A 57,671-nucleotide genomic window follows, 5' to 3' on the forward strand; every position below is an offset into this window, starting at 1 on the left:
CGAACCCCGACTGGCGTGCCTGTGCCGACGGGAGGACTGCCCGAAAGCGGATGCGGTGTTGCCCGATCGGCGGGTGCCGTTGACGATGGTCACCGTCGACATCGCCACCCTGATCGGGTTGCTTGCGAACCCTGCGTATCTGGCCGGGCACGGTTCCATCGATCCTGATCTCGCCCGGGAGTTGGCGCGCAGCAGTCAGTGGCAGATCCTGCTCACCGAAGCGGTCACCTTCGCCGAAAAACTCGGACTGGCTGTGCAGAACCCGGAAACCGGGGAATGGGAACGAACACCGAAAACCCGAGTTCGGGTACAGGACTCAGGGTCGGCCGCGACAGCGGACACGGGCACGGACGCGGACTCAGGGACGAACGCTGCGTCGGGAACACGCGCTACCGAGACTCGCAGCCGCACCGACAGCAACCCAGAACCCGAGACCGAGACTTGCACGACCACAGGTGCTTCCGTCGACGTCATCACCGATGCGACCACTGCCCCGCATGCGGAAGCGGCGAACGAATCCGCAACCGCAGCATCGCCCACACCCGTACGCTCTCCGATCGATGCGCCGGCAGCGAACACAACCACCTCGCCTTCTACTACCAACGCGACAGCAACCGCATCAGCACCACCGACAGCGGCGGGATCTGCCTCCGACCAAAGGGCAGATCCCGACCATGACTCCGATCCAGCACCATCGCCGGAGTCCGGCACTGCACCGGACCGAAGCGAAACAGGCTCTGCTCCAAAGCGACCCGAGCGACCCGGGACGGTCCCGCCGACATCAGTATCACCACCGACAACAAGCCCCACGCCAGGAACAGTTATCCCGCCGGAACCGGGGACTGCGACATCACCGACTTCGAAGCACGATCAGACGGAGAATCATCAGACGGAGGATTCCGCGGGGGACACCTCTGCCCATTCAGCGGCCGATCCAGCTCCTTCCGAGACCGGGGCAGGCGCGGACAGGCAACGGCGGACGCAATCACTGACCTCCGCCGCATCCTTGTTCTGCACCCACACTCCCGTCGGCAGGGGCACACGGCACAGCTCTGCCCTCGGTCTGCCCGCCAGCGACCTGGGCTCGACACTGCGGCCGAACCGAACCATTCACAGAGCACGCCGCACACCCGGGGGCCTCTATCTCGGCAACGCCTCCCTTGCCGCCGCACTCGAAGCCGCCATCGCCGCAGACCCCACCCTCTGCAACTCTGTACCCCGCGACCCACTCACCGACCGGGCCCTGATCTACCGACCCGACGCCCTCACCACCGCAGCCGTCCGGTTCCGCGACAAACACTGCCGATTCCCCGGCTGCCACCGCCCCGCCGCCCGCTGCCAACTCGACCACATCAACCCGTTCGACCACACCAACCCCGTCGGAGGCGGCTGGACCACCGTCAACAATCTGCAGTGCCTCTGCGAATACCACCACACCGTCAAAACCGCCGGCTACTGGAAAGCCACCATGCTCCCCGGCGGAGCGATCCTGTGGACATCGACATCGAAGACCACCCGAATCACCCTGCCCGCCAACGGCACCGCCGTCCCCATCCTCGGCAACGACCTCAGACCACACATCCCCACCCAACCGAGAAACTCCGGCATCATCGCCTACCCCGACCCACCGGACAACCATGAGTCGATAACAGAACCGACCGCCGAAGACACCGGCGAGCCGCCGTTCTAGGTGTGCTGGGGTAACGCCTCGGATGCGAAACCTGTTCAGGTGAACTGGCGTGCCCTGGTCTTGTCGATCACGAGCCACCCGCCGTGGTGCTCCGAGGTCTCGAACATCGAACCCGTCGACCGACCCAATTCCACCAGCGATGATTCGTCGAACGTGCGAACGTGTCCGTGGCAGGCGGTGGTCTCGGTCTCGAAGGGCACTGCAACAACGACACGGGTGCGCGCGATGCGTAGTGCCTCTCTCACGATGCGAGATCCTGTCTCTGCGTCGACGTGTTCGAGGAGATGCAGTGCAGTCACCGTGTCGACGCTGCTGTCCGCGACGGGAACGTTCGCAGCGTCGCACACCACGGTGTCGAGTGTGATCCCGAGATGCGGGGCCACGACGGCGAGCAACCGCATGGTGCCGGCGGAGAGGTCCGTCGCGGTCACCGAGTGCCCCTTCATTGCCAGTCGGAGCGGAAAGAAGCCGAAACACGATCCCATATCGAGCACCGATCCGACGATCAGGTTTTCTGCGTGATCGTGGACGGGAGCGAAATCGGCAGTGCCGGATAGTAGTTCGTCCAGCGAATTGCGATAGTAGGTGGCCCAGGCGTCGACCGGATCGGCGACGGTGGTGCGGACGATCCCGACCAGCACCAACTCGAATTCCCGCTGCGAAAGACCCACATGACGTGCCTGTGCGGTCACGATCGGAACGAGGCGCTCACCGATCTGGGCCGACGTCAGGCCATGACACACCTGCACGGTCGATCCGGTTCGGACCGCGTCGAACTCGAGTCCATGCAGGTGTCGGACCACCACGTTCTCGTGCGCCCAGACTCCATCGGGGCTCGGTGCGAGTGCATCCAGTTCGGTCATCGATGTCATTTCTGTTCGTCGCACGTCCACTCGGCGTGGCCGCCCCTTCGGTGAGGTCGAGCGTTCCACACATCGGTCGACGAATCGGCCACTCCCGACCAGGTCGGGCCGCTCGGACGATGCTGGCCCCGCACGCCGGACGGGACGATACCTACCCATATGGACGGTTGATCGCGACGGCCGACCAGTTCTGCTCTCACGCCGCTTCCGAGTCGTGATCGGCCGCTAGCGTAGTGATCCGAGACACAACCAATCGGATTGTGACCGAGCATATTTCGCAGGAGGTTCCAGATGTCGAAGAAGAACGAGAACGCTGTGGTCGGTACGGCCGTGGTCGAATCCGATCTCGTCGAGGAGTCGTTGGTCGAGGAAGTGTCGATCGACGGCATGTGCGGCGTGTACTGATCATGACCACTGCAGTGCGCGACGACCTCGATGCGGTCGGGCTGGATCTGGATTCGCGTTGGGTGTTGCATCCACAGGTGGCGTTGCGTCCGGAGTCTTTCGGGGCTCTGCTCTATCACTTCGGAACTCGCAAGCTCTCGTTTCTGAAGAACCGCACGATCGTGGCGATCATCACCTCGTTTGCCCATCATCCGGACATGCGGTCGGCGATCGAGGCCGCAGGGATCACCGAAGAGCAGTCGGCCCCATACGTGAAGGCCCTCGCAACGTTGGCCGACTCGAGCATGATCACTCGCCCGTAGAGCCTGACCCATTAGTAGAAGAGGACTTCCGCCCATGACCTCCACCCTCGAAAGGCCCGCTCCGGTAGGCAAATTGGTCGACCAGTTCGAACTCGGACTCGACGCGCCCATCTGTCTGACGTGGGAGCTGACCTACGCCTGCAACCTGTCGTGCGTGCATTGCCTGTCGTCGTCGGGTCGCCGTGATCCACGCGAGTTGAGCACCGAACAGTGCAAGTCGATCATCGACGAGCTGCAGAAGATGCAGGTCTTCTACGTCAATATCGGTGGTGGGGAGCCGACGGTGCGCTCGGACTTCTGGGAGCTCGTCGACTACGCGACCGCGCACCAGGTGGGTGTGAAGTTCTCCACCAACGGAGTCAAGATCGACAAGCAGGTGGCGGCGCGGTTGGCCGCGTCGGATTACGTCGATGTCCAGATCTCCATCGACGGCGCAACCGCCGAGGTCAACGATGCGGTCCGCGGACCCGGTTCGTTCGACATGGCGTGCCGGGCGTTGGAGAACCTGAAGGAGGCCGGCTTTCGGGACGCGAAGATCTCCGTCGTCGTCACCCGACACAACGTGAGTCAGCTCGACGACTTCAAAGCGTTGGCCGACAAATACGCTGCGACACTGCGTATCACCCGGTTGCGGCCGTCGGGCCGGGGCGCGGATGTATGGGACGATCTGCACCCGACGGCCGGTCAGCAGCGCGAGCTGTACAACTGGCTCGTCGCCAACGGTGAGGGTGTGTTGACCGGGGATTCGTTCTTCCATCTCTCGGCGTTCGGTGACGCTCTGCCCGGGCTCAACCTCTGTGGTGCCGGGCGCGTGGTGTGCCTGATCGATCCGATCGGCGACGTGTACGCGTGCCCGTTCGCCATTCACGAGAACTTCCTCGCCGGCAACATCGTCCGCGATGCGAAAGACGGCATGTGTGGATTCCAATCCGTATGGCAGACATCGGAGTTGTTCCAGGATCTGCGCTCGCCGCAGACCTCGGGCGCGTGCACCAAGTGCGCCCACTTCGACGCGTGCCGTGGTGGCTGCATGGCAGCGAAATTCTTCACCGGTCTGCCCATGGACGGCCCGGACCCCGAATGCGTCATCGGGAACGGTGAAATGGCGTTGGCAGCGGCGGGGGAGATCCCCAAATCCAGTGTCGACCATTCCCGGACCGGGCAACGCAAAACCCCACGAAAGTCGGTGCCGCTCACGTTGATGATGCGTCCGCCGGCGAAGATCTGTGACGAGAACCCGCTCGCAGGAATGGAACAGGAAAGCTGATGGCGAAGAGTGCGTGGTTCGAGACCGTTGCCGAAGCGCAACGGCGTGCGAAGAAGCGTCTACCGAAGTCCGTGTACGCCGCCCTGGTGGCAGGCTCGGAGCGCGGACTGACGATCGATGACAACATGGCGGCGTTCGGTGAACTCGGCTTCGCCCCGCACGTGGCCGGGCTATCGGACAAGCGTGACCTGTCGACGACGGTGATGGGGCAAACGCTGTCGTTCCCGGTGATGATCTCGCCGACGGGCGTGCAGGCGGTGCATCCCGACGGTGAGGTCGCTGTCGCGAGAGCTGCTGCGGCGCGTGGGATTCCGATCGGTTTGTCCTCGTTCGCCAGCAAGTCCGTCGAGGAGGTCGCGGCGGCGAACCCGCAGACCTTCTTCCAGATGTACTGGGTCGGATCGCGCGAGATACTGCTGCAACGGATGGAGCGCGCACGCGCAGCCGGGGCGGTCGGGCTGATCATGACCCTGGACTGGTCGTTCTCCAACGGCCGCGACTGGGGTAGCCCGTCGATCCCGGAGAAGATGGACCTCAAGGCGATGGTCCAGTTCGCGCCGGAAGGCATCGTACGCCCGAAGTGGTTGTGGGAGTTCGCCAAGACCGGCAAGATCCCCGATCTGACGACCCCCAACCTGACCCCGCCTACGGGTGGTCCGGCCCCGACGTTCTTCGGTGCATACGGCGAATGGATGGGCACCCCGCTGCCGACGTGGGAGGACGTGGCGTGGCTGCGTGAGCAGTGGGGTGGGCCGTTCATGCTCAAGGGCGTGATGCGCGTCGACGATGCGAAGAGGGCTGTCGACGCCGGGTGCACGGCAATCTCGGTGTCCAATCACGGCGGCAACAATCTCGACGGCACCCCGGCACCGATCCGGGCGCTGCCCGCGATTGCCGAGGCGGTGGGCGATCAGGTCGAGATCACCCTCGACGGCGGGATTCGGCGCGGCAGCGACGTGGTGAAGGCGCTGGCGTTGGGTGCGCGAGCGGTGCTGATCGGGCGGGCATATCTGTGGGGCCTGTCGGCGAACGGTCAGGCGGGCGTCGAGAACGTACTCGACATCCTGCGCGGCGGAGTCGATTCCGCTGTCCTCGGGCTCGGGCACACCTCGGTACAGGACCTCTCGCCGTCGGATGTGGTGATGCCGGCCGGGTTCGACCGCAGGCTCGGCGTCTAGAGCGCTGCGTGCTCACCGAGTCCGGTTGGTTCGAGTCCGTCGCGCAGGCCCAGCGGCGCGCGCAGAAGCGTCTTCCGAAGTCCGTCTACTCGGCGTTGGTGGCAGGATCGGAACGCGGAATCACTGCGTCGGACAACACCGCTGCGTTCGCCGAACTCGGGTTCGCCCCGCACGTGGCAGGGCTGTCGAACACCCGTGAGTTGTCGACGACGCTGATGGGGCAACCGCTGTCGTTTCCGGTGATGATCTCCCCGACGGGCGTGCAAGCGGTGCACCCCGACGGCGAGGTTGCCGTCGCGAGGGCGGCAGCGGCACGCGGTGTGGCGATGGGGTTGTCGTTGTTCGCGAGCAAACCCATCGAGGAGGTCGTCGCAGCGAACCCGCAGACGTTCTTTCAGCTTCACTGGGTCGGATCACGGGAGTTGTTGCTGCACATGCTCGATCGGGCACGCAATGCGGGTGCCGTCGGGCTGATCGTGACGATGGACTGGTCGTTCTCCGAGGGGCGAGACTGGGGGAGTCCGGTGATTCCCGATCGCCTCGATGCCAGGGCGATGCTCCGGTTCGCACCGGAAGCACTCGCGCATCCGCGATGGCTTGCGCGGTGGGCACGCGCGGGCACCCTCCCGGATCTGACGGCACCCAACCTCGCTCCGCCCGGAAAGCCCGCGCCGACGTTTTTCGCCGCATATCGCGAGTGGAAGTCCACGCCGCTACCCACGTGGGAGGACATCGCCTGGTTACGTCAGCAGTGGGACGGTCCGTTCATGCTCAAGGGCATCTCGCGGGTCGACGACGCGTTACGGGCCGTCGACGCCGGCGTCACCGCGATCTCGGTGTCCAACCACGGTGGCAACAATCTCGACGGTTCCCCGGCGTCGATTCGGGTGTTGCCGTCCATTGCCGAGGTAGTGGGAGAGCAGGTCGAGATCACCCTCGACGGTGGCGTCCGGCGGGGAAGCGACGTGGCGAAAGCGCTCGCGCTGGGTGCGCGGGCAGTGCTGATCGGTCGGGCCTATCTATGGGGGTTGGCCGCGAACGGTCGAGCAGGAGTGGAGAACGTGCTCGACATCCTCCGCGGCGGACTGGATTCCGCGGTGCTCGGTCTCGGGCATGCATCGGTGCACACGCTCGGACCATCCGATGTCGTACTACCGACCGACTTCGCTCGCGCCGATCGACTCCCCGTTCCGGAATACCCGACGCCGATGCGAACAAGGACGGCACAACCCATCCGGTGATTCGCGCCCGGCCATCCCGCGCGAGGGGCAGCCGCATCGGCGGTCACCAATCGGACAGTTGAGTGTGACCGTCCTGCAGGGCGCGGGCGAACAGGGCCGCCTTCGTCGGCGCGCTGCGGCCCACTGCCGCGTACTTCTGTCGGACCCGGGTGATGTGTGTGTTGATCGTGCCCACCGATATGTAGACGGACCGAGCTGCGACCGTTTTCGAGTCGGAGGCGAACCAGGCCAGCATGACCTCGATCTCGCGCGCGCTCAACGCAGGCTTGGGGCGACGAGTGTCGGTCGGTGTCGGGAGTGCAGTGGGTGCCGACTCTCTCGGCCTTCGAAACGGGTGATGTACCGACGATGCCGACGTCTGCTCGAGCACGAAAATTCTCCCCCTCGTGTATCCGTCCATCCCCGACCTCAGCGTCCATCGTCGAAGCAATGGCGTCGCGGATCCAGCTGTGCGCGCAAGTCCATACAAGGTCAATACGGACGACTCCGGGTTCCACGTGTGCGTCATTCAAACGCAGCAATTTACTGTTTGTCCTGCTCAGTGGGCTGTTCGAGGCATCGGTGCATGATCTGCCGGCTCTATAGTTTTCGCCCATGACCTCCGATCGCCCGGATCCCTCGTCGATCTCGGATCGCACCGAATTCGCCGCGGCGTTGCGTGCGATCAGGATCCAGGCGAATGCCACGGTCCGCGACATCGTCGAGCGTTCCGGTGGCCTGCACGGCACGATCAGCGGCTGGTTCTCCGGTCACCACGTACCCACGAAGGCCAGCGCCGAGATGTTCGCCGCGGTCCTGGTCGCCTGCGGAGTCGACGACGAGGACGAGCGGGCGCGGTGGTGGGACGCGGTGTCCAGGGTGCGGTCCGTCTCGGGCAGGCGCACGGTCGACCCGGCGAAGGGCAGCCCACCGTACAAGGGGCTGGAGGCGTTCGGGACCGCCGATTCGGAGTGGTTCTTCGGCCGCGACGACGTCGTCGACCGTCTGAGCACGCGCGTCCGCGGTGTTCTCGACAACGGTGGAGGCATCGTCTTCGTCGTCGGTGCATCGGGCTCGGGCAAGTCCTCGCTACTGCGCGCCGGCCTGGCATCGAGGTTCGCCGGTTCGGAAATCTGTTCGGGCGTGGGCGATATCCGTGCCTTTCCCGAACGAGTCGGGTCGTTCGCGTCGGGATCGGTCGTCGTTCTGGATCAGGCCGAGGAGTTGTGGACGCTGGCGACAGCGCGCGAGCGCGAGAACTTTCTTCGTGCGGCCTCCGCCTCGACCGACTCCGGGTCGGTCCTCGTCATCGGTCTGCGGGCCGACTTCTACCAGAACGCCGTGTCGGAGGATGCTCTGCTGGCCGGACTGTCCGACAACCCCGTGGTCGTCGGCCGCCTCACCGAATCGCAGTTGCGGGAAGTCATCGTCTCGCCTTCAGCGAAGGCGGGAGTGACCGTCGACGATGCCCTCGTACAGGTACTGATCGGGGAGTTGGGTCCGCGTGGATCGCAGTTCGCCCACGACTCGGGTGCCCTGCCGTTGCTCTCGCACGCATTGCTGACGACGTGGCAGGTCTCGAGCGGAAGGACGCTGACCGTCGCGGACTATCTCGCAACCGGCGGAATTGGCGGAGCGGTCGGCCAGAGCGCCGAGGGAGTGTTCTCCGCCTTGACGTTCGAGCAGCAGCGCGAAGCACGCCGCATCTTCATGCGTCTGGTCAATCTCGACGACGACGTGGTCACTCGTCGCCGCGTCGATCGTGTCGAGCTGTTCCACGGAGACGACGACATGAACGTGGTCACCGACGTCGATGTCGTCATCGAACGGTTCGCCGCGCGCAGACTGCTGACCGTCGACGAAGAGACGGTCCAGGTGACGCACGAGGCGTTGCTCACGGCATGGAAGCGGCTGCGTGAGTGGCTCGACGACGACCGTCAGTGGCTGGTCGAACACCGTCGGCTCACCCAGGCGGCCGAACTGTGGGAGAACAACGACCGCGACGAGGGCTCGCTGTTGCCGGAGTCCAGGCTGCTGGTGGTACAGGAATCCGTCGGACCGGTGCGTCGGCGCGACCTCAACTCCACCGAGAAGCTCTACCTCCAAGCGAGCGCGAATCGAGTCGAGCAACAGTACAGAAACGACAGACGTCGACGACGCACCCTGGAAACGCTCGTCACGGCACTGGCGATTTTGACCGTACTGTCAGTGACACTGGCAGTGACGGCGTTCGTCGCCCGATCGGACGCGAACGCCGGACGGCTCGCGGCCGAACACGCCGAGGCCGAGGCCGTCTCGCGTCAGATCGCCGGCGTCACGCAGCAATTACGAACGCAGGATCCCGGGCTGGCGGCCTACTTCGCGCTGGCGTCCTACGAGGTGGACCGAACGTCCGAGGCGCGATCGGCACTGCTCGATTCCTCGGCGATTCATACTCCGGTGCGGCTGCTCGGTGTCGAGGGCAATGCAGTGACCGCGGTCGACCCACGCGGAGTCATGGTGGTAACAGGCGGTTCCGACGGGCACGTGCGGATGTGGTCGCTCGCCGACGGCCACGCGCGGCTCGGTGAGATCGTCACGCGTGACTCGCGGGTGCTGACGTTCGATCCACGCGGAGGAGTCATCGCTGTCGGTGGAACCTTCGGTGTCGAGCTGTGGGATGTATCGGACCCGGCGACACCGACGAAGTTGTCGAGCACGGATGTGGTCGGTGTGGGGAACCTGTCGTTCTCGCCGGACGGACGATTTCTGCTCGTCGGCACCCAGGACGACAGATTGCCTCTTCTCGACGTGGCAGAACCCGCCACGCCCCGCACGGTCGGTGAAATCGCCCAACCAGGTTCGCCGTCGGCCACGGAATTCAGCCCGGACGGCCGGTTTCTGGTGACGGTCGGTGCCGGCCGCGCGCTGCGATTGTGGGACGCGAGGCAGCTGACCTCGTCTCCGGCAGCCCCCACCGTGCCGTTGATCGACGTCCCCTCGGACGGATCCACCTACACCGCACTGCAGTTGGCATTTTCTCCCGACAGCAGGACGTTGACAGCGGGTACCACCGGTCGTGAGGTTCTACGGTGGGCCGTCGACGCGGGCGGACTTTCTCCTCTGCCTGCGTTGACGGGATTCACCAGCTACGTCAACGATGTCGCGTTCAGCGGCGACGGAATCCAGATCGCTGCGGCGAGCTCGGACAATTCGTCCAAGGTATGGGACGCCGCATCGGGGACGCTGCAGCTCACGCTTCCCGGTCCGATCGAGGTGAGTTCGCTGGCATTCACGCCGGATCGCTCGTCGATCGTGACCGCCAGTGGTGATGGCACAACCCGAATCTGGCCGCTTCCGGGTCCGGCCCTCGCGGACGCCGGAGACACGATCTTCCAGAATCCTGTCGGTGCAGCGGGCACCCGGCTACTGGTCGGTGCAGGTCGTCGCGCGTCCGCAACAACCCTCTGGGATGTCGAGGACGTGGAGCATCCGGTGCCGTCGAAGCCGTTGGTCCTCGGTGACGGAATGGCGCAGACGGGTGCGGTGGCGCTCACGGCCGACGGCACTCTGGCCGCGGTCGGCACCGCAACTGGGGGATTTCAGCTCTGGGACACAACCGATCTCGACGATCCGGTGGCCCTGGGTTTCGTCCGGGAGGCGACCGGCAGCCTGACCGCGGTGCTGGCGTTCGATCGCTCGGGGACGATGTTGGTCGCGTCCGGTCAGAACTCGAACGACGCGTCGGTGTGGTCGCTCGAGGATCCGGCTGCCCCGATGAAGATGTCGACCCTGCAGGCCGGGAACTATCCGGCGGGCATGGCGCTGTCTCCCGACGGTTCGGTACTGGCCATCGCCAGTGTCGGGGGCGTGGTCGAACTGTGGGATATCAGTAACCCGACCGACCCGCGCCGCACGACCACACTCGGCGGATTCGGAGGCTCCGTTCAGGCCGTGGCCATCTCACCGGATGGGCGAACTCTCGCCGCCGGCGGTGCGGATCGTTCCATTCGACTGTGGGACATGACGAATACGGCTGCCCCGCAACACCTATCTCGCATCGTCGGACCCTCCAGCCCGATCTACTCGCTCTCGTTCGATCGGTCCGGCACGCGGTTGGCCGCGGGCGACGGGGGATCCTCGGTGTGGCTGTGGAATGTCACGGACCGTGCCGCGCCATCGCAGTACGCTGCCCTCACCGCGTATGGCATGCGCGTCAACGATGCTGTGTTCGCCGCGGACGGACGAGTGCTGTTCGGCGGTGGCACGGCTCGCGATGTCCGCATCTGGCGGACCGACCCCGACGAGGTTCGTACTCAGCTGTGCGAATCCGGGGGGTCGGTGGTGACGGAAACCGAATGGGCACAGTACCTACCCGGTGTTCCCTATCGGAGGTTGTGCGAGACCTGATGGACTCGGAGATGGTGTACTGGCACCATGACCGACAAGTCTCCGAAGGTCCCCCGACACTGTCTGCTCTCATCGCGATCGTTGCGTCCTGTGTCGTGGTCTACGTAGCGTGGTTCGAGGACTCGATGTCGACTGCTCTGCAGGTTGTGTTGCTGCTCGTCGGCGTGCTGGTCGCCGGCGGAGCGATCGGCTACACGATCGCGTCCGTTCGTCGCTGAATTGGACTGTCATGGGCGCAGCCTCCCCGCTGATGCTCGGAGCAGATCGATCAGATCGGAGTCGTCCGTCCGTAGTCGTCCGGTCTTGCCGATCGCTGCCAGACATCCACTGACCGAGCCCGATTCGTCTCGAAGTGGAACCGCAATGGCCGAACGCCCGATTCTCATCTCGTCGGTTTCGGTGGCGAGGTCCGACGTGCGAACTCGGGTCAGCTCCGCGGACAGTGCGTTGCTGTCGGCGATGGTGTGTGACGTGAAAACCCGCAGTTTCCCGGTCGGGAGGGTCTCGGAGCGACGTGCCAGCATCATTTTTCCGATGGCCGATGCATGGGGATGTATCAAGATGGCGCTCTCTGCGACCAAATCGTGGTCCGGATCTCGATCCACCAGACTGATGCGGCCGCCTTCGTACGACGCGAGGTACACACCGAATCGAATGTGGGATCGCAGACTGTCCAACACGTCGCGGCGAATGGAATCGGGATCGTGACCGGGATCGGGTCCCGCGAGTTCGCGCGTACGTCGACCGAGCGCGAACCCGGAAAGGTCGTCGATGCGTACGAGGTACCCGTCTGCGACCAACAGATTGAGCAGCCTGTATGCAGTTGCGGGCGCAACCCCTGTTGCCTGTGCGATCTCCTTGGCGCTCGCCCCTGGTCCGATGTGTGCGACGGCTTCGAGGAGAGCGAGCGCTTTCTGTACTGCGCGCGGCTCGTGACCCGAGATCTCGGCGACCCGCGGTGTACGCACGGCCACTGTCATCGCTCCCTGTGCGGCTGCTTGACCAAAGCGACAGCGCCACGGGAGTTCTCACCGTAGGACGCGGAACCGGGCAGCACGTCCGTGGTTTCCGCGCTGTCGAACACACCGATGGATCGAAGGCCGAGAGGTGAGCGCGTACGCAGCCACGAGGCCCATATGGTTCCGGACAGTGCAATGACCGAGAACACCGAGATCAGAACGAGGTTGTCGGTGATCCCGTCGGTGAACAACAGCAGCATCAGAACCCCGACGCCGCAGCCCGAGGCGAGCGCGGCTGCGACGACAACAGGTGTCTCGAGTTCACCGATGCGGCGCAGGAACAATACGGCAGCGATCGCGACGAGTACGTATCCGACGATCAGGGCGGCGCGGGCAGCAAGTTTCACGTTGTCGATCAGCGGCCCTTCCGACACGACCGAGAACAGGATACTGGCCGAAGCGAAGCCGACGACAACACAGACCAGCGCCACGGACGGAGTGCGGAATCGTCGGTGAACAGAGCCGAATATTCGGGGTATCACCCTTTCGATCCCCAGCGTGTAGACCAAGCGAGACGCCGCATTGGAGGAGGCCATCGAGGAGGCCAGCCACGAGCAACTCAGTCCTACGTTCACCGCGATCACGAGCGACGGATCGATGCCGGTGGACGAACCGTGCAGGTACGCCTCGATGAGAGTGTTGCCTCGGCCGGACCACACAGCCCACGCAGCGAAGGTGAACAGTGTTCCGCAGATGATGGGGGTGAGCATCACAGTGCGAGTGACGTTGACGAGCGGGCGACGTGCCTCGGGAGCAAAGAACGTGGCGCTCTCGAAGCCTGCCAGTGAGAACATCGCCGCCAGCGCGACCAGCAGTAGCCCGTGTGACGACTCTGCGGTCTCCACATCGACTGCTCGGCCCGCACCATCGGGAATCATCAGCAGTACGAGGATGAAAACCAGTGAACATACTTCGACGACGAGTATCGCCGTTGCGGCGAACCTGACACCGCGCAGCAGACAGGCCAGGATCGATGCGGCGATCAGCAGGTAGATGGTGATCGTAGGAATGCCTCCGCGCGCATCGATGTGGAACTGGTCGAGCACAGTCATGACGGCCTGGCCGCCGCTGTAGAGAGTCAGCGCTCCACTGGCGCAGTACTTCACGAGCATGGCAGTACCGACGGTGAGCGCAGCGCGAGCTCGCGCGCCGTGGAAGGTGAAGCTGTACAGCCCCCCGGATGCGGCGAGCCTGCGGGTGAACTGCGAAATACAGAATGCGATGAGCGATACGACGATCGTCGCGGCAGCGATCGTCAACACACCTCCGAGCATTGTGTCGTTCGTCAGCATGGCGATGGGCAGCACCACCATCGATGCAGCGGGTGCAGTAGTGGCGATCGACTGGGCGAGTACCTCGACCCCTGACAGCTGTCGCCTTCCGAGCGCGCGGAGAGGTGACAGTGCGGGCTGCGCCGGCTCACCGGCAGAGAACGACCTGGCGATCGCGTGCTCGAGTGCGGACATGGTTGCCGAAAATAGTGGGCGCATGTTGCACGGGCATTGCGAACATGAATCGGCTGGAACCGTACGAGTGGGAATGCCTCGTCCGAAATCCTGTCCGTTCTCACTCGCGCTTTCTCGATGGTTTCCCGAGGTTGATCTTCCCGAATTACCTGCCGTTCAGGATTGCACTCGAAACTTTTCGATCCCGGACCACCGAGGCACCGGGCAGCACGAATGGGAGCATGAATTGCCAGTAACACGGAGATCGTTCATGCGAGGTCTCGGAGTCACGGGAGGGGCCGGGCTCGCCTATGGAGCGATGTCGACGATCGGCCTCGCTCCATCCGCTCAGGCGGTGCCCACACGGTTCAGACCGCCGGCGAGGTCCGACCTGATCGGGAGGGTCGAGGGAAGTCCTTCGGTGGTCGTGCTCGGCGGTGGTCCTGCAGGACTGTGTGCGAGTTACGAGCTCCGCAAAGCGGGATACTCGGTGACGATTCTCGAAGCGAGGAACCGGCCGGGCGGCCGTGTGTGGTCTGTTCGCGGTGGTGCCGAGGAGACGGATCTGAACGGGGAAACTCAAACGTGCACGTTCTCCGACGGCCACTTCTACAACGTCGGCGCGACCCGAATACCACAGAGCCACATCACGATGGACTACTGCAAGGAGCTCGGTGTCGAGCTCCAGACATTCGGCAATCAAAATGCCAACACCGTAGTCAACTACAAGAGCGACACGGCGCTCAATCAGCAGTCGGTGAGCTACCGGGCGGCGAAAGCAGACACGTACGGATACATGTCGGAACTGCTTCAGAAAGCCGCAAACCGGGGTGCTCTGGACGACGTGCTCAGCCGCGACGACAAGGACGCCCTGTCCGAGTTCCTCAGCGATTTCGGTGACCTGTCCGATGACGGGCGGTATCTCGGATCGACGCGGCGCGGCTATTCGTCCGAACCGGGCGCAGGTGTCGACTTCGGTGCCGAAACGAAGCCGCACAGCATGTCCGACGTCATTCGCAGCGGGATAGGCCGCAACTTCAGCTTCGAGTTCGGTTACGACCAAGCGATGTTGATGTTCTCACCTGTCGGTGGCATGGACCGAATTTACTACGCCTTCGAGGAGTCGATCGGCGTCGACAACATCGTCTACGGAGCCGAGGTCACGTCGATGAAGAACGCCGGCGAGCGCGTCGCCGTCGAATACACGAAAGACGGAAAAGCGGAATCGATCGACGCCGACTACCTGATCTGCACGATTCCACCCAACCTGATCGGACGCCTCGATACGAATCTACCCGCAGACGTGTTGGCGGCGAACAGAGCGGCCAAGCCGTTCTCGTCGGGCAAGCTCGGGATCGAGTACTCACGCCGATGGTGGGAGACCGACGAGCGCATCTACGGGGGTGCCAGCAACACCGACCTCGACATTTCGCAAATCATGTTCCCGTACGACCACTACAACTCCGATCGCGGTGTCGTCGTCGGGTACTACAACAGCGGCAAGAGGCATCAGGCCTTCGAATCCCTCACTCACAAGCAAAGGTTGGCGAAAGCAATCGCCGAAGGATCCATGATTCACGGCGACAAATACACCCGCGATATCGTGAGTTCCTTCTCCGGCAGTTGGCGTCGTACGAAGTATTCGGAGAGTGCGTGGGCCAATTGGGAGGGGTCGGGTGGTTCGCACGGCGGTGCCGCCACGCCGGAATACGAGAAACTGCTCGCACCTGTCGAGCGAATCTATTTCGCAGGCGATCACCTCTCCAATGCAATTGCCTGGCAGCACGGTGCCTTCACATCGGCTCGCCAGGTCGTCACCGCGCTGCACGAGCGCGTCACCACGTCCTGATCGAAATCCCATACCTGTCGAAAGGCACCACGTTGTCACACGTCACTCGCTCACTCGTCGCCGCTGCAGCAGCGGCAACCATTCTGTTCACCGCAGCGTGCTCCTCGGATTCCGAGGCCTCGGGCGACACAACCGAAACCACCGCGGGCGCACGGTCGGTGATCGAACCCGGCGAGGACAACCCGATGATCGCGCAAGGCGTCGAGATATCCGGCGATGCAACTGTATACAAGACCAGCGGTATCGGAGGTACAGCCATGAACGACGCTGCTGCGACCGGTACCCCCGAGTCCTACATCGACACCGAAGAGTTCCCGGGTGGCACGTTGCCTCCAGGTGTCACAGTCACCGAAGCGCAAGGCATCAACGTACTGAAGAAGATCCGCGACAACCTCGAACAAGAGGGCTACACACTCGAGGACGTCGTGACGATGCGCGTGTTTCTCGACAACGCGCCCGGCACCGGCATCGCCGATTATGCGGGCTGGAACCGTGCTTATCGGCAGTTCTTCGCAAATACGAATCTCGATACGGATGAGACAGAACTCGTTCCGCTCGGTAGCGCGGAGCCTGCGGCACCGCTGGAACGCAACTCCGCGCGACCTTCCCGATTCGCGTTGGAGGTCGCCTCGCTTCCGGTTCCGGGCTGGCTCGTCGAGGTAGAAGTGGACGCGGTCAAGTAGTTGTTCGAGTGCATCGATCTTGCGATCGGATCGAGAAATTGCACTCCAGTGGATTTCGGGCGCTACTGCCTACTGAATCCCTCGAGCATTCCTGTGTAGAGCTTGGCCGGTGGCGTAGCGAACTCGCCGCGCTTTCCGGTACCCAGTCCCAGCGAGACCAGGGACTGCACGAACAACGTTCCCGCGGCCACGCCGTCGACCACCGGTACTCCGATCTCGGCCGAAATATGTTGGCACAGATCGGCCATACCCGCGCAGCCGAGAACTACAGCATCGCTACCGTCCGTCTCGACGGCCACGCGGCACGCCTCGGTGACGATCTTGCGGGCGTCGGGATCGGTCTCGAGATCGAGGACCGGCAGTTCGCACGCATGAATGCCGAGGCAGTGGCGTCCGAAGCCGTATTGGTTCGCCAGATCCTGGGCACGTCCGATGGTGCGTCCGAGTGTGGTGACGACGCTGAATCCTCGACCCAGGAAACTCGCGGCGTGCATGGCCGCCTCGGCGATACCGACGACCGGCCCGGCCGCCAGCTCGCGGGCCGCGTCGATACCGGGATCTCCGAAGCAGGCGATGACGTAACCGTCGACCCCAGCGGCCTCGCCCCGGGCGATCTCGGCGAGAATGCCTGGGACACTGAGTGCTTCGTCGACATGACTTTCGATGGACACGGGCCCCATCGAGGGGCTGACCGCATCGACGACCGTGCCCGGGCCGACCACGGCCCGGGCACAGTCACCGATCGTTGCGGTCATCGAACTGGTGGTGTTCGGATTGATGACCTTGATGAGCACGGAAGAAATCCTAAGCCGTCGCTGGGACGTCGAAGTTGGTGACAGCCAGCTTGGTTCGTGTCGCCAGGTAGAAGTACATGACGAATCCGATACCGCAGCCGATGAACCAGCTGTACTTCGACGCCGTCGACATGCCGGCGATCTCCATGCCGTCGATGGCCCCGTTGAAGAGGACGGTGAACATCGCGACCAGCGCGCCGACGACGGTGGAGTACACCGCCGCCGGGTTGTAACCCTTGGAGTACCAGTACAGCCCGGTGGACGACATCGAGAACAGCTCGTCGACGACGACCTTCTGCTTGCGGACGAGGTAGTAGTCGGCGATGAGGATGCCGAACAGTGGTCCGATGAATGCACCGAGGGTCTCGAGCGTCAGGTGGATGACGTCGGGGTTGTTGTAGAGGTTCCACGGCGTGATCAGCACCGAGCCGATGGCGGCGATCATTCCGCCCGCGCGCCAGCTGATGCGCTGGGGGCTGACGTTCGAGAAATCGAATGCAGGGGAGATGAAGTTGGCGACGATGTTGATACCGATGGTGGCGATCGTGAAGGTCAGCGCGCCCAGGACGATGGCGAACGTGCTGTCGATCCGTGCCACGGTCTCGACCGGGTCGGTGATCAGTTCACCGAACACCGGAAGCGTCAACGACGCAGTGACGACGACGAGTATCGAGAAGACCAGGAAGTTCACCGGCAGACCGAGGAAGTTGCCCTTCTTCACGGCGGCGTAGGACTTTCCGTAACGCGAGAAGTCGCCGAAGTTGAGCATCGGGCCCGAGAAGTAGGACACCACGAGCGCGATCGCACCGAGCATGACCGGAATGGAGCTCAGACCCGTGTGCTCGACTTCTCCGAGGTTCAGATCGATTGCGCCCCAGCCGGCTTTCCAGATGAGGTAGCCGCACAGCATGAACATCACGACGTACACCGCGGGGCCGCAGAAATCGATGAACTTGCGAATGGACTCCATGCCCCGCCAGAACACCGCCGCTTGGACGACCCAGAGGAACAGGAAGCTCGCCCAGCCGAGCAACGAGAGTCCGGCGAAACCGTAGTCGGCGGTGACGGCATACGGAGCGAGAGACGGGAACAGCTTGATCAACACGATGTCGAGAGCGGCCGAGGCCAGGAATGTCTGAATTCCGTACCAGGCCACGGCGATCAAGCCACGAATGATCGCCGGAATGTTGGCACCGAGAACACCGAAGACACTGCGGCAGATGACCGGATACGGAACTCCGGACACCTGGCTCGGCTTGGCGACGAGGTTGCAGAAGAAGTACACGATCGTGATGCCGACGAGCAGCGCGATCAGCACCTGCCAACTGGCCAACCCGAGCGCGAACAGGCTGCCCGCGGTCACGTAGCCACCGACCGAGTGCACGTCGGACATCCAGAAGGCGAAGAGATTGTACGAGGTCCACGTCTGCTTCTTCAGCGGAGCGAGATCCTCGTTGGTCAGCCGCGGGTCGTAGCTGTCCTTGATCAGGCCACCGCCGACGGGGTGGCCCGCGGCTTCCACGAGATCTCCCGTTTGAGCGGGACCGTGCGCTGTATCTGTCATCGATGCTCCTGACGGCATGGCATTGAGGTGAACGAAGGAGGTGAACGAGCGAATGAGGAAAAGCTAGCGGCGCAGTGTTGCGCACTCGTGACGCGAGCGATATATCTTTCGGATTCGTCCCTCGGCTATTCCGACGGCGGATCGGCAAACAATCCATGGTCGTTCGACAGTGTCGAAATGACCGAATTGAGACGCGTGTGGTGATGTTGTGCTGCGCCGAGCAGTCCCGCGGAATCACCGTCCAGGAATGCCGTGAGCATATCGGCGTGGTCGCTGTGCAGTGATGCCCTGTCGGAACCGGCGACATGCACCATCGGCTGCACGGGTTCGGTGATGTTCCAGGCGGATTCGAGCATGTGCAGCAACCGGTGCATCCGAGAAGGCCGCGTCAGGGACAGATGGAATTCACGTGAGAGTCGGTGATACTCCCGCGAGTCGTCGCGAGCCAGTGACGCTTCGAGCTGCCGATTGATCTCGATGAGGTGTTCACGGTCGGCATCGGTGGCGAATTCGACGGCGATCGGCAGCGCTGCAGTCTCCAGAACCTCTCGGACGATGTACATTTCGCGTAGTTCGGCCGCGGTCAATTGGGCGACCGTGTAGCCGAGATTCGGCCGATGATCGACCAAGCCCTCGCCGATCAGCGTCTTGAGGGACTCGCGCACCGGTATTCTGCTCACCCCGAACAGTTCGGCCACTTCGTTGAGCGGAATAGGGGTATTCGGTGGAGCGTCGCCCGCGAGAATTACCCGACGCAATTCGCGCAGGATCGACGGCTGCGGGCCACCGGGTGCCGATATCGACAATTGCGAGAGCAATATGGACCGACGGCGGGGTGGCACGAATGGAAGATTAACGACCGTGTGTTTCGGCGGCGTGACGGCTTCGTTCCATCCGATATCATCTGCATCCATGTCCAGGGACTCACTCGGTGCTCAGTACTGGCCGGACGTCGACCGGTCGAGGACCCTCGTCGTGCCGGTCGGTTCGATCGAGCAGCACGGACCGCACCTTCCCCTCGACACCGACACTCGTATCGCCGACGCCGTGGCGCGAACCGTTCCGCATGCAACCGTTGCCCCGCCGATCGCCTACGGAGCCAGTGGTGAGCACGAAGGATTTCCCGGCACCGTCTCGATCGGTGCGGCCGCGCTCGAAACGCTTCTGGTGGAGTACGGACGCTCCGCCTGCCGGTGGGCCGAGCGGGTGGTGTTCGTCAACGGCCACGGCGGAAACGCACCGACGGTGCGGACCGCAGTGCTGCAGCTCCGGTACGAGGGCCGCAATGTCGTGTGGTTTCCGTGCGCGATACCCGGAGCAGATGCTCACGCCGGCCGGACCGAAACGTCGTTGCTGCTGCATCTTTCGCCCGAGGCGGTGGACATGACGAAGGCGCAGGTGGGAAATGTGACCGATATCGCCGCCCTGCTCCCGGCACTTCGCGACGGTGGATTGGCTCCGGTCACCGCCAACGGCGTGCTCGGCGATCCGACCGGGGCCGATGCGGAGGAAGGGCGTCGCGCCTTCGAGCAGATGTGCACCCGAGCGGCCGATGCAGTCGGGAGATGGAGTCCCTCCGAGCAGGGCGTGATCTCATGACCGAACCCGGTGAAACGCCTGGTCGCGACCCCGAGCAGAAGCTGCGGAAAACGGGGAACAGGTATGTTCCGTCCGATTTCTCGGGTGGCCGACGCTCCGGCGGCTTGTCCGCTTACGATCTCCTGATGGGTGAAGGTCGGTTGCCTGACGGCTTCGGGGTGCGAGTCGATCCACGCGTACGTACATTCTCCGAAGGGCGCGTCCTGATCGGTGGTTCACCGACCCGCATGCTCAAGCTGGCACCGACCGCTGCGGCCATGATCGGCGACGGGTTCATCGAAGTGACCGACTCGCAGTCCGCGCTCGTGGCCCGCAAATTGCTCGACTCCGGAGTCGGGAATCCGCGGCCGATGTCGATTCCCTCGCCGAGCGACGTCACCGTCGTCGTGCCGCTCAAGAACAACGAGGCGGGGTTGGAGCGCTTGATCGCGTCGCTCCACGGGCTGCATGTCATCATCGTCGACGACGGCTCGGACGTGCCGGTCGCCGTACCGCGGATCTCCTGGAGCGTGGGCAGCATGACGGTGCTGCGGCACGAGCGCTCACGTGGACCTGCTGCCGCACGAAACACTGGCTTGCGATGTGCAACAACGGATTTCGTAGCCTTCTTGGACTCCGACGTCGTGCCACGTAAGGGGTGGCTGGAGGTGATGCTCGGCCACTTCTCGGATCCGGCGGTCGCCCTGGTGGCCCCCCGCATCGTCGCACTCGAGCCCGAGGGCAGTGCGCTGGCCAGGTACGAACATGCCCGCTCGTCGCTCGACCTGGGTCGCAAGGAAGCGGCGGTACGGGCAGGCAGTTCGGTGTCGTACGTCCCCAGCGCCGCGATGTTGATGCGTCGGTCGGTGGCGATGGACTGCGACGGATTCGACGAGTCGATGCACGTGGCCGAAGACGTGGACCTGTGCTGGCGATTGCAGGAAGCGGGGTGGAGGCTGCGCTACGAACCCGTCGCCCACGTCGCGCACGAGCATCGCGTCACCTTCGCCGAATGGTTCGCCCGCAAGCTGTTCTACGGCACCGGTGCCACACCGTTGTCGGCACGTCATCCGGGAATGGTGCCGCCCATCGCGATGTCCCCATGGACGTTGGTTGCATGTCTGCTCGCCGCGAGTCTGACGCGGATCGGTCTCGTCGGCGCTGCCGCCACACTCGGCGTGACGATCGTTCGCCTGCGCAGGATGTTCGTCGGTCTGGACCAGCCCACTCGGATCGCGGCCATCCTCGCGGCCGAGGGTTTCGTGGCGGGGTTGTGGCAACTGGCGTCGGCCTTGTGTCGGCACTATTGGCCGATCACCCTGCTCGCCGTCTTGTTGTCGAGTCGTATTCGTAGAATCGCACTGGGATTGGCTGTCGCAGAGGCGTTCTCGGATTGGTACAAGCACCGGGAGCCCGGCGGTCTCGATCCGGTGCGTTATGCCTTCTACAAACGAGCCGATGACGTCGCCTACGGAGCGGGGCTGTGGCACGGTGCACTGTCCGCCCGCAGCGTCGACGCCCTCAAGCCCCGCCTCGACGGCTGACGTGGTGCCACCCCGGTCTGCTCCGTCGACGGTGTGAACCCGATCGAGTTCGCCGACGTCATCGTCGTCGGAGGTGGTTCCTGCGGCTGCGTTCTCGCATCGAGGCTCAGTGAGAACCCCGATCGGTCGGTGCTGTTGCTCGAAGCCGGGCCTGCGTTCCACAGCGTCGCCGACGTTCCGGCGGCCGTGCTCGACGCGTCGACACTTCCCATCGGCCCCGGTAGCGAATGGGTGGGAACCTATACGGCCGAACTCGCGGCCGGTGTGTCCCGGACGATCGCGCGAGGCCGGGTGCTGGGAGGCTCCGGCGCAGTGAACGGCGGCTACTTCGTCCGCGCCACGCCGGGTGACTTCGATGCCTGGCCGCAGTCTTTGTGGTCGTTCGATCAGGTGCTGCCGTTCTACATCGGCTCCGAAACCGATCTCGATGCCGACGCGGTCGATCGGTGGCACGGTTCCCGCGGGCCGATGCCGGTCTCGCGCACGTCGGAGCAGGACCGACATCCGCTGACCGCATCGTTCGTGCAGGCGGCCGCGAACGCAGGTTTTCGATTCCACGAGGACATGAACGCACCCGACGCGGCCGTGGGAGGAGTGGGCGCAGTTCCGTCGAACATCCGAAACGGTACCCGTGTAAGTGCCGCTCTGGCATACCTTCTGCCGGTCATCGATCGAAAGAACCTACGGGTACAAGGGAATACGACGGTGTCGTCGTTGATGTTCGAGAAAAACAGGGTGGCCGGGGTCGAGATCATCGTCGACGGTGTACGCAGTATCGTGAAGTCCGACAGGGTGATTCTGTCTGCTGGTGCTGTGCACACCCCCGCGTTGCTGCTTCGATCCGGCATCGGTCCGGCCGAAAGCAGTGTTGCGCTGGGGATTCCGGTGATCTCCGACAATCCGGGCGTCGGCCGTGGCTTCAGCGACCACCCCGAGGTTGCCGTTCCGGTAGCGACGACCGAAGAATTCTCGACGGTATCTCGTGCTCTGGAAGCGGTGTTGCACTCGGGCGACGTCGAGATCAGGCCGTACACCAGGAGATTCGATCGATTGATCTCCGGTCTTTCGCGTGGGCCGCACGTGTTCGGTGTCGGCCTCATGCGCTCGACGGCACGCGGGAGCATCACGCTGCGAAGCTTGGATCCGTTCGAGTCCCCGGACGTGCGATACCGCTATCTCGAATCGGAGGTCGACCGGCGCGCTATGCGCGAGGGCGTCGAACTCGCGCGCGATCTACTGGCGTCGCCGATCATGTCGGAGATCGTCGATGTGCCCGCGATCGACGACCCCCTCGCGGCACTCGGTACTTCGCTGCATCTGTCCGGCAGCGCCAAGATGGGCCCGGAATCGGACCCGGAGGCGGTGCTCGACGACCACTGCCGGGTGCGCGGTGTCGACGGTGTCCTCGTCGTCGACACCTCGGCGTTTCCGGTGGTGCCCAGCCGCGGCCCGCATGCGACGGCGATCATGTTCGCCGAGCGCGCAGCGGCCTTGATTGCAGACCACGGTAGGGGTGTCGAGGCGTAGCGTTCATGGTCTGGGGACCGTTCGGGTTCCCCGATAGATGGGTTACTGCCATGTCGGACAAATCGCCCCGCAACACGATGACCAAGAAATCCGGCAAATCTCTCAAGGACAAGCGCGCGGACAAGCGGGCCAAGTCGAGTGGTGACACCAGCAACGACATCATCACGTCGAGCGCCAAGAAGAAGTAGGCAACCGGGGTCGGCGCGACCGGCCACAGCCGCGCGCGCCGGCCACGGCTGTATCCTGGTCTGTGAGCTGGGTAACAACGATGTGGACAGGTCACGGAGGAAGCGTCGAATGGCAAGCCGATCGGACAGTGGCGGCAACCCCTGGGTCGCAGTGCGTCCCGGCGAGGACGTCGCTGTGCTCGCGCGCCAGATGTCCAGTGCCCACCAATCTTTCGTGGACGACCTCCGTACTCACGGTTCGACGGTGAGGTCCGTCGTACTCGACTCGTGGATGCGCAGTCGCACCAAGGGGGTCGATCCCGACGGCGGAAACGACACTCCGGCATTGACCGGGCCGGATCTCGAGCGCTACCGCAACGGGCATCCGATGGCGATCATTCGTCCGGTCATCCGAAAGCTGCTGGTCGAGGACGCGGCGGACACCGGCTTACTCGTCGCCATCTCCGATGCCGAAGGCCGGCTGCTGTGGGTCGAGGGTGACTCCGCAGCCAAGGACCGAGCGCTCACGATGGACTTCGCCGAGGGGGTCGATTGGAGCGAGGAGAACAAGGGCACCAATGCCCCCGGTACCGCGCTCGCAGTCGACCACAGTGTGCAGATCTTCGCGTCCGAGCATTTCTCTCGGTCGGTGCACGAGTGGAGCTGCTCGGCGGCACCGGTTCACCACCCCACCAGTGGCCACATCCTGGGGGCGATCGACATCACCGGTGGCCCGCGCGTCGCGGTGCCCGAGGTGCTCTCGCTGGTGCGTGCCACCGTCGCCGCCGCCGAGTCCGAATTGCGCCTGCATCTGATGAACTCGCCGAAATCGTTGGGCGACACTGCTCCTCGGCTCGAGGTTCTCGGATCCGGACGGCCGGGAGTGGTGCGTGGTTCCGGCCGGATACCGCTCTCCCAGCGACACGCGGAGATACTGCTTCTACTCGGTGAGCATCCCGAAGGGCTCAGCTCCGACCACCTCGCGGTGCTGCTCGACGAGCAGGAGCTGGACTCGGTGACGATTCGCGCCGAGATGTCGAGATTGCGCAAGGCATTCGGTACCGCAGGCCTGGCGTCGCGGCCCTACCGTCTGGTCGGCGAGCTGTCCTCGGACGTCGGCGACATCCGGCGTGCCCTCGACCGCGGAGACGTCGAGGCTGCTCTTCGTATCTACTCGGGTCCGGTGCTGCCCGGATCGTCCGCGCCCGGCATCGAGGAGATCCGCGAGGAACTGCGGTCCCGAATGCAGGCCGCGTTGCTCCGACTCGGAGATCCGGTGTTACTGGCGCAGTGGACGTCGTCGATTCACGGTCGATCGGACGTGATCGCGTGGGAGGCCTACCGGGCCACCCTGAGCCGAGACTCCGCGCTGTACGGGCAGGTCAGTGCGCGTATCGATCTCCTCGACCGCGAACTCGGAATCTGACGGTAACGCCACTGTCGGCACCTCCGGCAGCAGCGGCAACACAGATGCAGTCGCATCGGCAACGTAGTTGCAACGTTGCAAGCCCTAGTGTCCTGAATCACACACCGCATCAACTGTGAAGCACGTGTCGATCAGGAGGATTTTCAATGTCCGTCTACTCCCGTCCAGGTTCCGCCGATTCCGTCATGTCGTTCCAGTCGCGTTACGACAACTGGATCGGCGGCGAGTGGGTACCGCCGGTCAAGGGTCAGTACTTCGAGAACCCGACTCCCGTCACCGGAGAGAACTTCTGCGAGGTCGCCCGCTCCACGTCCGAGGACATCGAGCTCGCGCTCGATGCCGCACACGCCGCAGCGCCCGCATGGGGCAAGACCTCCGCCGCCGAGCGCGCCGTGATTCTCAACAAGATCGCCGACCGAATCGCCGAGAACCTCGAGTCCATCGCACTGGCGGAGTCCTGGGACAACGGCAAGCCGATTCGCGAGACTCTCAACGCCGACATTCCGCTCGCCGTCGATCACTTCCGCTACTTCGCCGGCTGCATCCGCGCGCAGGAGGGATCACTCTCCGAGATCGACAGCGACACAGTGGCATACCACTTCCACGAGCCGCTCGGAGTCGTCGGGCAGATCATCCCGTGGAACTTCCCGATCCTCATGGCCGTATGGAAGCTCGCGCCCGCTCTCGCGGCCGGAAATGCCGTGGTGCTCAAGCCCGCCGAGCAGACTCCCGCATCGATCCTGCACCTGATCTCGATCATCGGCGATCTCCTGCCTCCGGGCGTCGTCAACATCGTCAACGGATTCGGAGTCGAGGCAGGCAAGCCGCTGGCGTCCAGCCCGCGCATCGCCAAGATCGCCTTCACCGGGGAGACCACCACCGGCCGTCTCATCATGCAGTACGCGTCGCAGAACCTGATTCCGGTGACGCTCGAACTCGGCGGCAAGAGCCCCAACGTCTTCTTCTCCGACGTGCTGCAGGCCAACGACGATTACCAGGACAAGGCGCTCGAGGGCTTCACGATGTTCGCCCTCAATCAGGGTGAAGTGTGCACCTGCCCGTCGCGCTCGCTGATCCAGGCGGACATCTTCGACGAGTTCCTCGCCTTGGCCGCCATCCGCACCAAGGCTGTGCGACAGGGAGATCCGCTCGACACCGAGACCATGATCGGCGCACAGGCGTCCAACGATCAGCTCGAGAAGATTCTCTCGTACATCGAGATCGGCAAGGGCGAGGGCGCACAGGTCGTCACCGGCGGTGAGCGTGCGCAGCTCGGCGGAGATCTGAACGGTGGCTACTACGTCCAGCCGACGATCTTCACCGGCAAGAACAACATGCGCATCTTCCAGGAGGAGATCTTCGGCCCGGTCGTGTCGGTCACGTCCTTCAAGGACTACGACGATGCCATCGACATCGCCAACGACACCCTCTACGGACTCGGCGCAGGCGTCTGGTCTCGCGACGGCGGCGTCGCCTACCGAGCCGGACGCGACATCAAGGCCGGCCGCGTGTGGACCAACACTTACCACCAGTACCCCGCGCACGCCGCGTTCGGTGGCTACAAGCAGTCGGGTATCGGCCGCGAGAACCACAAGATGATGCTCGATCACTACCAGCAGACCAAGAACCTGCTCGTCAGCTACGCCCAGAAGGCCCAGGGCTTCTTCTGATGAACAGCGCTGCGCAGCCCGCGCGGCTGAAGACCACCGTCGGGGCGATGGACCTGCTCCGTCGCCTCGGCGGTATCCACGGGGAACTGATGATGCATCAGTCCGGGGGATGCTGTGACGGGTCGTCGCCGATGTGTTATCCCGCAGGCGAATTCATCGTCGGCGACCGGGACGTTCTCCTGGGGTACATCGACCTTCGACTGGGGGTCGGTGAGGTCCCACAGGACCTGCCGACCGGGAGCGACGGTGTGCCGGTGTGGATCTCGGGATCCCAGTTCCAGGCGTGGAAGCACACCCAGCTCGTGCTCGACGTGGTTCCCGGCCGCGGCGGTGGATTCTCGCTCGAATCGCCCGAGGGAGTGCGGTTCCTCAGCCGCGGACGTGCATACACCGCCGAGGAGAACGACATTCTCGCGCAGCATCCACCACTGGTGGGAGTCGACTGGGAAGAAGGTCGACGGCCGGAGGTTCCCGCAGACCCCTTGGTGGTCGCCGAGGCCGTCGATGCGTGTCCCGTCCCTGGGATGCTTCAGGGCTGAGTGCCTGCGGCAGTGGTGCGGTTGGATGCCGCAGGTGGCACACAACCGCACCACTGCGCGCAGCGCATACAGTGCGAGCGATGAAGAGTTCATCGAAATCCGACGCGGCCGAGGGCGGCGAAAGCCTGCGTACCGTGGTGATCGCATTCGTCGCCAATCTCGGCGTCGCGATCGCCAAGACGTTCGCCGCAGTGTTCACCGGGTCGGCGTCGATGGTTGCCGAAGCCGCGCACTCGTGGGCGGATACCGGTAACGAGATCTTCCTGCTCGTCGCCAATCGTCGAGGTTCGCGCGGGCCCGACGATCGGCGGCCGCTCGGCTACGGGCGCGAGACCTACTTCTGGTCGACGCTCGCAGCCATCGGTCTCTTCGTCGCCGGTGCTGCGGTATCGGTGTGGCACGGCATCACCTCGTTGCTCGCCGGCGAATCGAGCAGCGAGAACTACCTCGTCGCGTATGTGGTGCTCGCCGTCGCATTTCTGCTCGAGGGAGTGTCGTTCCTGCAATCGGTTCGGCAGATTCGCGGTGAAGCGGCCGAATACGACAAGGACTTCCTCGACTACGCACTCGAGACCTCGGATCCGACGCTGCGCGCGGTGTTCGCGGAGGACAGCGCCGCATTGATCGGCATCGTGATCGCCGGTGCGGGAATCGGGTTGCATCAACTGACGGGGTCCGCGGCCTTCGATGCCATCGGATCCATTCTGGTGGGTGTACTGCTCGGAATCGTCGCCTTCGTGTTGATCGATCGAAACCGCCGATTCCTGACCGGCGAACCAGGATCGAGAGCATTATGGAACGCGGTGGTGCAGCGGATCGAGCAACTTCCCGAGGTGGCGTCGGTCAGATTCGTGCGCATCGAGTTCGTCGGTCCCAAACAGATCTACGTGGTGGCGAGTGTCGATCTCGTCGGTGATTTCGCAGAATCACGCATCGCGCACACGCTCCGGCGGCTGGAGCGTGAGTTGGAAACCAACAGGGCTGTGGTGGACGCGGTACTGACAGTCGCCGAACCGGACGAGGGAGACATCGGCGACGTCAACGCCGTCGGAACCTGACGTAATTCGCCCGTCACTCACCGATGACGCGGCGCTTACATCACGGGCCTATCTTGAACCGATTCGCGCGCCACACGTGTTGTGAATCGTCCCCTCGGGCGTGACCCCGCTCCGAGCGAACTTGCTACGAGAGGCTTGCAATGTCCGTGGTAGACCCCCAGTCGTCTCAATCGAAATCCGGCTCTCACGAGGGCACTCGGTCGCACGTCGAGGGCGGTGACTACCTGGCCAAACGTACCCTGAAGAAGGGGACAGCGGGCTGGGTCCTGCTGGCCGGCCTCGGAGTCAGCTACGTCATCTCCGGCGATTACTCGGGGTGGAACCTCGGTCTCGCGGAGGGCGGTTTCGGTGGCCTCCTGATTGCGGCGATCATCATCGCGGGCATGTACCTGGCCATGGTCCTCGGCATGGCAGAGATGTCCTCGGCGCTGCCTGCAGCGGGCGGTGGCTACACCTTCGCCCGCCGAGCGCTCGGGCCGTGGGGCGGATTCGCCACCGGCACAGCCATTCTCATCGAGTACGCGATCGCCCCGGCGGCAATCGCCACGTTCATCGGTGCCTACGTCGAATCACTCGGACTGTTCGGTATCACCGACGGCTGGTGGGTCTACCTGGTGGTCTACGCCGTGTTCATCGGGATCCATCTGTCCGGCGCAGGCGAAGCCCTCAAGATCATGTTCGTCATCACCGGAATCGCACTGGTCGGACTCGTGGTCTTCGCCATCGCCGCCATCGGACAGTTCGACGCAAGCAACCTGACCGACATCGCCCCCACCGACGCCGCCGGAGCCTCCGGATTCCTGCCGTTCGGCTACCTCGGAATCTGGGCTGCCGTTCCGTTCGCCATCTGGTTCTTCCTCGCCATCGAAGGTGTTCCGCTGGCCGCGGAAGAGGCCAAGGATCCGACGAAGAACGTCCCGCGCGGCATCATCGCCGCCATGGGCGTGCTGCTCGTCACCGGTGCCGTCGTGCTGTTCCTGGTGACCGGGGCCGGCGGTGCCGACGCCGTCAAGGAATCGGGGAACCCGTTGGTGGAAGCTCTCGGTGACGGAACCGCGAGCAAGATCGTCAACTACATCGGCCTGGCCGGACTCGTCGCGTCGTTCTTCTCGATCATGTACGCGTACTCACGCCAGCTGTTCGCGCTCTCGCGCGCCGGGTACCTGCCGAAGACGCTGTCCATCACCAACTCTCGCAAGGCCCCCACACTGGCGTTGATCGTGCCGGGCGTCATCGGCTTCTTGCTCTCGTTGACCGGTCAGGGCGGAATGTTGCTCAACATGGCCGTGTTCGGTGCGGCTCTGAGTTACGTTCTGATGATGGTCAGCCACATCGTGCTGCGTCGTAACGAGCCGAACATGGAACGCCCGTACCGAACCCCCGGCGGCGTCGTGACCACAGGATTCGCGTTGGTCATCGCAGCCCTCGCCGTTGTCGCCACCTTCGTCGTCGACTCCACCGCAGCGCTGTGGTGCCTGGCCGTGTTCGTCGCGTTCATGGCCTACTTCGGCATCTACAGCAGGCATCATCTGGTTGCGAATTCGCCGGACGAGGAATTCGCCGCACTGGCCGAGGCCGAGGCCGAACTGGAATGACGATCTACACCCAACAGGTCTCAGGTACCACCTACACCTTCGACGGTCTGGTGGACCTGATGGCCAAGGCGACCCCGCTGCGGTCGGGAGACGAATTGGCCGGTTGCGCAGCTGAATCCGATGCCGAACGAGCTGCAGCGCAGTGGGCATTGTCGGAGGTCTCGCTCGATGTCTTCCTGCACGATCTGCTCGTTCCGTACGAGAGCGACGAGGTCACCCGGCTCATCATCGATTCACACGACCGAATCGCGTTCGGGGCGGTCTCGCACCTGACCGTCGGAGGTCTGCGGGACTGGCTGCTGCAGGTCACCGCAGGGCCGAACGCGGCGGCGACGTTGCGCTCGGTTGCTGCCGGACTGACCCCGGAGATGGTGGCGGCGGTCAGCAAGATCATGCGGAACCAGGATCTGATCGCGGTGTCGCGGGCCGCGCAGGTGACGTCGGCGTTCCGTACGACGATAGGGCTGCCCGGAACACTGACCACGCGACTCCAGCCCAATCACCCGACGGACGATCCCCGCGGAATCGCCGCGGCCACGCTCGACGGACTGTTGCTCGGATCGGGCGACGCGGTGATCGGGATCAACCCGGCCACCGACTCACCGCAGGCGACGGCCGACCTGCTGCATCTGCTCGACGAGATTCGGCAACGCTTCGAGATTCCGACGCAGTCGTGCGTTCTCTCGCACGTGACGACGACGATGGAACTGATCGACAAGGGCGTTCCGGTCGATCTGGTGTTCCAATCCATCGCGGGCACCGAAGGAGCCAATTCGAGCTTCGGAGTGAACGTTCCGCTGCTGCGGGAGGCCAACGAGGCCGGAAGATCGCTGCACCGCGGAACCGTCGGGAACAACGTCATGTATCTCGAAACCGGTCAGGGTTCGGCATTGTCGGCGGGTGCGCACGTCGGCACCGGCGACCGCCCCGTCGATCAGCAGACCCTCGAAACGCGCGCGTACGCCGTGGCCCGCGATCTCGAGCCGTTACTGATCAACACCGTCGTCGGATTCATCGGGCCCGAGTACCTGTACGACGGCAAGCAGATCATCAGGGCGGGCCTGGAAGATCACTTCTGCGGCAAGCTGCTTGGACTGCCGATGGGAGTGGACGTCTGCTACACCAACCACGCCGAGGCCGACCAGGACGACATGGACACCCTGCTGACGCTCCTCGGCGCGGCCGGGGTCGCGTTCGTCATCGCGGTTCCCGGTGCCGACGACGTCATGCTCGGATACCAGTCGCTGAGCTTTCACGACGTGCTCTACGTCCGACAGGTTCTGGGTCTGCGGCCGGCACCGGAATTCGAGTCGTGGCTCTCCCGTCTCGGCATGGTGGACGCCGACGGCCGGGTCCTCGACGTCGATGCGGCGGGTTCACCGCTACGGGCCTTGATGAGTGCGCGATGATCGGTGAATCGGAGGTGGCAGGAGTGGAGCCCGCGGAACGACCAGGGAGTGCAGGAGTGGAGCCCGCGGAACGACCAGGGAGTGCAGGAGTGGAGCCCGCGGAACGACCGGAAACAGAGTTCTGGGGCGAGATGCGGGCGATGACGCAGGCCCGGATCGGACTGGGGCGCATCGGTGATTCGTTGCCGACCACGCGGGTGCTCGAGTTTCGCTCCGCACATGCCGCCGCGCGCGATGCGGTGCACATGCCGCTCGAGGTCGAGGAGTTCGTGGGCCGGGTCGAGCAGGTCGGTCTCGGTGCACCGTCGGTGGTGACGTCGTTGGCGACCAGTCGTGCGGAGTATCTGCGACGGCCCGATCTGGGTCGGCAGCCGAAGGATCTGTCGGCGGTGCCGCATTCCGAGGACGAGATCGGCATCGTGTTGGGCGACGGCTTGTCCCCGCGTGCGCTCGCCGATCACGGTGTGGCGATGCTGGACGCGTTGAAAGCAGAGCTCTCCGATCGTTATTCGATCGCGGCTCCGGTGATCGCGACCGAGGCGCGGGTGGCGCTCGGTGATCACATCGCCGCGGCGATGGGTGTTCGGACGGTGCTGGTTCTGATCGGGGAGCGTCCGGGGTTGTCGGTTGCCGACAGTCTCGGCATCTATTTGACGCATCTGCCGAAACCCGGGTGCACCGACGCCGATCGCAACTGCATCTCCAACATCCATCCGCCGGAGGGACAGGGGTACGCACAGTCGGCACGAATCGTGGCCGGCCTGTTGGCCGGTGCCAGGAGACTCGGGCGGTCGGGTGTGGCGTTGAAGGACACCTCGCGAGCCGATGTGCTCGAAGCGGCCGAGGCCCTCACACTCGAGTGACGTCCCCCTATTCGGGGGTGGCTGTACGTGACCGGGCTCACTACCGTGGGGTCCATGGACAGTTATTCTTCCGGCGCGTCGGATACCGCAGTTCTGGACGACACGATCGGTGCCGATCTGGATCGCACCGCGGCGCTTTACTCGGATCGTGACGCGTTGATCGATGTCGCGTCCGGGCGGCGGTGGACCTACTCGGAGTTCGTCGCCGACGTCGACCTGTTGGCGGCCGGCTTGCTCGTGGCCGGAGTCGAGGTGGGGGACCGTGTCGGAATCTGGGCTCCGAACTGCCCGGAATGGGTTCTCGCGCAATACGCGACGGCCAAGATCGGTGCCGTGTTGGTCAACATCAATCCCGCCTATCGCTCACACGAGTTGCAGTTCGTGCTGAAGCAGGCCGGGGTGTCGGTGTTGTTGTCGGCCACGGAGTTCAAGGGATCGAACTACGTGGCGATGATCGACGACGTGCGCCCCGAGGTGGAATCCCTGCGTGAGGTGCTGTTCATCGGGAGCATCCAGTGGGAGGCGATGACCGATCGCGGGCATCGAGCGTTGGCGAAGACTCCGCGGATGATCACCGATGTGTCCGAGCGACTTGGTCCCGACGATGCGATCAACATCCAGTACACCTCGGGGACAACGGGATTCCCCAAGGGTGCGACTCTCAGCCATCGCAACATCCTCAACAACGGCTTCTTCGTCGGCGAGCTCTGCCACTACACCGCAGAGGACCGCGTCTGCATTCCGGTGCCGTTCTACCACTGCTTCGGCATGGTGATGGGCAATCTCGCGTGCACCTCGCACGGCGCAGCGATGGTGATTCCCGGTCCCTCGTTCGATCCGGTGGCGACGTTGACGGCCGTCGCCGCCGAGAAGTGCACGTCGCTCTACGGAGTCCCGACGATGTTCATTGCCGAACTGGCACTGGAGAACTTCGACGAATTCGACCTCGGCAGTCTGCGTACCGGCATCATGGCCGGATCGCCGTGTCCCACCGAAGTGATGAAGCAGGTCATCGACCGAATGGGGATGGCCGAGGTGTCGATCTGTTACGGCATGACCGAGACGTCTCCGGTGTCGCTGCAGACTCGAAGCGAGGACTCCATCGAGCAGAGGGTGTCGACCGTCGGACGCGTCGGTCCGCACCTGGAGGTCAAGATCGTCGACCCCGTCCTCGGCGAGACGCTGCCCCGAGGCGAGGCCGGCGAGCTGTGCACTCGCGGCTATTCGGTGATGCTCGGTTACTGGCAGCAGCCCGACAAGACCGCGGAGGCGATCGACGGCGAGGGGTGGATGCACACCGGCGACATCGGGGTGATGGACGAAGACGGCTACGTGGCGATCACCGGGCGGATCAAGGACATGGTGATCCGCGGCGGCGAGAACATCTATCCCCGCGAAGTGGAGGAGTTCCTCTACACCCACCCCGACATCCTCGACGCCCAGGTGATCGGTGTGCCCGACCCGAAGTACGGCGAGGAGCTCATGGTGTGGATCAAGATGAAAGACGGTGCAGCGCCTCTCGATTCGACTGCGGTGCGCGCCTTCTGCGACGGACGGCTGGCCCACTACAAGATCCCGCGATACGTGCACGTGGTCGACGAGTTCCCGATGACGGTCACCGGCAAGGTGCGCAAGGTGGAAATGCGCGAACGGTCGCTCGGATTGATCTGAATATCGCCCTCGGGCTGCCATACTCGCTGCCATGACCAGTGCGCTGTGGACACCGACGGATTCCGACGTCGCCGAGGCTCGGGTGACCGAGTTCGCGCGATTCGTCGAGAAACGCCACGATGTGCTGCTACCGGACTACTCGTCTCTGTGGCGATGGTCGACGAACGAGTTGGAACTGTTCTGGCGAGCGGTGTGGGATTTCTTCGAGGTTCGCTCCTCCAGTGTGCCGACGACGGTGCTCGCAGAGCACGGTATGCCGGGAGCACACTGGTTTCCGGGTACCGAACTGAACTACGTGGACCAGGTCGTTCGGCACGCTCGATCGGGCCGCGCCGCGATCGTCCACGCCCGCGAAGACGGTTCGACGCGGACCGTGACGTGGGAGGAGATGATCGATCAGGCCGGGGCGCTGGCAGGCATGCTGGCCGACGCGGGAGTCCGACGCGGCGACCGCGTCGTCGGATACCTGCCCAACGTCCCCGAGGCGGTGATCGCCTTCCTGGCGACCGCGAGCCTGGGGGCGGTCTGGTCCGCGTGCGGGCAGGACTATTCGGCCTCGGCGGCACTCGACCGTCTGGGCCAGCTCGAACCAACGGCACTGATCACTGCCGACGGGTACGTGTACGGAGGGAAGTTCCGAGACAAGGCCGCCGACGTCGACGCGCTCACGTCGGGGCTGCCGACACTGCAGGTCGTGGTGACGGTCGGCGAGGCGTCGGGAAACGCAGTGAGCTGGTCTGCCGCAACGGAGCACAGTCGTGAACTGGCCCCGGCGTCGGTGCCTTTCGACCACCCGCTGTGGGTCGTGTTCTCCTCGGGCACCACGGGTCTGCCGAAGGGAATCGTGCACGGTCACGGCGGTGTGGTGCTCGAGCATCTCAAATCCGTTGCCCTACAGTCCGATCTGGGCCCCGAAGACGTGTTCTTCTGGTACACCAGCCCCAGCTGGATGATGTGGAACTTCCAGATCGCCGGCCTGCTGGTCGGATCCACAATCGTGTGCGCCGACGGAAGTCCGGCGTTCCCCACGCCGGATGCGCTGTGGGACATCGCCGCTAGGCTGGGTGTGACGTACCTCGGTACCAGCCCCGGGTACGTGCTCTCGTGCATCAAGGCCGACACGCATCCCGGCACCGACCACGATCTGTCGGCGCTGCGGGCCGTCGGCATCACTGGGTCCGCGATGCCTGCATCGTCGTCGATCTGGTTGTCGGAGAACATCGGAGCGCACCTGCCGGTCTTCTCCATCTCCGGCGGGACCGACGTGGTGTCGGCGTTCGCCGGGGGAGTGCGGACCGCCCCGGTCTGGGCGGGGGAGCTGTCGGTGCCCTTTCTCGGGGTCGCGCTCGACGCCTACGACGAGGACGGCGAACCCGTCCGCGGTACCGTCGGCGAACTGGTCGTCACCGAACCGATGCCGTCGATGCCGCTGTACTTCTGGAACGACGCCGACGGATCTCGATACCGGGACGCCTATTTCGACACCTATCCGGGAATCTGGCGGCACGGTGACTGGATCACGATGACCGACCGCGGCAGCGTCGTCGTGCACGGAAGATCGGATTCGACGCTCAACCGCAACGGAATTCGCATGGGCAGCGCCGACATCTACCAGGCCGTCGAATCTCTGGACGAGGTGACCGAGGCGCTCGTCCTCGGCATCGAGCTACCCGACGGTGGATACTGGATGCCCCTGTTCGTGGTGGTCCCGGACGGTGTGACCGACGAACTGCGGGAGCGTATCGCATCCGTCATCAGAACACAGGCATCGCCGCGACACGTTCCCGACGACATCATCGCCGCACCCGCGGTACCCCACACCCGGACCGGGAAGAAGCTCGAGGTGCCACTCAAACGCCTCTTCCAAGGTGCCACTGCTGCAGGCACTCTCGATGCAAGTGCCGTCGACGATCCGGCCGCGTTGGCGTGGTTCTTGGATCGGGCGACCGAGTTTCAGCGCGTCCAGCGGGCCAGGTAGGCCTTTTCCTCCGGCGCGATGCGGCGCAAGGTCTCGGCACCGACGTCGACCATCGCCATCCGGGTCGTCGCCACCACGGCGGGCGGTGAATCGGGTGCTGCGCCCGCGGCACGGACCTCGTACCCGATGGTGAAATCGACTGCGCGCACCTTCTCGAACCACAGCGTGACGTCCAGCGGACCGTCCGAGTGCCGAAGCGGCTTCTTGTACGCGATGGTGACATCGGCGATCAACGCACTCTTGATCAGAGACTCGTTGGCCTCGCCCTCGCTGAGCAGCCATTCGATGCGCGCTTCTTCGAGCAGGGTGACCATCCGGGCATGGTTGATGTGTGCGAAGGCGTCCATATCGGACCAGCGCACCGTCACGCTCGCGTGATATCCGACGGGCTCGGTCGACTCTGTCCGCATCGCAACAGGCTCTGGCTTCATCGCTAGAGGATGGCATGCGCGCCCGTGCGGAGGACGCTCTAGAGTCCCAGGAGTGATTATCGCCAACGTCGCACTGGATGGTTCCGGGCTGCTCGTCGACATCGAACTCGCGGGCTCGGTCATCGCGTCGATCACCCCCGCGGGCACCCGACGAGCATCGAGCGACGAGGTACTCGACGGTGGTGGCGGGGTGGCGCTGCCCGGGTTCGTGGACTCGCACGTGCACCTGACACAGTGGGCGGCGGCGCGGCGACGAATCGACGTCGGGCCCGCGGCGTCGGCGGCCGATGCCGTCGCACTGGTGTATCCCTATGCTCGGACAGCAGGCGAATCGGTGGTGCGCGCCAACGGCTTCCGTGACGCGCACTGGCCGGAGGAGCCGCACAAGGACCTGCTCGAGAATGCGCTGCCCGGTGCCCGCGTGGCGATGACGAGCATGGACCTGCACACGTTGTGGCTGAGCCCGGCGCTGCTCGACGATCTGGGTATCGATCACCCCACCGGTGTGCTCCGCGATGTCGACGGCCTCGAAGCGGTCATGGCGCTCGAGGAGCAGGACGACCCGGCCGAACTCGATCGGGCCGTGCTCGACGCGACCGCAGCACTGGCGGTCCGCGGTGTCACCGGCGTCGTGGATTTCGAGTTCGCTGACAACAAGACGGTCTGGGATCGACGGTTGACGGCCGGCTCGCCCGCCGTCCGCATCGACACGACGGTGTGGCCCCAATGGCTCGACGAGGCACTCGATCGCGGCGAGCGGACCGGAGACGTCTCGGCCCACTCGGACCTGATCAGACGCGGCCCGCTCAAGGTGATGCTCGACGGTTCGCTCAACACCCGAACCGCGTGTTGCCACGATCGATACCCGGGGATCGACGGGGACGACGCGTACGGGCTGTTGCTCGAGACCCCGGACAGTCTCTTCGATCTCGTCGCGCGGGCATCACGCGGCGGCATCGCGGCGGCCGTCCACGCGATCGGTGATCGCGCCAACACCGTCGCGCTCGATGCGTTCGAGCGCGCCGGCTGCGGCGGTCGAATCGAACATGCGCAGCAGATCCTGCCGGAGGACATCACGCGGTTCGCCGCCTTGGGTGTCGCTGCATCGGTGCAGCCGCAGCACGCGATGTCCGATCGCGACATCGCCGAGGATCTGTGGGCAGGACGGCGTTCGGTGGCCTACGGCTACGGAACGTTGCACCGCAGCGGTGCAAGGCTGCTCTTCGGTTCCGACGCCCCGGTCAGTCCGCCGGAGCCGTTGGCGGGAGTCGCGGCTGCGGTGTTCCGTACCGACGACGAGCGACCTCCGTGGCATCTCGACGAAGCAGTACCCCTCGAGGTTGCTCTGCGCGCGGCGTGCGGTGGCCGTGGGCCACTCCGAGTGGGGGATGCGGCGGACATCGCCGTGCTCGTCGAGCATCCCGTGCACCGCTCGGTGCACGATCTCGCCGAGACGGAGATCAGAGCCACGATCTGCGCCGGTGCGCTCACTCACGCAGCGGCGGTGTAGGTGAGCCCGGGCGAAGCCGCGGATCGATTCTGTCGGACCACCCGCGTAGCGTGACAGCGATGACGTCGATCACCGATCCGCGCGTACGCGAGTTTCTGTCCGCGGGTACCCGCACCGGAAAGCTCGGGTACCTCGCCTCCGACGGAAGGCCACTGGTGGCACCCATCTGGTTCGTCGTCGAGGGCGACGCGATCGTGTTCAACACCGGGGGAGACACGGCCAAGGGAAAATCGATCCGCCGTGATCCCCGCGTCGTCCTCACCGTCGATCTCGAGGAGCCGCCGTACGGATTCGTCCAGGTGCAGGGCATTGCGTCGGTCGACGAGGACCCGGCGGAGTTGGTCCGCACAGCGACCGAGATCGCGGCCAGGTACATGGGCCGCGAGCGAGCCGAGGAGTTCGGCATCCGCAACGGCGTACCGGGCGAATTGATCGTTCGGATCACGCCGACCAAGGTAATCGCCGCTTTCGACATGACGGGATGACGACCGACGGGATCCGCGCTGTCGGGCCTGTAGATTGACCGGGTGCCGAATGGAGTCGGAGTGTGTCGGGCGACTCCGAATCGGGTACCGACTTGTAACGACCCGGTGCATACACACGGATATGTACTGAAAGGTAACTTCGACTTGTTTCCGGTGAGAAAATAAAGAACGACGTAGGCAATTTGCTCGATGTGTTCGGTGCCCACCGATCGCTGCCGATTCGGCAGCCGGTGGGGGCGCATGTGATTGTGGGAAAGAGAGGATTCGATTGGACCCGCTAGGTGTGGAAGGTGCTGGACGCGACGACGGAGTCGGCGGTCCTGAGCATTCGTCGTTCCCACTGTCACCGGCCCAATTGGGAATGTGGTTCGCGCAGCATGTGGACCCCTCGGTACCCGCGAACATCGCCCAGTACATCGAGCTGCACGGCGACCTCGATGTGGATCTGCTTCGTCGAGCGTCCTCGCAGGCAGCACTCGAGCTGCAGTCCGGATTCGTGCGCATCGTCGAGATCGACGCCGAGCCCCGGCAGGTCGTCGATCCCACCCTCGACGACTCTCTGAACTACCTCGACCTGCGCGGCGAGGCCGATCCGCGGGCAGCGGCCCTGGCCTGGATGCACGGCGACTACAGCGCGCCCATCGACATTCTCCGCGACCGACTGATCGCCGCGACCGTCCTGCGCCTCGAGGACGACGTCTGGTTCTGGTACGAGCGCGTGCATCACGTTGTGCTCGACGGATTCGGTGCCGTCACGTTCATGAACCGCGCGGCCGAGCTCTACACCGCGGCGGTCGAGGGCACCGAACCGAGCAAGAATCTCGCATCGGACCTGACCAAGGTCTACGACATCGACGTGGCCTACCGTGACTCGAGCCGCTTCGAGGCCGACCGTGAGTACTGGGCTTCGCGGATCGACGGTATCGACGGAGTCACCACTCTCGCCGGTCACACCGCTGCCCCTGCGGCGACGAGCCAGATCGACAGCACAGCTCTGTCCGCCGAGACGATGGAAAGACTCGAAGCCCTGCGTGTCGAGACCGACACGACGATGGCGACCATCGTCATCGCCGGCTTCGCCGCCTACCTCGCGCAGATGACCGGACGTGAGGACGTCGTGCTCTCGCTCCCGGTCACCGCGCGCACCACGGCAGTGTTGCGCCGCTCCGGCGGCATGGTCTCCAACGTCGTTCCTCTACGTCTCGACGTCTCGGGTGACACCACCGTCGAGACGCTGCTCGCGCGCGTCAACGCCGAGGTCTCCGGGGCGCTGCGTCACCAGCGCTACCGGCACGAGGACATTCGGCGTGATGCCGGAGCGGTCAGCGGCCAGGCCTCGTTCTTCGGCCCGTGGGTCAACATCATGCTGTTCTTCGGCGAGGTGCGCCTCGGTTCGATGGTCGGCGGCATCAACATTCTCTCGACCGGCCTCATCGAGGATTTCGGGCTCAACCTCTACACCAGTGTTGCCGGGTCGACCACCCACATCGACTTCGAGTCCAATCCCAATCTGTACGGACCCGAGCAGTCCGGTCGGAACCACGAGAGGTTCGTCGATTTCTTCGCCCGGTTCGTGGCATCGGGGCCGAAGGACGCGGTGTGGGATCTGGCCCTGACCGAAGGTGTCGAACGCGAACTCGTCGTGGCGGAGTGGAATGCCACCGAGCACCCGACCGAACCACGCACGTTGCTGTCCGCCTTCGAGGCCGCCGCGGCCGCGCACCCCGACGCGACGGCCCTGGTGTACGAGGGGGAAGCGCTCACCTACGGCGCACTCTCGGCGCGGGTGAACGGTCTGGCTCGCCACCTGATCGACATGGGGGTAGGCCCCGAGACTCTCGTCGGACTCTCGATCCGCCGTTCGTTCGACCTCGTCGTCGGCATGTACGCGATCGTGGCGGCCGGCGGTGCCTGGGTGCCCATCGACCCCGACCACCCTGCCGATCGCACCGCGTACATTCTCGACTCCGCACAGCCGCGCTGCGTGCTGATCTCCTCTCGCGACGACGTTGCGCTGCCCGAGGGAACCGAGACGGTTGCGGTCGACCTCGTCGACTGCACGTCCAGGTCCGCGGAGCCGGTTCGGGATGTCGAACGTACTGCGCCACTGCGATTTTCGAACACCGCATACGTGATCTACACCTCCGGTTCGACCGGACGTCCGAAGGGTGTCGCGGTCGAGCACGCGGCGATCCACAATCAGATGGAATGGATGCTCTCGGAGTATCCGATGGACGCCTCCGACGTCTACCTGCAGAAGACGGCCACCACCTTCGACGTCTCGCTCTGGGGTTTCTTCCTGCCGCTGCGGGTCGGCGCGACGATGGTGCTCGCCACTCCCGACGGGCATCGAGACTCGGTCTACGTGGCCGACAAGATCGCCGAACATCGAGTCACCGTCACCGATTTCGTGCCGTCGATGCTGACGGTGTTCGTGGCCAACGCGCCCGCGGGCACCTGCAGTTCGCTGCGCCACGTGTTCGTCATCGGCGAGGCACTGCCGGTCGAGACCGCGGCGGCGTTCCGCTCGATGTGTCGAGCCGGTCTGCACAATCTCTACGGCCCCACCGAAGCCGCCGTCTCGGTCACCTATCACCCCAGCGGCCCGCAGGACACCCGCACCGTTCCGATCGGTGTGCCCGAGTGGAACACGAAAGCCTTCGTTCTCGACGGTCGCCTGCGACCCACCCCCATCGGCGAATCGGGAGAGCTGTACCTCGCCGGCGTCCAGTTGGCGCGCGGCTACGTGGGCAGGCCCGATCTGAGCTCGGATCGCTTCGTCGCCAACCCTTTCGGCACCGGCGGCGAACGGATGTACCGCACCGGCGACCTCGTGCGCTGGCGCAGCGACGGCGTGCTGGACTACATCGGCCGGACGGATTTCCAGGTCAAGTTCCGTGGACAACGCATCGAGCTCGGTGAGATCGAAACGGTTCTGCTCGCCCACGAATCCATCTCGCAGGCAGTGGTGTTGGTGGTCCAGACGGTCACCGGTGATCAGTTGGTGGCGTACGTCGTCGCGACCCCGGGACGATCCATCGAATCCGCCGCGGCGATCGAGTTCGCCGGTCACTCCCTACCGTCGTACATGGTGCCTGCAGCGGTCGTCGTACTCGACGCCCTGCCGCTGAACACGAGCGGCAAGCTCGACCGAAAAGCGTTGCCGGAACCGATGTTCAGCAGTGCGAAGAAGTACCGGGCCCCGCAGAGTCGGGCGGAGTACGTCGTCGCCGGTATCTACGAGGATCTGCTCGGGGCCTCCAAGGTCGGTCTGGACGAGGACTTCTTCGAGCTCGGCGGCAACTCTCTGATCGCCACGCAGTTGGTGACCCGAGTGGGCAGCGCTCTCGGAGTTCGCCTCGGCGTTCGTGAGCTGTTCGAGGCTCCCACCGTCGGGGCACTCGCAGCCAGGGCCGAATCGGCGGCTCGGCTCGGGGCGGACACCCCAGTGCTGGAGTCGCGGGAACGGCCCGAGCGTATCCCGCTCTCACCTGCGCAACAGCGCATGTGGTTCCTCAACCGCTTCGACCCCACCACAGCGGTGTACAACCTGCCGTTCTCCGTGCGTCTGACCGGGCCGCTCGACGTGGTAGCACTGTCGGCCGCATTCGCCGACGTCGTCGACCGGCACGAGACGCTGCGTACCGTCTACCCCGAGGTGGACGGCTCTCCCGAACAGGTCGTACTCACGGCGGCGCGGACCCCGGCTACGATTCTGCCGGTCCGTGTCGAACGCGACGAACTGGGCGGTCGCCTGCACGAACTGGTCGGCAAGGGATTCGACGTCACGGTCGATACACCGTTCCGCATCGCACTGTTCGAGATCTCACCGACCGAGCACGAACTCGCGATGGTGTTGCACCACATCGCCGCCGACGGGGCGTCGTTCGGTCCGCTGGCGCGGGATGTGCTGGTGGCGTACTCGAGCCGGATCAAGGGACGCGCCCCCGAGTGGACGCCTCTCGAGGTCCAGTACGCCGACTACGCATTGTGGCAACGAGCGGTACTCGGTCCCGAGACCGATCCGCTGTCGCTGGCGTCGCGCGAAATCGCTTACTGGAGAGCGACTCTCGAGGATCTACCCGATCAGCTGACTTTGCCGTCGAGCAGGCCGCGCCCCGCAGTGTCCTCGAACGCGGGCAGCAAGCTCCGGGTGGACGTTCCGGCTCGTCTGCACGCCTCGCTGGCGAGCCTGGCCCGTGCCAACAACGCCTCGCTGTTCATGGTCATGCAGTCCGCGTACGCGCTGCTGCTCGCCCGGCTCAGCGGCACCACCGACATCGCCATCGGTGCTCCCGTGGCCGGTCGAGGAGAACCCGCACTCGACGACCTGGTCGGCATGTTCGTCAACACCCTCGTACTGCGCACCGAAGTCGATCCGGCGCTGACGTTCGAGGAACTCCTCTCGCGCGTTCGTGACACGGACCTGTCCGCCTTCGCGCACGCAGACGTGCCGTTCGAACGCCTCGTCGAGGTGCTGAACCCGGTGCGTTCGACGTCCCGGCACCCGCTGTTCCAGGTCGCGATCTCGCTGGAATCGGCAATGTCTCGCGAACTCACCGTCGGTGGCCTGCGCGCCGAAGCCGCCGAATTCGATGTACCCATCGCCAAATTCGACGTACAGCTGTGGCTGACCGAGCATCTCGACGACGGCGCACCCGCAGGTATCGACGCGGTGTTCGAGTACGCAACGGATCTGTTCGACGCAGATCTCGTCGAGAGTTTCGCGCGTCGCTTCCTGGCCATTCTGGATGCGGTCACCACGGACGCCACCGTGCCGGTCGGCGACGTCACGATCGTCGATGCCGCGGAGCACCGGTCCGTGCTCTCGCAGTGGAACGCCTCCGGAGACGACGTCTCTCGCGAACTCACCCTGGTGGATCTGCTCGACGCTGCTGCCGCGGCGCACCCCGACGCCGTCGCAGTTCGCTTCGACGGCTCGTCGATGACCTACGCCGAGTTCGACGCGCACACCAATCGCCTTGCCCGCGTTCTGATCTCCCACGGTGTCGGCCCGGAAAGCCTGGTCGCCGTCGCCCTCCCGCGCTCGGCGGAACTCGTCGTCGCGCTCGTCGCGGTGATCAAAGCCGGCGGTGGATACCTGCCCGTCGACCCCAGCTACCCACTCGACCGAGTCGAATACATGCTCGACGACGCGCGGCCGACAACCGTTCTACTGTCCGGCTCGGACCGAGTGGAACTGCCGTCCGACGTCGAAACTCGCACCGGCGCAGCACTGCTCGACATCGACACCGTCGATCTGTCGTCGGTGTCCGGCGATCCCGTCACCGACGGTGACCGGACGAGTCCGCTGCGGCCCGAGAACGTCGCCTACGTCATCTACACCTCGGGTTCGACGGGCAAGCCCAAGGGCGTGATGATTCCGCATCGCAACGTCGTTCGGCTGCTCGACAACACCGAGTCGGTCTACGGCTTCGGCGCCGACGACGTGTGGACGATGTTCCACTCGTACGCCTTCGACTTCTCGGTGTGGGAGCTGTGGGGCCCGTTGCTCTACGGCGGCACGTTGGTCGTCGTCGACTACTTCACCTCGCGATCGCCGGAGGCATTCCACCGGCTGCTCGTCGACGAGCAGGTCACGGTGCTCAACCAGACACCCTCGGCGTTCTATCAACTCTCCGAGGCCGATCGCACCACGGCAACCGAGCACGGCGAACTGTCGCTGCGCTATGTGATCTTCGGTGGTGAAGCCCTCGAACAACGACGGCTGACCGGGTGGTTCGAGCGGCACGGTCACCGTGCGCCCCAGCTCGTCAACATGTACGGCATCACCGAGACGACCGTGCACGTGTCCTACCGAGCGCTCGACGCCGCGTCCGTCGAGAGCAGTGCGTCGGTGGTCGGCAAGCCGATCGCCGGACTGCGGGTGTTCGTGCTGGACACCCGCCTGCATCCGGTTCCGGTCGGGGTTCCCGGCGAAATGTACGTTGCCGGTGGACAATTGGCCCGTGGTTATCTCGGTCGTCGAGAACTGACATCGGTTCGCTTCGTGGCGAACCCGTTCGCGACGGGAGCCGACGAGGGGTCGCTGCTGTACCGGACCGGTGACCTCGCACAGTGGAACGCTGCAGGAGAGCTCGAGTACCTCGGTCGTTCGGACGATCAGGTCAAGGTCCGGGGATTCCGCATCGAGCTGGGCGAGGTGGAGGCAGCGGTGACCGCGCAGCCGACCGTCACCCAGGCCGCCGTGATCGTTCGTGAGGACTCTCCCGGTGCAGCTCGGCTCGTCGCCTACGTGGTGTCCGCTGCGGTCGACGGTCGGCCGATCGTCGACATCGAGGACATCAGAACCGGTATCGCAGAGATGCTTCCGGAGTACATGGTGCCGTCGGCCTTCGTGGTGCTCGACGCGATCCCGCTGACCGTCAACGGCAAGCTCGATCGCCGGGCACTGCCGGCTCCGGTGTTCGAGGTGCGCGAGTTCCGTGCTCCGACGACACCGATCGAGGAGATCGTCGCCGACGTCTTCGCCGACGTCCTCGGAGTCGAGCGTGTGGGTCTGGACGACGACTTCTTCGAGCTCGGCGGTAATTCGCTGATCGCCACGCAGGTGGTCTCGCGCCTGGGAGTCGCTCTCGATGCCACCGTGCCGGTGCGCATGCTGTTCGAGGCATCGACCGTGGCGTTGCTCGCAGTACGGGTGGAGCAGGCCGCAGGAGAAGGTGGCCGCATCGCGCTCGTCGCGACCGTGCGGCCCGAGCGAATCCCGCTCTCGCTCGCGCAGCAGCGGATGTGGTTCCTCAATCGATTCGACGCCGACTCCACCGCGTACAACATTCCGTTCGCACTGAGACTGACCGGCGAACTCGATGTCGCGGCGCTGCAGGTGGCGATCATGGACGTGATCGACCGGCACGAGTCGCTGCGCACCGTCTACCCGGACACCGCAGCGGGCCCGCAGCAGTCCATCCTCGACGCCGCTCAGACGGTGCCGAACCTGATGCCCGTTCCTACGTCCGCGGCCGATATCCAGCGGCAGGTCTTCTCGCTGGCATCGACGACGTTCGACGTGACGGTCAACGTTCCCATTCAGGCACGCCTGTTCGAGATCGGTCCTCGCGAACACGTCATCGCCATGGTGGTGCACCACATCTCGGCCGACGGCTGGTCGATGGGTCCGCTGGCGCGCGACCTCATGATCGCGTACGCCTCGCGCACCGCGTGGGAGAACCCGGCGTGGATGCCGCTGGAGGTGCAGTACGCCGACTACAGCCTGTGGCAACGTTCGGTACTCGGCTCCGAGGACGATCCGCAATCACTGATCTCCGGTCAGGTCGATTACTGGGCCGACATGCTGGCCGGTCTGCCCGACCAGCTCGATCTCCCGACCGATCGACCGCGCCCGAATCGCCAGTCCTACCAGGGATCGTCGATCCGATTCGACGTACCGGCCGAGGTCCATCGGGGACTGTCCTCGCTGGCCCACACGCACAACGCCTCGCTGTTCATGGTCGTGCACGCTGCTCTCGCGGTGCTGCTCGCGCGTCTGTCCGGTACCGAGGACATCGCGATCGGTACCCCGGTCGCAGGCCGTGGCGACGCAGCCCTCGACGACGTGGTCGGCATGTTCGTCAACACCCTCGTGTTGCGCACCGACATCGAGTCGGGTCGGACGTTCTCGGAGCAGATCGGGCGCGCCCGCGAAGTGGCGCTCGGCGCGTTCGGACATGCCGATCTGCCGTTCGAGCGTTTGGTCGAGGTGCTCAATCCGTCCCGATCGCAGGCGCGGCACCCCCTGTTCCAGGTGATGCTCTCGTTCGAGAACCTCACCCGCACGCACGTGGACCTACCGGGTCTGTCGGTGGACAGCGTCGCTCTCGATGCCGAGGTGGCGAAGTTCGACCTGCAGTTGACCGTCACCGAGTCCATCGGAGTGGACGGTCGCGGGCAGGGCATGGCCGCCGAGTTGACCTACGCGACCGACCTGTTCGACGCCGCGACGGTGAGAGGGTTCTCCGAACGTTTCGTGCGGATACTCGGTGCCGTGGTGGCAGATCCCTCGCTGTCGGTGGGAGACATCGACCTTCTCGACGACGGCGAGCGCGACCGAGTCGTGACAGCGTGGAACCGCACCGAACACGAGGTACCGGACCAGGTGACGCTGGTCGACCTGTTCGATCGTCAGGTGGCCGAGACTCCGGATGCGCAGGCGTTGGTGTTCGAGGGTGAGCGGTTGACGTATGCGGAGTTCGCGGGGCGTGCGAATCGTCTTGCGCGACTTCTGGTGTCGGTGGGGGTTGGTCCTGATTCGCTGGTGGGGCTCGCGATCGGGCGGAGTCTGGACCTGTTCGTGGGTATGTATGCGATCGTGAAGGCCGGTGCGGGGTACGTGCCGATCGATCCGTCGCAGCCGGTGGATCGCAACGAGTACATCGTGGCGACGGCGGCTCCGGTTCGGGTGTTGTCGACGACGCGTGATCATGTGGAGTTCGCGGGGGTCGAGACGGTCGATATCGACGCTGTCGATGTGTCGGGTCTGTCGCCGTTGCCGTTGTCCGATGCCGAGCGCACGGCACCGTTGCGGGCGTCGAATCTCGCGTATGTGATCTTCACGTCGGGTTCGACGGGTCGTCCGAAGGGTGTGGGGGTGTCGCACGCGGCGATCGTGAATCGGTTGTTGTGGATGCAGCACGAGTACGGGTTGAGCGCCGGGGATGTGGTGTTGCAGAAGACTCCGTCGACGTTCGATGTGTCGGTGTGGGAGTTCTTCTGGGCGTTGCAGAACGGGGCGTCGGTGGCCATCGCTGTTCCGGATGGTCATCGGGATGCGTTGTATCTGCTCGATGTGATTGCTCGTGAGCATGTGTCGGTGGTGCACTTCGTGCCGTCGATGATGTCGGTGTTCGTACCCGAGGTGGAGCGACGCCGAGCGTCGGGTGCCTCGCTGCGATTGGTGTTCGCATCCGGTGAGGCGTTGGCTCCCACCACGGCCCGCGCGCTACGGCGGGCAATCGCGGGAGTGGAGTTGCACAACCTGTACGGCCCGACCGAGGCTGCGGTCGACGTGACCTATCACGCGGTCACGGACGAGGATTCGGAAGTCATGCCCATCGGTGCGCCGGTGTGGAACACCTCTGTCTACGTGCTCGATTCGCGACTGAATCCCACTCCCGTCGGTGTCGCAGGTGAGCTCTATCTCGCGGGTACTCAGCTGGCACGTGGCTATGTGGGACGGTCGGACCTGACCGCGGACCGCTTCGTGGCCCATCCGTTCGCAACGGGCGGTCGACGCCTCTATCGCACCGGCGATGTCGTGCGGTGGAACCGCAACGGCGAACTGGAATACGTCGGTCGGTCGGACTTCCAGGTGAAGCTGCGTGGCCTGCGCATCGAACTCGGCGAGATCGAATCGGCACTGTTGGCGCAACGTTCGATCTCCCAGGCGGTCGTGGTGGTCCGCCACGAGCAACTCGTCGGGTACGTCGTGCCGTCCGGTGCCTCGGTGGAGACCGGGGCAGTCCTCGGCGCGCTGCGGTCTCGACTGGCGGAGTACATGGTGCCGTCGACGCTGATCGTGCTCGAGGAATTCCCGCTCGGAGCGAGTGGAAAGCTCGACCGCAAGGCCCTGCCCGATCCCGCTTTCGAGGTGACCGAGTACCGGGAACCGACCAACGACATCGAACGGACCGTTGCCGAGGTCTTCGCCCAGGTCCTCGGACTCGAGCGTGTCGGTCTGGACGACGACTTCTTCGAGCTCGGCGGAAACTCCCTCATCGCAACGCAACTGGTGTCGCGACTGGGTGTCGCCATGGACACCCGAATCGCGGTGCGAGAGCTCTTCGACACCTCGACGGTGGCCGATCTGGCCGCGCGGTTGGGCACACTGGTCGCCACCGGAAGCCGTCCACCGCTGGTGCCTCAACAACGGCCGCAACATATTCCGTTGTCTCTGGCGCAGCAGCGTATGTGGTTCCTCAACAAGTTCGACGTCGAATCCGCGGCCAACAACATTCCGATCGCCGTGCGACTGTCCGGTCTGCTGGACCGTCGCGCCATGCAGATCGCGGTCGCGGACGTCGTGGCCCGGCAGCAGTCCCTGCGCACGGTGTTCCCGGAGACCGACGGAACCGCTCATCAGGTCATCGTCGACGCAGCATCTGCCACACCGGATCTGACGCCCATCGAGATCGCCGCCCACGATGTCGCGGGCGCGTTGCGAGATCTGGCGACCACCGGATTCGACCTGTCGAAGGACCTGCCCTTCCGGACCAGACTCTTCGAGGTCAGCCCAACCGAGCACCTGTTGGTTTTCGTCGTCCACCACATCGCGGCCGACGGATTCTCGCTGGGCCCGCTCACCCGAGACGTGATGAACGCGTACGCGGCTCGCTCGCTGAACCAGGAGCCCTTCTGGTCTCCGCTGCCGGTCGACTATGCCGATTACAGCCTCTGGCAGCGCGAAGTACTCGGTTCCGAGGACGATCCTCAGTCGGTCGTGTCGCAGCAGATCGACTACTGGACAACCGCTCTGGCCGGCCTGCCGGACCAGCTCGACGTGCCGTCCGATCGCCCGAGGCCCGTGGTGGCATCCAACAGTGGTGCGCTCGTGCGGTTCTCGATCGACGAGGATCTGCACCGCGCACTGATCGATGCCGCCAGAGCAGAGAACGCATCGCTGTTCATGGTGGTGCACACATCGTTGGCCGTACTGCTGTCGCGGTTGTCCGGCGAAGCCGACATCGCGATCGGCACCCCGGTCGCCGGTCGTGGCGAGGCCGCCCTGGACGACTTGATCGGCATGTTCGTCAACACCCTGGTGTTGCGCACCGAGATCGACACCTCGCGTCGATTCGACCAGGTGCTCGCCGACACCCGCGAGACCGACCTGTCGGCCCTGGCCCACGTGGACGTACCGTTCGAGCGACTGGTCGAAATCCTGAACCCCGCCCGATCCACGGCTCGTCATCCCCTCGTGCAGGTGGTGCTCGCGTTCCAGAACCTGGGACAGAAGGATCTCGAACTGCCCGGACTGTCGGTCTCGGGTGTCGACTTCGAGACCCTGGTCGCGCTGTTCGATCTGCAGTTCACGTTCGTCGAGTCGATCGGACCCAGCGGCGCTCCGCAGGGCATGACCGTCGACGTCACCTACGCCACCGATCTCTTCGACGAGGCCACGGTCGTCGCGCTCGGCGATCGCCTGATCACAGTTCTCGAAGCCGTCGCGGGCAACCTCTCGACCGTGGTCGGCGACATCGAATTGCTCGAGCCCGTCGAACGCAGGCGGGTGCTGGTCGACTGGAACGACACCGAGCACGAGCTCGACCGGGCCCAGACATTGGCCTCGCTCGCCGGGCAGGTCGATTCGGCCTCTCCTGCACTGGTTTTCGGAGACGACACTCTCACTCACAGCGAATTCCAGGAGCGGGTCGCCCGCCTGGCTCGGTACCTGATCGCCCACGGTGTCGGACCCGAGAGCGCGGTGGGCATCGCTGCCCGTCGCTCGGTGGAACTGCTCGTCGGAATTCATGCGATCATCGCCGCCGGTGGTGCGTACGTTCCGATCGATCCGGACCAGCCGGCCGAGCGGATCGCGCACATTCTCGGAACCGCGGCACCGGTCTGCGTGCTGACCACGTCGCGCGACGAGGTGGCGGCCGACGGCGTCGAGGTCATCGACATCGACACCCTCGATCTGTCGGGCTTCTCCGATGCGCCGATCACCGACGCGGACCGAATCAGTGCGCTGGCACCGTCGAACACCGCCTACGTCATCTTCACATCGGGTTCGACCGGCCAGCCCAAGGGTGTGGCCGTCACGCACGAGGCGATCGTCAACCGCCTGCTGTGGATGCAGTCGGAGTACGAGCTCGCCGCCGACGACGTCGTGCTGCAGAAGACCCCTGTCACGTTCGACGTGTCGGTATGGGAACTGTTCTGGCCGTTGCAGATCGGTGCCACACTGGTCATCGCGAAGCCCGAGGGCCATCGTGATCCGCAGTACCTGCTCGAGACGATCGAGGCGCAGTCGGTCACCACGGCACACTTCGTACCGTCGCTGCTCGAGGTCTTCGTCTCCGTCGTGGCCGCGGCACCGTCGCCTGCGGCCACCTCTCTGCGGACTCTGTTCGCGTCCGGGGAGGCGCTGCCCGCCGAGGTCGGCGACCGGCTCCGACGCGTCCTGCCGGGCGTGGCGCTGCACAACCTCTACGGTCCCACCGAGGCTGCGGTCGACGTCACCTATCACGCGGTGACGGAGGCGGACGTCGACCTCGTTCCGATCGGTGTGCCGGTGTGGAACACCAGAACGTATGTTCTCGACGCTCGACTGTCTCCGGTCGCTCCCGGGGTGGCGGGCGAGCTGTACCTCGCCGGGGTTCAGCTGGCGCGCGGCTATCTCGGACGGACGGACCTGACGGCCGATCGGTTCCTTCCCGACCCGTTCGGAGAACCGGGTACTCGCATGTACCGCACCGGTGACCTGGTGCGCTGGCGTGCAGTGTCCTCGGGTTCGGGACGGTTGGAGTACCTGGGCCGCACCGACTTCCAGGTCAAGCTGCGTGGACTGCGCATCGAACTCGGCGAGATCGAGACCGTGTTGCGCAGACACCCGTCCGTGGAATCCGCCGTCGTTCTGGTTCGGCAGACCGCTGCCGCGGGCGACCAGCTGGTCGCCTACGTGGTGCCCGCGGTCGGCGGGACCGTCGACGTCGCCGAGCTGGCCGACTTCGCGTCGCGCTCACTCGCGAGCTACATGGTTCCGGCCGCGACCGTCGTGCTCGACGCACTGCCGCTCACGCCCAACGGCAAGCTCGATCGTCGCGCGCTGCCGGAGCCGAACATCGAGCAGCGCCCATTCCGCGCGCCGTCCACCACATCGGAAATCGTTGTGGCAGAGGTGTTCCGCGATGTTCTCGGTATCGACGTCGTCGGTGCCGACGACGAGTTCTTCGCTCTCGGTGGCAACTCCCTCGTCGCCACGAGAGTCGCGTCGAGAATCGGCGCGGCACTCGACACCACCGTGACCGTTCGGACGATCTTCGAGGCCTCGACCGTGTCCGCACTGGCGGCCAAGCTCGACGAGCTCTCGGGTTCGGGCCGTCGAATTCCTCTGGTGCGCACCGATCTACCGGACCTGGTACCGCTCTCGCTCGCGCAGCGCCGGATGTGGTTCCTCAATCGGTTCGACCCCGAATCCGCGACGGAGAACCTCCCTGTCGCCATCGAGCTCGGCGGCGATCTCGACATTGCCGCTCTGCGCGCGGCAGTGGCCGACGTGGTCGAGCGACACGAGTCCCTGCGAACGGTCTACCCGGAGGTCGACGGCGTCGCCTCTCAGGTGATCGTTCCTGCGGAACAGGTGACGCCGGATCTGGTGCCGACTGCGACCACCACCGCCGAACTGCCGTCGGCCCTGGCGGCGCTGGCCATGGGCGGGTTCGACGTCACCGCTGCGCCGCCGTTGCGTGCGGCGTTGTTCGAGCTCGACTCGGACCGCCACGTTCTCGCGTTCGTCACCCACCACATCGCTGCGGACGGCTTCTCGATCGGTCCCATGACTCGGGATCTGATGGTTGCGTACGCAGCCCGTAGCGCGGGCACCGAGCCCGGTTGGACTCCACTCGCCGTCCGCTACGTCGACTACACCCTCTGGCAGCAGGCCGTCCTCGGTTCCGAGGACGATCCGACGTCACCGGTCTCGAACCAGATTCGGCACTGGACTCGTGCGCTGTCCGCGTTGCCGGACGAGGTCACCTTCCCCGGCGATCGTGTCCGCCCGGACCGGTCGTCGTACCGCGGCGGCAACATCACGCTCGCCCTCGACGCCGAGACGCACGGCCGCCTCGGCGACGTGGCCCGCGCCAACCAGAGCTCGCTGTTCATGGTGTTGCACTCCTCGCTCGCCGTGCTGCTGGCCCGACTGTCCGGTGAGACCGACATCGCGATCGGAACCCCGGTCGCAGGGCGCGGTGAGGCAGCCCTCGACGACGTCATCGGAATGTTCGTCAACACACTGGTGCTGCGGACCGACATCGATCACGGCGACGCGTTCACCGAGCTTCTGGCTCGGGCACGCGAGACGGACCTGTCGGCGTTCGCCCACGCCGAGGTGCCGTTCGAGCGGCTCGTCGAGGTACTCGACCCACCGCGGTCGGCTGCTCGTCACCCGCTCGTCCAGGTGATGCTCACCGTGCAGAACATGGAGCAGACCGAGCTCGAACTCCCCGGCCTGAGCGTGCGCGCAGTCGACCTCGACGTCGAGACGGCCAAGTTCGACGTTCAGTTCACCTTCACCGAGAACCACATCGACGGCGGCATGACCATCGACGTCACCTTCGCCCGCGACCTGTACGACGACAGCACGGCACGTGCACTCGGTGAACGCCTGATCCGCGTCCTCGAGTCCGTCGCCGGCGATCCGGGTCAGCGAATCGGCGACCTCCCGGTGATGGACGAAGCCGAACGCGGCCGGGTGCTCGCGCTCGCCCAGGACGCGCCTGCCGTCGCCGATTCGCTCGACACGATCGTCGATCTGTTCGCCGCTCGGGTGGCCGAGGACCCCGACGCTCCGGCAGTGGTGTTCGAGGGTGCTCACAGAAGTTACCGAGAGATCGACGAGTCCTCGACTGCGTTGGCGAGAGTCCTCGCCGCTCAGGGAGTAGGGCCGGAGTCGTTGGTGGCCGTCGTGCTGCCGCGCACCGCCGATCTCGTCGTGGCACTGCTCGCGGTGCTCAAAGCCGGTGGTGCCTACGTCCCGATCGATCCGTCCTACCCGGCCGACCGGATCGAATTCGTGCTCACCGATTCTCGTCCGGTTGCCGTACTGACATGGGCCGGTGTGGACGTCGCGCTTCCCGCAACGCTTCCCAGGATCGATATCGACACGGCCCCGGCCGAGGGCGACGGGGCGTCGGCCGATCCGGTTCCGGCGTCCGCGGCATCGACGGCGTACGTCATCTACACCTCGGGCTCGACGGGCAAGCCGAAGGGCGTTCTGATCCCGCATCGCAACGTCGTACGGTTGTTGGCGAACACGGCTCGGCACTTCGATTTCGGTCGACACGACGTGTGGACGCTGTTCCACTCGTTCGCGTTCGACTTCTCGGTGTGGGAACTGTGGGGCCCGCTGACCACCGGCGGTAGCGTCGTCGTGGTCGACTACTTCACCTCCCGGTCGCCGGAAGCATTGCGGGAGTTGCTCGTTCGTGAGCGTGTCACCGTTCTGAACCAGACTCCGTCCGCCTTCTACCAGCTCGATCAGGTCGATCGCACCGCAGGCTCGGCAGACGACTATTCGTTGCGGTACATCGTGTTCGGTGGTGAGGCGTTGGAACTGCGACGACTCACCGGTTGGTTCGAGCGTCACGGCGACGATTCCCCGCAACTGGTCAACATGTACGGCATCACCGAAACCACGGTGCACGTCTCGCACCGTGTCGTGGACGCGCGGTCCGCGGCGCAGGCATCGGGATCCCTTGTGGGACGCGCCATCTCCGGACTGTCGGTGTACGTACTGGATTCACGGCTGTCGCTGGTACCCGCAGGTGTACCGGGGGAGATGTACGTCTCCGGTGGTCAGGTCGCGCGCGGGTATCTCGGTCGCGCGGGATTGAGCGCGACGAGGTTCGTCGCCGATCCTTTCGCAGGCGACGGATCGGTGCTCTACCGCACCGGCGACGTGGCACGGTGGTCCACCGACGGCGAACTCGAGTTCGTCGGTCGCGCCGACGACCAGGTCAAGATCCGTGGTTTTCGCATCGAGCTGGGCGAGGTCGAATCCGCCGTCGCATCCGCTCCCGCCGTCGGGCAGGCAGCGGTGATCGTGCGCGAGGACACTCCCGGTGCCGCACGCCTGGTTGCGTACGTCGTGCCCGCGGCCGAGTCGACGATCGACATCGACGTCGTCAGGGCAGCGGTCGGGGAGAATCTTCCCGAGTACATGGTGCCCTCGGCGTTCGTGGTTCTCGACGCGATTCCCCTGACCGCCAACGGAAAACTGGACCGACGAGCCCTGCCCGAGCCGGCGGCGCGCACACGTGAGTTCCGGCCACCGACCACTCCGGTGGAGGGCATGGTCGCCGATGTCTTCGCCGACGTTCTCGGCATCGAACGGGTCGGTCTCGACGACGACTTCTTCGAGCTCGGCGGCAACTCGCTGGTCGCGACGCAGGTGGTGTCCAGGCTGGGTGCTGCAGCGCAGACGACCGTTCCCGTCCGCGCGCTGTTCGAGGCCCCGACGGTCGCTGCTCTGGCAGCGCGGGTCGAGCAGGGGTCGGGCGCAGCTGCGCGTCCGGCGCTGGTGGCATCGACGCGACCGAGCCGAGTGCCGCTCTCGCTCGCACAGCAGCGGATGTGGTTCCTCAACCGCTTCGACTCCGAGTCCACGGCGTACAACATCCCGTTCGCGCTTCGGCTCAGCGGACGCCTCGACGTCGACGCGTTGCAGCGTGCAGTTTCCGACGTGATCGAGCGTCACGAAACTCTGCGATCGGTGTACCCGGATTCACCCGAGGGCCCACACCAGGTGATCGTGCCGATGTCGGAGGTGCCGACCACACTCGAGGTGATCGACACCGACGCGGCGTCGGTGACCGCTCGGGTTCTGGAACTTCTGTCGGCGACCTTCGACGTCACGACCCGGGTTCCGCTGAAGACCGCGCTCTTCCGCGTCTCGGACACCGAGTTCGTACTCGGAATGGTCATCCACCACATCAGCGCCGACGGTCTGTCGGTGATGCCGTTGTCCACAGACGTCATGACCGCATATGCCGCTCGCACCCGCGGCTCCGATCCCGCGTGGGCGCCGCTGCCGGTGCAGTACGCCGATTACGCACTGTGGCAGCGCCAGGTCCTCGGATCCGAGGAGGACTCGGAATCGATTGCTGCGCAGCAGATTCGGTACTGGGAAGCTGCGCTGGCCGAGCTGCCCGAGCAGATCGAACTTCCGCTGGATCGTCCGCGTCCCGCCGAGCAGACCTTCCGGGGCGGCCGTATCGATTTCCGGATCGACGCAGCCGCGCACGCTCGACTGACCGAACTGGCACGTGCGCACAACGCGACGGTGTTCATGGCGGTGCACGCGGCGTTCGCCGTCCTGCTCTCGCGTATATCGGGATCGCCGGACATCGTCGTCGGAACCCCCATCGCGGGTCGCGGTGAAGCGGCCATCGAAAACCTCGTCGGCATGTTCGTCAACACCTTGGTGCTGCGGCTCGACGTCGCGGGGGGAGCGAGTTTCGAGGACCTTCTCGACGCGGCTCGAGAGACCGACCTGCAGGCGTTCGCCAACTCCGACATACCGTTCGAGCGGCTCGTCGAGGTGGTCAACCCCACCCGGTCGACGGCGCGTCACCCGCTGTTCCAGGTCGGCTTCTCGTTCCAGAACTTCGCTCGCCGAGAATTCGAGCTCGACGGACTGGACATCTCGGCACTGGACACCGAGACCGGGACGTCGCAGTTCGACCTGCACCTGATCGTCTCGGACGCCCCGCGCGAGGACGAGGTGTCGGGCGGCTTCGATGCCTTGTTGACGTATGCGACCGATCTGTTCGACGAGCGCACCGCTCGCTCGCTCGTCGCCCGGTTCGAGGCCGTTCTCGACGCCGTCGCGGCGTCCCCGTCGACGCCGGTCGGCGATCTCGATCTGTTCCTCGACGGTGAGCTGCCCGCCATCGTCGACGAGTGGAACGACACCGACCGCGACTTCGATTCCGCAGACGGCACCACGCTCGCCGATCTGTTCGTGGAGTCGGCAGCGCGCAACGGTGACGCCGTTGCACTCGTGCACGACGACGGGACGCTGACGTACGGTGAGTTCTCCGAACGGGTCTCGCGTCTGGCCCGCCACCTGATCGGCCTGGGCGTCGGACCCGAAGTGCCGGTGGGGCTCGCCATTCGGCGATCGGTGGATCTGCTCGTGGGCATGTACGCCATCTCCGTGGCCGGTGGTGCCTACGTCCCGATCGATCCGGATCAGCCGGCCGAGCGCAACGCGCTCGTGTTGGAGACCGCAGGTCCGCTGTGCGTGCTGACATCCGGTGCCGTCGGTCCGGAGATCTCCTCTGCAGCCACGGTCGTCGATCTGACACAGCTCGATCTCGCGAGCTTCTCGCCCGCGCCGGTGGATGCCTCGGAGCGCTCGGGTGTGCTTTCCGCCGACAACACCGCTTACGTCATCTTCACGTCCGGCTCCACCGGACGCCCCAAGGGCGTTGCGGTCTCGCACGGTGCCGTCGTCAACCAGTTGAACTGGTTGCGTGCGGAGTACGGCCTCGACGAGACCGATGCGGCGCTGCTCAAGACCGCAGCGACGTTCGACCTGTCGGTGTGGGAGTTCTGGTCGCAGCTGACCTCGGGTGGACGACTCGTCGTCGCGAATCCGGAGGGGCATCGCGATCCCGATTACCTGCTCACGCTGGTCCGTCGACACTCGGTGACGACGTTGCATCTGGTCCCGTCGATGTTGTCGATGCTCGGCACCGTTGCCGCGGGCGAACTGTCACCCGATCTGCGACGCGTCCTGGCCATCGGCGAAGCGCTACCCGCGGCGGTTGCGCAGGATTTCCGGCGGCACAACGGTTCTGCCGAGCTGCACAATCTCTACGGCCCGACCGAGGCAGCGGTGTCGGTGACCTCGCATCCGGTCACCGATGCCGACACCGTCGCCGTGCCGATCGGCGTGCCCGAGGCCAACACCGCCGTGTTCGTGCTGGACTCTCGCCTGCATCCGGTTCCGGCCGGGGTCACCGGGGAGCTCTACCTCGCGGGCACGCAACTCGCGCGGGGATACTTCGGGCGAGCAGACCTCACCGCGGAACGGTTCGTGGCCAATCCGTTCGACGCGAACGGAACGCGGATGTATCGCACGGGCGATCTCGTGCGGTGGCGGGTTCCGCTCGTCGACGGCGAACCGGCAGCGGCCCGCCTCGAGTACATCGAGCGCGCCGACTTCCAGGTCAAGATCCGCGGATTCCGCATCGAACTCGGTGAGATCGAGGCAGCCCTGCGCGCTCAGGCAACGGTGGCCGACACCGCCGTCGTGGTGCACAGCGGCGAATCGATGGGGGACCAGCTGGTCGCCTACGTCGTCGGGCAGTCCGGGGCGGTACTCGACGTGGCGAGTGTCGAAGCCGAACTCGCTCGCGCCGTGCCGTCGTACATGGTTCCGGCAGCGTTCGTCGTCCTCGATGCCCTGCCGCTCAACGCAAACGGCAAACTGGATCGACGGGCCCTTCCGGCACCGCAGTTCGAGGTTGCCGAGTTCCGGGCCCCGGTCACTCCGATCGAGGAGATCGTCGCGTCCACCGTGGCGGAACTGCTCGGCCTCGACCGCGCCGGACTCGACGAGGACTTCTTCGCGCTCGGTGGAAACTCATTGGTCGCAACACAACTGGTCTCGAGGTTGGGTCAGGCGCTCGACGCTCAGATTCCGGTGCGAGCAGTGTTCGCGGCGTCCACCGTCGCGGGCCTGGCCGCCCACATCGCCCCGCTCGTCGGTGGCGGTGCGCGCCGAGAACTGACCGTCCGAGAGCGACCCGATCTGCTTCCGCTCTCGATCGCTCAGGAAAGAATGTGGACGATCAACCGGATCGAC

Annotated in this window: 34 protein-coding genes (1 of these 34 running past the window's edge); 26 read left to right on the forward strand and 8 right to left on the reverse strand. The window is 65.0% G+C overall.

The genetic code is table 11. The features are described 5' to 3' along the window. Nucleotides 1-1,006: 1,006 nt before the first annotated feature. Complete coding sequence (locus CH249_RS27690; protein ID WP_143544599.1) at nt 1,007-1,690, forward strand: HNH endonuclease; 684 nt, start codon at nt 1,007-1,009, stop codon at nt 1,688-1,690. 35 nt (nt 1,691-1,725) lie between these two features. On the opposite strand, the gene mftM is transcribed toward CH249_RS27690, so the two are convergent. Continuing rightward, nucleotides 1,726-2,553 (reverse strand): mycofactocin oligosaccharide methyltransferase MftM, encoded by an 828-nt coding sequence (gene mftM, locus CH249_RS26705; RefSeq protein ID WP_032398256.1) that lies wholly within the window; start codon nt 2,551-2,553, stop codon nt 1,726-1,728. Between the two features lie 291 nt (nt 2,554-2,844). On the opposite strand from mftM, the gene mftA reads away from it, so the two are divergent. From mftA to mftD (CH249_RS26730), 5 genes are read left to right on the forward strand one after another with little or no spacing between them, the layout of a single operon-like run. Next, the gene (gene mftA / locus CH249_RS26710; RefSeq protein WP_080730438.1) at nt 2,845-2,958 is read left to right on the forward strand and encodes a mycofactocin precursor MftA; all 114 of its coding nucleotides are present in this window, start codon (nt 2,845-2,847) and stop codon (nt 2,956-2,958) included. 2 nt (nt 2,959-2,960) lie between these two features. Further along, entirely contained in the window at nt 2,961-3,260 is a 300-nt protein-coding gene (gene mftB / locus CH249_RS26715; protein WP_094683638.1) for a mycofactocin biosynthesis chaperone MftB, read from the forward strand. A 34-nt stretch (nt 3,261-3,294) separates the two neighbouring features. Next, nucleotides 3,295-4,527, forward strand: coding sequence for a mycofactocin radical SAM maturase (gene mftC, locus CH249_RS26720; protein WP_094683639.1), 1,233 nt, complete (start codon nt 3,295-3,297; stop codon nt 4,525-4,527). After that, on the forward strand, nt 4,527-5,705 hold the full coding sequence (gene mftD / locus CH249_RS26725) for a pre-mycofactocin synthase MftD (protein WP_094683640.1): 1,179 nt from the start codon (nt 4,527-4,529) through the stop codon (nt 5,703-5,705). Before mftC ends, mftD (CH249_RS26725) begins: the two co-directional genes overlap by 1 nt. An 8-nt stretch (nt 5,706-5,713) precedes the next feature. Beyond that, nucleotides 5,714-6,946, forward strand: a complete 1,233-nt coding sequence (gene mftD / locus CH249_RS26730) for a pre-mycofactocin synthase MftD (RefSeq protein WP_094683641.1) — start codon at nt 5,714-5,716, stop codon at nt 6,944-6,946. Between the two features lie 43 nt (nt 6,947-6,989). On the opposite strand, the gene CH249_RS28590 is transcribed toward mftD (CH249_RS26730), so the two are convergent. After that, nucleotides 6,990-7,316 carry a LuxR C-terminal-related transcriptional regulator gene (locus CH249_RS28590; protein WP_256988499.1) on the reverse strand — a complete coding sequence of 109 codons (327 nt, stop codon included), beginning with the start codon at nt 7,314-7,316 and terminating at the stop codon, nt 6,990-6,992. A gap of 224 nt (nt 7,317-7,540) precedes the next feature. On the opposite strand from CH249_RS28590, the gene CH249_RS26740 reads away from it, so the two are divergent. Continuing rightward, on the forward strand, nt 7,541-11,314 hold the full coding sequence (locus CH249_RS26740) for a hypothetical protein (protein ID WP_094683642.1): 3,774 nt from the start codon (nt 7,541-7,543) through the stop codon (nt 11,312-11,314). Continuing rightward, the gene (locus CH249_RS26745; protein ID WP_094683643.1) at nt 11,314-11,532 is read left to right on the forward strand and encodes a hypothetical protein; all 219 of its coding nucleotides are present in this window, start codon (nt 11,314-11,316) and stop codon (nt 11,530-11,532) included. The genes CH249_RS26740 and CH249_RS26745 overlap by 1 nt, the downstream gene beginning before the upstream one ends. Before the next feature lie 9 nt (nt 11,533-11,541). On the opposite strand, the gene CH249_RS26750 is transcribed toward CH249_RS26745, so the two are convergent. Both CH249_RS26750 and CH249_RS26755 read right to left on the reverse strand, forming a co-directional pair. Next, nucleotides 11,542-12,288, reverse strand: a complete 747-nt coding sequence (locus CH249_RS26750; RefSeq protein ID WP_256988500.1) for an IclR family transcriptional regulator — start codon at nt 12,286-12,288, stop codon at nt 11,542-11,544. 2 nt (nt 12,289-12,290) lie between these two features. Beyond that, entirely contained in the window at nt 12,291-13,799 is a 1,509-nt protein-coding gene (locus CH249_RS26755) for an APC family permease (protein WP_094683645.1), read from the reverse strand. Between the two features lie 250 nt (nt 13,800-14,049). On the opposite strand from CH249_RS26755, the gene CH249_RS26760 reads away from it, so the two are divergent. Together CH249_RS26760 and CH249_RS26765 are read left to right on the forward strand one after the other, a co-directional pair. Next, on the forward strand, nt 14,050-15,627 hold the full coding sequence (locus CH249_RS26760; protein WP_032397565.1) for an FAD-dependent oxidoreductase: 1,578 nt from the start codon (nt 14,050-14,052) through the stop codon (nt 15,625-15,627). Nucleotides 15,628-15,659: 32 nt separating this feature from the next. After that, a complete protein-coding gene (locus CH249_RS26765; protein WP_094683646.1) occupies nt 15,660-16,310 on the forward strand; it encodes a Rid family hydrolase in 651 nt (216 codons plus the stop codon). Between the two features lie 62 nt (nt 16,311-16,372). Here CH249_RS26765 and CH249_RS26770 read toward each other — a convergent pair whose 3' ends face one another. The 3 genes from CH249_RS26770 to CH249_RS26780 form a co-directional block, all read right to left on the reverse strand. Then, nucleotides 16,373-17,104 (reverse strand): aspartate/glutamate racemase family protein, encoded by a 732-nt coding sequence (locus CH249_RS26770; RefSeq protein WP_094683647.1) that lies wholly within the window; start codon nt 17,102-17,104, stop codon nt 16,373-16,375. 10 nt (nt 17,105-17,114) lie between these two features. Next, on the reverse strand, nt 17,115-18,668 hold the full coding sequence (locus CH249_RS26775; protein WP_094683648.1) for an NCS1 family nucleobase:cation symporter-1: 1,554 nt from the start codon (nt 18,666-18,668) through the stop codon (nt 17,115-17,117). A gap of 125 nt (nt 18,669-18,793) precedes the next feature. Next, a complete protein-coding gene (locus tag CH249_RS26780; protein WP_032398253.1) occupies nt 18,794-19,510 on the reverse strand; it encodes a GntR family transcriptional regulator in 717 nt (238 codons plus the stop codon). 70 nt (nt 19,511-19,580) lie between these two features. Between CH249_RS26780 and mftE the strand changes: the two genes are divergently transcribed. From mftE to CH249_RS26845, 13 genes are all read left to right on the forward strand, one after another. Further along, nucleotides 19,581-20,267 carry a mycofactocin biosynthesis peptidyl-dipeptidase MftE gene (mftE, locus tag CH249_RS26785; RefSeq protein ID WP_094645401.1) on the forward strand — a complete coding sequence of 229 codons (687 nt, stop codon included), beginning with the start codon at nt 19,581-19,583 and terminating at the stop codon, nt 20,265-20,267. A 125-nt stretch (nt 20,268-20,392) separates the two neighbouring features. Beyond that, entirely contained in the window at nt 20,393-21,790 is a 1,398-nt protein-coding gene (gene mftF / locus CH249_RS26790; RefSeq protein WP_094632433.1) for a mycofactocin biosynthesis glycosyltransferase MftF, read from the forward strand. A 33-nt stretch (nt 21,791-21,823) separates the two neighbouring features. Beyond that, on the forward strand, nt 21,824-23,317 hold the full coding sequence (gene mftG / locus CH249_RS26795; protein WP_094683649.1) for a mycofactocin system GMC family oxidoreductase MftG: 1,494 nt from the start codon (nt 21,824-21,826) through the stop codon (nt 23,315-23,317). 50 nt (nt 23,318-23,367) lie between these two features. Continuing rightward, nucleotides 23,368-23,505, forward strand: coding sequence for a hypothetical protein (locus tag CH249_RS28160; RefSeq protein ID WP_176459466.1), 138 nt, complete (start codon nt 23,368-23,370; stop codon nt 23,503-23,505). A gap of 109 nt (nt 23,506-23,614) precedes the next feature. After that, a complete protein-coding gene (locus CH249_RS26800; protein ID WP_032397560.1) occupies nt 23,615-24,910 on the forward strand; it encodes a transcriptional regulator in 1,296 nt (431 codons plus the stop codon). Nucleotides 24,911-25,056: 146 nt separating this feature from the next. Beyond that, the gene (locus tag CH249_RS26805; RefSeq protein WP_032397559.1) at nt 25,057-26,580 is read left to right on the forward strand and encodes an aldehyde dehydrogenase family protein; all 1,524 of its coding nucleotides are present in this window, start codon (nt 25,057-25,059) and stop codon (nt 26,578-26,580) included. Continuing rightward, nucleotides 26,580-27,119, forward strand: a complete 540-nt coding sequence (locus tag CH249_RS26810; RefSeq protein WP_179273177.1) for a DUF779 domain-containing protein — start codon at nt 26,580-26,582, stop codon at nt 27,117-27,119. Before CH249_RS26805 ends, CH249_RS26810 begins: the two co-directional genes overlap by 1 nt. A gap of 80 nt (nt 27,120-27,199) precedes the next feature. After that, nucleotides 27,200-28,177 (forward strand): cation diffusion facilitator family transporter, encoded by a 978-nt coding sequence (locus CH249_RS26815; RefSeq protein WP_032397558.1) that lies wholly within the window; start codon nt 27,200-27,202, stop codon nt 28,175-28,177. A 140-nt stretch (nt 28,178-28,317) separates the two neighbouring features. Then, nucleotides 28,318-29,772, forward strand: a complete 1,455-nt coding sequence (eat, locus tag CH249_RS26820; RefSeq protein WP_032397557.1) for an ethanolamine permease — start codon at nt 28,318-28,320, stop codon at nt 29,770-29,772. Then, a complete protein-coding gene (locus tag CH249_RS26825; RefSeq protein ID WP_094632359.1) occupies nt 29,769-31,181 on the forward strand; it encodes an ethanolamine ammonia-lyase subunit EutB in 1,413 nt (470 codons plus the stop codon). The genes eat and CH249_RS26825 overlap by 4 nt, the downstream gene beginning before the upstream one ends. Nucleotides 31,182-31,270: 89 nt before the next feature. After that, nucleotides 31,271-32,044, forward strand: coding sequence for an ethanolamine ammonia-lyase subunit EutC (gene eutC, locus CH249_RS26835; RefSeq protein WP_094645398.1), 774 nt, complete (start codon nt 31,271-31,273; stop codon nt 32,042-32,044). A 54-nt stretch (nt 32,045-32,098) separates the two neighbouring features. After that, nucleotides 32,099-33,715, forward strand: a complete 1,617-nt coding sequence (locus tag CH249_RS26840) for an AMP-binding protein (RefSeq protein WP_179273178.1) — start codon at nt 32,099-32,101, stop codon at nt 33,713-33,715. A gap of 31 nt (nt 33,716-33,746) precedes the next feature. Continuing rightward, on the forward strand, nt 33,747-35,693 hold the full coding sequence (locus tag CH249_RS26845) for an acetoacetate--CoA ligase (protein ID WP_094683650.1): 1,947 nt from the start codon (nt 33,747-33,749) through the stop codon (nt 35,691-35,693). Here CH249_RS26845 and CH249_RS26850 read toward each other — a convergent pair. Beyond that, the gene (locus CH249_RS26850; protein WP_094632367.1) at nt 35,669-36,103 is read right to left on the reverse strand and encodes a thioesterase family protein; all 435 of its coding nucleotides are present in this window, start codon (nt 36,101-36,103) and stop codon (nt 35,669-35,671) included. The genes CH249_RS26845 and CH249_RS26850 overlap by 25 nt on opposite strands. A 73-nt stretch (nt 36,104-36,176) precedes the next feature. Here CH249_RS26850 and CH249_RS26855 point away from each other — a divergent pair, with 73 nt between their 5' ends. The 3 genes from CH249_RS26855 to CH249_RS26865 all read left to right on the forward strand — a co-directional run. Then, entirely contained in the window at nt 36,177-37,634 is a 1,458-nt protein-coding gene (locus CH249_RS26855) for an amidohydrolase (RefSeq protein ID WP_094683651.1), read from the forward strand. A gap of 59 nt (nt 37,635-37,693) precedes the next feature. Further along, the gene (locus CH249_RS26860) at nt 37,694-38,119 is read left to right on the forward strand and encodes a PPOX class F420-dependent oxidoreductase (protein ID WP_094645389.1); all 426 of its coding nucleotides are present in this window, start codon (nt 37,694-37,696) and stop codon (nt 38,117-38,119) included. A gap of 283 nt (nt 38,120-38,402) precedes the next feature. Then, nucleotides 38,403-57,671 carry the 5' portion of a non-ribosomal peptide synthase/polyketide synthase gene (locus CH249_RS26865; protein WP_256988501.1) on the forward strand. It continues 1,602 nt past the right edge of the window, so 19,269 of the gene's 20,871 nt are visible here — the first part of the coding sequence; the start codon lies at nt 38,403-38,405; its stop codon lies beyond the right edge, outside the window.

This window comes from Rhodococcus sp. 05-2255-3B1 (assembly GCF_002258545.1).
Taxonomy (GTDB): Bacteria; Actinomycetota; Actinomycetes; order Mycobacteriales; family Mycobacteriaceae; genus Rhodococcoides.

Coding starts and splice junctions, on each gene's coding strand:
- mftM (WP_032398256.1), bottom strand. CDS start 2,553: ATGACCGAACTGGATGCACTCGCACCGAGCCCCGATGGAGTCTGGGCG.
- mftA (WP_080730438.1), top strand. CDS start 2,845: ATGTCGAAGAAGAACGAGAACGCTGTGGTCGGTACGGCCGTGGTCGAA.
- mftB (WP_094683638.1), top strand. CDS start 2,961: ATGACCACTGCAGTGCGCGACGACCTCGATGCGGTCGGGCTGGATCTG.
- mftC (WP_094683639.1), top strand. CDS start 3,295: ATGACCTCCACCCTCGAAAGGCCCGCTCCGGTAGGCAAATTGGTCGAC.
- mftD (WP_094683640.1), top strand. CDS start 4,527: ATGGCGAAGAGTGCGTGGTTCGAGACCGTTGCCGAAGCGCAACGGCGT.
- CH249_RS26740 (WP_094683642.1), top strand. CDS start 7,541: ATGACCTCCGATCGCCCGGATCCCTCGTCGATCTCGGATCGCACCGAA.
- CH249_RS26745 (WP_094683643.1), top strand. CDS start 11,314: ATGGACTCGGAGATGGTGTACTGGCACCATGACCGACAAGTCTCCGAA.
- CH249_RS26755 (WP_094683645.1), bottom strand. CDS start 13,799: ATGTCCGCACTCGAGCACGCGATCGCCAGGTCGTTCTCTGCCGGTGAG.
- CH249_RS26760 (WP_032397565.1), top strand. CDS start 14,050: ATGCGAGGTCTCGGAGTCACGGGAGGGGCCGGGCTCGCCTATGGAGCG.
- CH249_RS26775 (WP_094683648.1), bottom strand. CDS start 18,668: ATGACAGATACAGCGCACGGTCCCGCTCAAACGGGAGATCTCGTGGAA.
- mftE (WP_094645401.1), top strand. CDS start 19,581: ATGTCCAGGGACTCACTCGGTGCTCAGTACTGGCCGGACGTCGACCGG.
- mftF (WP_094632433.1), top strand. CDS start 20,393: ATGGGTGAAGGTCGGTTGCCTGACGGCTTCGGGGTGCGAGTCGATCCA.
- CH249_RS28160 (WP_176459466.1), top strand. CDS start 23,368: ATGTCGGACAAATCGCCCCGCAACACGATGACCAAGAAATCCGGCAAA.
- CH249_RS26800 (WP_032397560.1), top strand. CDS start 23,615: ATGGCAAGCCGATCGGACAGTGGCGGCAACCCCTGGGTCGCAGTGCGT.
- CH249_RS26805 (WP_032397559.1), top strand. CDS start 25,057: ATGTCCGTCTACTCCCGTCCAGGTTCCGCCGATTCCGTCATGTCGTTC.
- CH249_RS26810 (WP_179273177.1), top strand. CDS start 26,580: ATGAACAGCGCTGCGCAGCCCGCGCGGCTGAAGACCACCGTCGGGGCG.
- CH249_RS26815 (WP_032397558.1), top strand. CDS start 27,200: ATGAAGAGTTCATCGAAATCCGACGCGGCCGAGGGCGGCGAAAGCCTG.
- eat (WP_032397557.1), top strand. CDS start 28,318: ATGTCCGTGGTAGACCCCCAGTCGTCTCAATCGAAATCCGGCTCTCAC.
- CH249_RS26825 (WP_094632359.1), top strand. CDS start 29,769: ATGACGATCTACACCCAACAGGTCTCAGGTACCACCTACACCTTCGAC.
- CH249_RS26840 (WP_179273178.1), top strand. CDS start 32,099: ATGGACAGTTATTCTTCCGGCGCGTCGGATACCGCAGTTCTGGACGAC.
- CH249_RS26845 (WP_094683650.1), top strand. CDS start 33,747: ATGACCAGTGCGCTGTGGACACCGACGGATTCCGACGTCGCCGAGGCT.
- CH249_RS26850 (WP_094632367.1), bottom strand. CDS start 36,103: ATGCGGACAGAGTCGACCGAGCCCGTCGGATATCACGCGAGCGTGACG.
- CH249_RS26860 (WP_094645389.1), top strand. CDS start 37,694: ATGACGTCGATCACCGATCCGCGCGTACGCGAGTTTCTGTCCGCGGGT.